Annotated in this window: 60 protein-coding genes, 1 other RNA gene, 4 pseudogenes and 1 riboswitch; of the genes and pseudogenes, 53 read left to right on the top strand and 12 right to left on the bottom strand. The window is 45.0% G+C overall.

Annotation, left to right across the window (positions count from 1 at the left end; genetic code table 11):
* The first annotated feature begins 331 nt into the window (after positions 1–331).
* The 9 genes from AXI59_RS11090 (at position 332) to AXI59_RS11130 (ending at position 7,580) form a co-directional block, all read left to right on the top strand.
* Positions 332–1,603, top strand: a complete 1,272-nt coding sequence (locus AXI59_RS11090) for a tetratricopeptide repeat protein (protein WP_061528219.1) — start codon at positions 332–334, stop codon at positions 1,601–1,603.
* A 73-nt stretch (positions 1,604–1,676) separates the two neighbouring features.
* Entirely contained in the window at positions 1,677–2,216 is a 540-nt protein-coding gene (locus AXI59_RS11095) for a ReoY family proteolytic degradation factor (RefSeq protein WP_061528220.1), read from the top strand.
* A gap of 56 nt (positions 2,217–2,272) precedes the next feature.
* Positions 2,273–2,719: a YpiF family protein gene (locus AXI59_RS11100; RefSeq protein WP_061528221.1), complete on the top strand. Its 447-nt coding sequence runs from the start codon at positions 2,273–2,275 to the stop codon at positions 2,717–2,719.
* Between the two features lie 139 nt (positions 2,720–2,858).
* On the top strand, positions 2,859–3,362 hold the full coding sequence (locus AXI59_RS11105) for a Rieske (2Fe-2S) protein (protein WP_061520966.1): 504 nt from the start codon (positions 2,859–2,861) through the stop codon (positions 3,360–3,362).
* 1 nt (position 3,363) lies between these two features.
* Positions 3,364–4,038, top strand: coding sequence for a menaquinol-cytochrome c reductase cytochrome b subunit (gene qcrB / locus AXI59_RS11110; RefSeq protein WP_003153485.1), 675 nt, complete (start codon positions 3,364–3,366; stop codon positions 4,036–4,038).
* 30 nt (positions 4,039–4,068) lie between these two features.
* A complete protein-coding gene (locus AXI59_RS11115) occupies positions 4,069–4,836 on the top strand; it encodes a menaquinol-cytochrome c reductase cytochrome b/c subunit (RefSeq protein WP_061520967.1) in 768 nt (255 codons plus the stop codon).
* Between the two features lie 108 nt (positions 4,837–4,944).
* Positions 4,945–5,538 carry a lipoprotein heptaprenylglyceryl N-acetyltransferase LhaT gene (gene lhaT, locus AXI59_RS11120; protein WP_061520968.1) on the top strand — a complete coding sequence of 198 codons (594 nt, stop codon included), beginning with the start codon at positions 4,945–4,947 and terminating at the stop codon, positions 5,536–5,538.
* Between the two features lie 67 nt (positions 5,539–5,605).
* Positions 5,606–6,379, top strand: coding sequence for a sporulation protein YpjB (gene ypjB / locus AXI59_RS11125; protein ID WP_061528222.1), 774 nt, complete (start codon positions 5,606–5,608; stop codon positions 6,377–6,379).
* Positions 6,380–6,407: 28 nt separating this feature from the next.
* Positions 6,408–7,580 (top strand): oxalate decarboxylase family bicupin, encoded by a 1,173-nt coding sequence (locus AXI59_RS11130; RefSeq protein ID WP_061528223.1) that lies wholly within the window; start codon positions 6,408–6,410, stop codon positions 7,578–7,580.
* 23 nt (positions 7,581–7,603) lie between these two features.
* On the opposite strand, the gene AXI59_RS11135 is transcribed toward AXI59_RS11130, so the two are convergent.
* A complete protein-coding gene (locus AXI59_RS11135) occupies positions 7,604–8,476 on the bottom strand; it encodes a YitT family protein (RefSeq protein WP_061528224.1) in 873 nt (290 codons plus the stop codon).
* A gap of 142 nt (positions 8,477–8,618) precedes the next feature.
* Between AXI59_RS11135 and AXI59_RS11140 the strand changes: the two genes are divergently transcribed.
* The 18 genes from AXI59_RS11140 (at position 8,619) to AXI59_RS11220 (ending at position 24,839) form a co-directional block, all read left to right on the top strand.
* Positions 8,619–8,954, top strand: a complete 336-nt coding sequence (locus AXI59_RS11140) for a nucleotide pyrophosphohydrolase (RefSeq protein ID WP_061520972.1) — start codon at positions 8,619–8,621, stop codon at positions 8,952–8,954.
* 8 nt (positions 8,955–8,962) lie between these two features.
* Positions 8,963–9,766, top strand: a complete 804-nt coding sequence (gene dapB / locus AXI59_RS11145; protein ID WP_061528225.1) for a 4-hydroxy-tetrahydrodipicolinate reductase — start codon at positions 8,963–8,965, stop codon at positions 9,764–9,766.
* 24 nt (positions 9,767–9,790) lie between these two features.
* Positions 9,791–10,204, top strand: coding sequence for a methylglyoxal synthase (gene mgsA / locus AXI59_RS11150; protein WP_061528226.1), 414 nt, complete (start codon positions 9,791–9,793; stop codon positions 10,202–10,204).
* The gene (gene bshB1 / locus AXI59_RS11155; protein WP_061520975.1) at positions 10,197–10,910 is read left to right on the top strand and encodes a bacillithiol biosynthesis deacetylase BshB1; all 714 of its coding nucleotides are present in this window, start codon (positions 10,197–10,199) and stop codon (positions 10,908–10,910) included. Before mgsA ends, bshB1 begins: the two co-directional genes overlap by 8 nt.
* Positions 10,907–12,040: an N-acetyl-alpha-D-glucosaminyl L-malate synthase BshA gene (gene bshA, locus AXI59_RS11160; RefSeq protein WP_061528227.1), complete on the top strand. Its 1,134-nt coding sequence runs from the start codon at positions 10,907–10,909 to the stop codon at positions 12,038–12,040. Before bshB1 ends, bshA begins: the two co-directional genes overlap by 4 nt.
* 4 nt (positions 12,041–12,044) lie before the next feature.
* Positions 12,045–13,238 (top strand): CCA tRNA nucleotidyltransferase, encoded by a 1,194-nt coding sequence (locus AXI59_RS11165; RefSeq protein WP_061528228.1) that lies wholly within the window; start codon positions 12,045–12,047, stop codon positions 13,236–13,238.
* On the top strand, positions 13,223–14,206 hold the full coding sequence (locus tag AXI59_RS11170) for a biotin--[acetyl-CoA-carboxylase] ligase (protein WP_061520978.1): 984 nt from the start codon (positions 13,223–13,225) through the stop codon (positions 14,204–14,206). The genes AXI59_RS11165 and AXI59_RS11170 overlap by 16 nt, the downstream gene beginning before the upstream one ends.
* Positions 14,207–14,444: 238 nt before the next feature.
* A complete protein-coding gene (panB, locus tag AXI59_RS11175) occupies positions 14,445–15,278 on the top strand; it encodes a 3-methyl-2-oxobutanoate hydroxymethyltransferase (protein ID WP_061528229.1) in 834 nt (277 codons plus the stop codon).
* 3 nt (positions 15,279–15,281) lie between these two features.
* Positions 15,282–16,142: a pantoate--beta-alanine ligase gene (gene panC, locus AXI59_RS11180; RefSeq protein WP_061528230.1), complete on the top strand. Its 861-nt coding sequence runs from the start codon at positions 15,282–15,284 to the stop codon at positions 16,140–16,142.
* Position 16,143: 1 nt separating this feature from the next.
* On the top strand, positions 16,144–16,527 hold the full coding sequence (panD, locus tag AXI59_RS11185) for an aspartate 1-decarboxylase (protein WP_061520981.1): 384 nt from the start codon (positions 16,144–16,146) through the stop codon (positions 16,525–16,527).
* 121 nt (positions 16,528–16,648) lie between these two features.
* On the top strand, positions 16,649–19,435 hold the full coding sequence (dinG, locus tag AXI59_RS11190; RefSeq protein ID WP_061528231.1) for an ATP-dependent DNA helicase DinG: 2,787 nt from the start codon (positions 16,649–16,651) through the stop codon (positions 19,433–19,435).
* A gap of 148 nt (positions 19,436–19,583) precedes the next feature.
* Positions 19,584–19,754 (top strand): YpmA family protein, encoded by a 171-nt coding sequence (locus AXI59_RS19375; protein ID WP_064485273.1) that lies wholly within the window; start codon positions 19,584–19,586, stop codon positions 19,752–19,754.
* A gap of 9 nt (positions 19,755–19,763) precedes the next feature.
* Positions 19,764–20,249 carry a cell wall elongation/penicillin-binding protein regulator TseB gene (tseB, locus tag AXI59_RS11195; protein ID WP_061528232.1) on the top strand — a complete coding sequence of 162 codons (486 nt, stop codon included), beginning with the start codon at positions 19,764–19,766 and terminating at the stop codon, positions 20,247–20,249.
* 22 nt (positions 20,250–20,271) lie between these two features.
* A complete protein-coding gene (locus AXI59_RS11200; RefSeq protein ID WP_061528233.1) occupies positions 20,272–21,453 on the top strand; it encodes a pyridoxal phosphate-dependent aminotransferase in 1,182 nt (393 codons plus the stop codon).
* A gap of 131 nt (positions 21,454–21,584) precedes the next feature.
* Positions 21,585–22,877 (top strand): asparagine--tRNA ligase, encoded by a 1,293-nt coding sequence (gene asnS, locus AXI59_RS11205; protein ID WP_061520985.1) that lies wholly within the window; start codon positions 21,585–21,587, stop codon positions 22,875–22,877.
* 94 nt (positions 22,878–22,971) lie between these two features.
* On the top strand, positions 22,972–23,670 hold the full coding sequence (gene dnaD / locus AXI59_RS11210) for a DNA replication protein DnaD (protein WP_061528234.1): 699 nt from the start codon (positions 22,972–22,974) through the stop codon (positions 23,668–23,670).
* A gap of 18 nt (positions 23,671–23,688) precedes the next feature.
* Entirely contained in the window at positions 23,689–24,348 is a 660-nt protein-coding gene (nth, locus tag AXI59_RS11215) for an endonuclease III (protein ID WP_061520987.1), read from the top strand.
* 53 nt (positions 24,349–24,401) lie between these two features.
* Positions 24,402–24,839, top strand: coding sequence for a YpoC family protein (locus AXI59_RS11220; protein WP_412675297.1), 438 nt, complete (start codon positions 24,402–24,404; stop codon positions 24,837–24,839).
* Positions 24,840–24,919: 80 nt separating this feature from the next.
* Here AXI59_RS11220 and AXI59_RS11225 read toward each other — a convergent pair whose 3' ends face one another.
* A complete protein-coding gene (locus AXI59_RS11225; protein ID WP_061528235.1) occupies positions 24,920–27,703 on the bottom strand; it encodes a PBP1A family penicillin-binding protein in 2,784 nt (927 codons plus the stop codon).
* A gap of 33 nt (positions 27,704–27,736) precedes the next feature.
* Positions 27,737–28,351: a Holliday junction resolvase RecU gene (recU, locus tag AXI59_RS11230; protein ID WP_061521249.1), complete on the bottom strand. Its 615-nt coding sequence runs from the start codon at positions 28,349–28,351 to the stop codon at positions 27,737–27,739.
* A gap of 41 nt (positions 28,352–28,392) precedes the next feature.
* On the opposite strand from recU, the gene AXI59_RS11235 reads away from it, so the two are divergent.
* The gene (locus AXI59_RS11235; RefSeq protein ID WP_061528236.1) at positions 28,393–29,355 is read left to right on the top strand and encodes a DUF2515 domain-containing protein; all 963 of its coding nucleotides are present in this window, start codon (positions 28,393–28,395) and stop codon (positions 29,353–29,355) included.
* Between the two features lie 43 nt (positions 29,356–29,398).
* Here AXI59_RS11235 and sspM read toward each other — a convergent pair whose 3' ends face one another.
* Positions 29,399–29,503, bottom strand: coding sequence for an acid-soluble spore protein SspM (gene sspM / locus AXI59_RS11240; protein WP_061520991.1), 105 nt, complete (start codon positions 29,501–29,503; stop codon positions 29,399–29,401).
* Positions 29,504–29,707: 204 nt separating this feature from the next.
* Here sspM and AXI59_RS11245 point away from each other — a divergent pair, with 204 nt between their 5' ends.
* Entirely contained in the window at positions 29,708–29,953 is a 246-nt protein-coding gene (locus AXI59_RS11245; RefSeq protein ID WP_061520992.1) for a DUF5446 family protein, read from the top strand.
* Positions 29,954–29,998: 45 nt separating this feature from the next.
* On the top strand, positions 29,999–30,367 hold the full coding sequence (locus AXI59_RS11250; RefSeq protein ID WP_061520993.1) for a DUF1798 family protein: 369 nt from the start codon (positions 29,999–30,001) through the stop codon (positions 30,365–30,367).
* A gap of 34 nt (positions 30,368–30,401) precedes the next feature.
* Here AXI59_RS11250 and AXI59_RS11255 read toward each other — a convergent pair whose 3' ends face one another.
* Positions 30,402–30,584, bottom strand: coding sequence for a YppF family protein (locus tag AXI59_RS11255; RefSeq protein WP_061520994.1), 183 nt, complete (start codon positions 30,582–30,584; stop codon positions 30,402–30,404).
* A 188-nt stretch (positions 30,585–30,772) separates the two neighbouring features.
* Between AXI59_RS11255 and AXI59_RS11260 the strand changes: the two genes are divergently transcribed.
* On the top strand, positions 30,773–31,168 hold the full coding sequence (locus AXI59_RS11260) for a YppG family protein (protein WP_061528237.1): 396 nt from the start codon (positions 30,773–30,775) through the stop codon (positions 31,166–31,168).
* A 21-nt stretch (positions 31,169–31,189) separates the two neighbouring features.
* Here AXI59_RS11260 and AXI59_RS11265 read toward each other — a convergent pair whose 3' ends face one another.
* Positions 31,190–31,612 (bottom strand): Hsp20/alpha crystallin family protein, encoded by a 423-nt coding sequence (locus tag AXI59_RS11265; protein WP_061520996.1) that lies wholly within the window; start codon positions 31,610–31,612, stop codon positions 31,190–31,192.
* 135 nt (positions 31,613–31,747) lie between these two features.
* Between AXI59_RS11265 and AXI59_RS11270 the strand changes: the two genes are divergently transcribed.
* The 9 genes and pseudogenes from AXI59_RS11270 (at position 31,748) to AXI59_RS11300 (ending at position 39,118) form a co-directional block, all read left to right on the top strand.
* A complete protein-coding gene (locus AXI59_RS11270; RefSeq protein WP_061528238.1) occupies positions 31,748–32,254 on the top strand; it encodes a PTS sugar transporter subunit IIA in 507 nt (168 codons plus the stop codon).
* A gap of 97 nt (positions 32,255–32,351) precedes the next feature.
* Positions 32,352–34,598 carry a DEAD/DEAH box helicase gene (locus AXI59_RS11275; protein ID WP_061528239.1) on the top strand — a complete coding sequence of 749 codons (2,247 nt, stop codon included), beginning with the start codon at positions 32,352–32,354 and terminating at the stop codon, positions 34,596–34,598.
* A gap of 19 nt (positions 34,599–34,617) precedes the next feature.
* Positions 34,618–35,856, top strand: a complete 1,239-nt coding sequence (locus AXI59_RS11280) for a ribonuclease H-like domain-containing protein (protein WP_061528240.1) — start codon at positions 34,618–34,620, stop codon at positions 35,854–35,856.
* 121 nt (positions 35,857–35,977) lie between these two features.
* Positions 35,978–36,085, top strand: a pseudogene (locus tag AXI59_RS19775) (hypothetical protein); the annotation flags it as partial.
* Positions 36,086–36,169: 84 nt separating this feature from the next.
* Positions 36,170–36,400, top strand: coding sequence for a spore coat protein CotD (gene cotD / locus AXI59_RS19380; protein ID WP_082791763.1), 231 nt, complete (start codon positions 36,170–36,172; stop codon positions 36,398–36,400).
* Between the two features lie 87 nt (positions 36,401–36,487).
* A complete protein-coding gene (locus tag AXI59_RS11285) occupies positions 36,488–37,036 on the top strand; it encodes an SLOG family protein (protein ID WP_061528312.1) in 549 nt (182 codons plus the stop codon).
* Between the two features lie 79 nt (positions 37,037–37,115).
* Positions 37,116–37,415 carry a cell division regulator GpsB gene (gene gpsB / locus AXI59_RS11290; RefSeq protein ID WP_061521000.1) on the top strand — a complete coding sequence of 100 codons (300 nt, stop codon included), beginning with the start codon at positions 37,116–37,118 and terminating at the stop codon, positions 37,413–37,415.
* 55 nt (positions 37,416–37,470) lie between these two features.
* Positions 37,471–37,853, top strand: an RNA gene (gene rnpB, locus AXI59_RS11295) — RNase P RNA component class B.
* A gap of 92 nt (positions 37,854–37,945) precedes the next feature.
* A complete protein-coding gene (locus AXI59_RS11300) occupies positions 37,946–39,118 on the top strand; it encodes a THUMP domain-containing class I SAM-dependent RNA methyltransferase (RefSeq protein ID WP_061528241.1) in 1,173 nt (390 codons plus the stop codon).
* Between the two features lie 39 nt (positions 39,119–39,157).
* On the opposite strand, the gene AXI59_RS19385 is transcribed toward AXI59_RS11300, so the two are convergent.
* Positions 39,158–39,310, bottom strand: a complete 153-nt coding sequence (locus AXI59_RS19385) for a YpzG family protein (protein WP_003153548.1) — start codon at positions 39,308–39,310, stop codon at positions 39,158–39,160.
* Between the two features lie 162 nt (positions 39,311–39,472).
* Between AXI59_RS19385 and AXI59_RS11305 the strand changes: the two genes are divergently transcribed.
* The 5 genes from AXI59_RS11305 to pbuX all read left to right on the top strand — a co-directional run bounded on the left by AXI59_RS11305 (position 39,473) and on the right by pbuX (position 45,891).
* Entirely contained in the window at positions 39,473–39,664 is a 192-nt protein-coding gene (locus AXI59_RS11305; protein ID WP_061528242.1) for a hypothetical protein, read from the top strand.
* Between the two features lie 103 nt (positions 39,665–39,767).
* A complete protein-coding gene (locus tag AXI59_RS11310; RefSeq protein WP_061528243.1) occupies positions 39,768–41,687 on the top strand; it encodes an ATP-dependent DNA helicase in 1,920 nt (639 codons plus the stop codon).
* 490 nt (positions 41,688–42,177) lie between these two features.
* A complete protein-coding gene (locus AXI59_RS11320; RefSeq protein WP_061528245.1) occupies positions 42,178–43,680 on the top strand; it encodes a carboxypeptidase M32 in 1,503 nt (500 codons plus the stop codon).
* 132 nt (positions 43,681–43,812) lie between these two features.
* Positions 43,813–43,912, top strand: a riboswitch (purine riboswitch).
* 93 nt (positions 43,913–44,005) lie between these two features.
* Positions 44,006–44,590: a xanthine phosphoribosyltransferase gene (gene xpt / locus AXI59_RS11325; protein WP_061528246.1), complete on the top strand. Its 585-nt coding sequence runs from the start codon at positions 44,006–44,008 to the stop codon at positions 44,588–44,590.
* On the top strand, positions 44,587–45,891 hold the full coding sequence (pbuX, locus tag AXI59_RS11330) for a xanthine permease PbuX (protein WP_061528247.1): 1,305 nt from the start codon (positions 44,587–44,589) through the stop codon (positions 45,889–45,891). The genes xpt and pbuX overlap by 4 nt, the downstream gene beginning before the upstream one ends.
* A 43-nt stretch (positions 45,892–45,934) precedes the next feature.
* On the opposite strand, the pseudogene AXI59_RS20735 reads toward pbuX, so the two are convergent.
* The 3 genes and pseudogenes from AXI59_RS20735 to AXI59_RS11335 form a co-directional block, all read right to left on the bottom strand.
* Positions 45,935–46,066 (bottom strand): annotated as a pseudogene (locus AXI59_RS20735) (site-specific integrase); the annotation flags it as partial.
* 312 nt (positions 46,067–46,378) lie between these two features.
* Positions 46,379–46,645: pseudogene (locus AXI59_RS20885) on the bottom strand (transcriptional regulator).
* A 796-nt stretch (positions 46,646–47,441) separates the two neighbouring features.
* Entirely contained in the window at positions 47,442–47,792 is a 351-nt protein-coding gene (locus AXI59_RS11335) for an Ig-like domain-containing protein (RefSeq protein WP_061528248.1), read from the bottom strand.
* Positions 47,793–48,837: 1,045 nt separating this feature from the next.
* Here AXI59_RS11335 and AXI59_RS11345 point away from each other — a divergent pair.
* Positions 48,838–49,146: an MGMT family protein gene (locus AXI59_RS11345; protein ID WP_061521010.1), complete on the top strand. Its 309-nt coding sequence runs from the start codon at positions 48,838–48,840 to the stop codon at positions 49,144–49,146.
* A 43-nt stretch (positions 49,147–49,189) separates the two neighbouring features.
* On the opposite strand, the pseudogene AXI59_RS20890 reads toward AXI59_RS11345, so the two are convergent.
* Positions 49,190–49,828 (bottom strand): annotated as a pseudogene (locus AXI59_RS20890) (GNAT family N-acetyltransferase).
* A 196-nt stretch (positions 49,829–50,024) separates the two neighbouring features.
* Here AXI59_RS20890 and AXI59_RS11355 point away from each other — a divergent pair.
* The 7 genes from AXI59_RS11355 to AXI59_RS11380 all read left to right on the top strand — a co-directional run bounded on the left by AXI59_RS11355 (position 50,025) and on the right by AXI59_RS11380 (position 57,088).
* Positions 50,025–51,122: a type III polyketide synthase gene (locus tag AXI59_RS11355; protein WP_061528249.1), complete on the top strand. Its 1,098-nt coding sequence runs from the start codon at positions 50,025–50,027 to the stop codon at positions 51,120–51,122.
* Between the two features lie 2 nt (positions 51,123–51,124).
* Positions 51,125–51,631 (top strand): isoprenylcysteine carboxyl methyltransferase family protein, encoded by a 507-nt coding sequence (locus tag AXI59_RS11360; protein ID WP_061528250.1) that lies wholly within the window; start codon positions 51,125–51,127, stop codon positions 51,629–51,631.
* Positions 51,632–51,704: 73 nt separating this feature from the next.
* Positions 51,705–51,800 carry a Fur-regulated basic protein FbpC gene (fbpC, locus tag AXI59_RS19780; protein WP_025284905.1) on the top strand — a complete coding sequence of 32 codons (96 nt, stop codon included), beginning with the start codon at positions 51,705–51,707 and terminating at the stop codon, positions 51,798–51,800.
* A gap of 176 nt (positions 51,801–51,976) precedes the next feature.
* Entirely contained in the window at positions 51,977–55,561 is a 3,585-nt protein-coding gene (gene dynA, locus AXI59_RS11370; protein ID WP_061528251.1) for a dynamin GTPase, read from the top strand.
* Between the two features lie 64 nt (positions 55,562–55,625).
* On the top strand, positions 55,626–55,883 hold the full coding sequence (locus tag AXI59_RS11375) for a YpbS family protein (RefSeq protein ID WP_061521014.1): 258 nt from the start codon (positions 55,626–55,628) through the stop codon (positions 55,881–55,883).
* Positions 55,884–55,958: 75 nt separating this feature from the next.
* On the top strand, positions 55,959–56,102 hold the full coding sequence (locus AXI59_RS19785) for a hypothetical protein (RefSeq protein WP_156476271.1): 144 nt from the start codon (positions 55,959–55,961) through the stop codon (positions 56,100–56,102).
* A gap of 95 nt (positions 56,103–56,197) precedes the next feature.
* On the top strand, positions 56,198–57,088 hold the full coding sequence (locus AXI59_RS11380) for a 5'-3' exonuclease (protein ID WP_061521015.1): 891 nt from the start codon (positions 56,198–56,200) through the stop codon (positions 57,086–57,088).
* Between the two features lie 7 nt (positions 57,089–57,095).
* Here AXI59_RS11380 and sspL read toward each other — a convergent pair whose 3' ends face one another.
* Positions 57,096–57,224, bottom strand: coding sequence for a small, acid-soluble spore protein L (sspL, locus tag AXI59_RS11385; RefSeq protein WP_061521016.1), 129 nt, complete (start codon positions 57,222–57,224; stop codon positions 57,096–57,098).
* Positions 57,225–57,263: the final 39 nt, after the last annotated feature.

The following is a 57,263-nucleotide window of genomic DNA, read 5'->3' on the forward strand; positions in this document are numbered from 1 at the left end:
ACGGGGGTCAGTCCCTGATTCTTCAGGCTTTTTTCAGTACGGAAATCATAAAATGACGGGCTGGAACATAGCTTGTCTTAAACAGAAAAAATAAAGAAAGGGGGGATGCGTTTTCGTTACAGAAGCAGCCGGAGTGAAAGCCGCTGTTTTAGTATAAAGATGCTGTCTCCCTTTTTGCCGTTTTCCTGATGCGGATTTTTTGATAAACTATAATGCCGGGTGAAGCATCTTATTTGCGGGCAGCTTCTGTCTGAATTATGATAAGGTTAACCCGAATAAAAACCCTTTTCATTGGTTGATGATGTATAGGAAAAGAAAGGACCGGTCTGATTTGAATACATTGATTCAAGAAGCCATAAAATTAGTTGAAGCAGGTGAAACCGAAAAGGGACTCAAAGCGCTTTCAAAAGCGGAAAAACAGCTTCACGATGAAGATAAAGCCATTGCAGCCCAGCTTTATTACGAATGGGGAAATGCGGAAAAAGCCATTTCGCTGATCAGCGATTTGCATGACCTCTACCCAGAGGAGTCAGAGCTGACGAATTTTTACGCAGAATTGCTAATAGATATTGATGAAGAAGAAAAAGCCCTCGAGGTGTTGGAGACGATTTCTCCGGAAGACCCGTCTTATCCGGAAAGCCTCCTTTTAATGGCTGATTTATATCAGATGCAAGGTTTATTTGAAGTAAGTGAGCAAAAGCTTTTACAGGCGAAAGCCATTTTAAAACAAGAACCTGTCATTGATTTCGCATTAGGCGAATTATACTTTACCCAAGGATCATACGCAAAAGCCGTGCCGTATTTTAAAGAAACGGCAAGAGAACAAAGTGAGATCGGAGGCGTAAACGTTCACCAGCGATTGGCTGAATCCCTAAGCGCAGCGGGTGAATTTGAAGAAGCGATTTCATGGTATGAAAAAGCGGCGGAGGAAAATACAGAACCTAATACGATTTTCGGCTACGGATTCACGGCTTATCAAGCCGGTATGGTTAAAACCGCCATTAAACAGCTGTCAGACCTGAAAGGGCTTGATCCGTCTTATTCTTCGCTTTATATGCCGCTTGCTAAAAGCTACGAGACAGAAGGCATGTATGAAGAGGCATTAAAAACAGCTAAAGAGGGCATCACATACGATGAATACAATAAAGAGCTTTTTCTCTATGCGGCGAAAATGGCTTTAAAGCTCGGGAATGAAGAGGAAGGCAAAACACTTCTTCAGGAAGCGCTGGCGCTTGACCCGGGTTATGTGGAAGCGCTCCACACCCTGTTGGCCGTTTACCATAAAGAAGAGAGCTTTGAACAGATCATTGATTTGATTCAGGAAGTCCGCAGCTATGGCGAAGAAGATCCGAAATACAATTGGTATTTGGCGAGCGCCTATACCGGCCTTGAGCAATATGATGAAGCGAAAAAAAGCTTCGAAGCCGCGTATCTCCACTATCAAGAGGATCGGGATTTCTTATATGAATACGCTCACTTCCTATTAGAAGAGGGCCTCCAAAAAGAAGCGCTGCCGCTTTTGAAACAAGTGCTCACGATGGACGGGGCGAATGAAGAGCTTGAAGAAACAATCTTACGGATAGAGGATGAATTTTTAAGATAAGCAGGATTTTCTGCCATGCTTGTTGAATGTATAAGTGATATGAGATTATACGATCGATAGAGGAGGGAATTACATGCAGACCCCTGTTTCTGTCAATGAAAAAAAGGATTTTATCCGTTGGTTTTTAAATCATTATCAGCTTAAACGCCGGGAGTGCGTATGGATCTTAAATTATTTAATGAGCCATGATTCATTAATGGAAAAAGTCCATTTCGTAGAACAAGCCGAGTTTTGCCCAAGAGGCATTATCATGTCTACTCATTGTGTTGAAGAGGTGCCGTTTCGGTTTTATAAAGAAAATGTCATGACCACTGACGCCGAAAAATCTTTTCATGATATCCGATTAAATAAACAGCAGGATCTGTTTATCCAGTTGAATTTCCGTTCAGCCTACAGCTCGCCTGAATATGCGGCGGTGCTTGAATCTAATCCGCATCTGCCGAAGGATCTGTTTGAAAATAAAAAGGATCAAGGCATGGCCGAACAAATATTGGAACATGCAATCTCCACATTCCAGCGGGAAAAATTGCTCAAAGATATCGATGATGCGTTAGACCGTCAAGATAAAGAAGCCTTTGAACAGCTTTCCCGCCAATTGAATCAGCTCACATAAATGACAGCCTTGCAGCACATGCAAGGCTTGTTGCCGTAAAAAAGGAGGAATCAGACATGAGATGGAGAGCCGCTGATGCCAATGCCTACTTACAGTCTATAGATTACATTGACACCGCTGTCATCCCTTTAATTTCCATAAAATCGCCAGGCGGTTTAAAAGAGGCGGCTGAACAGGGGGAAAGCACTCAATTGCTTTCAGAAGAGCTTGAGCGCCAATTAAAGGGACGGGTATATTTATTCCCCTCATATACATATGTTGATATAGATCAAACTCAAATCAGTCAGCTTCAAAAGGTTAAAGAAGAGGTGATGTCTCAGTTTCGGCATGCCGTATTTTTGACGGCAGATGAGAAATGGAAGGACTCAGAGATAGGGCCTGATGTCATATACATACCGGCCGTTCCGTTTGAACATATGAAAGATTCTTTAAAGAGAAAGATAGCGGATGACAAGTGCGGGGAAATTTTGAACGTTTTGTTACAGAAGTGGAACAATTCGTAAAAACAATTGTATTTCCCGCAAAACAGCCGTTTTGCCTCTGTTGACCTTGCTGAGAGATTCATATATTATGAGGGTGTCATATCTCAGAATTATTTTCTATTTTAGTTAATTTTTGGTCAATCTTTAGGGGGGGGAAGAGATGGGCGGAAAACACGATATATCAAGACGGCAATTTTTAAATTATGCGCTCACCGGCGTAGGGGGATTTATGGCCGCCAGTGCGCTTATGCCTATGGTGCGTTTTGCTTTGGACCCGGTTTTAAAACCGACCGGAAATCAAAAAATGGTGCAGGTTGTCAGCGTGGATGAGCTGACAAAAGAACCGAAGCGCTTTGACTTTAAAATTCATCAAGTCGATGCGTGGTACGAATCGGAGGAATCCAGATCAGCCTGGGTCTACAAACATGGGGATGAAATTGTAGCGCTTTCGCCGATTTGCAAGCATTTGGGATGCACCGTCAACTGGAACAACGATCCGAAAAATCCGAATAAGTTCTTTTGTCCCTGCCATTACGGGCTGTATGAAAAAGACGGCACGAATGTCCCCGGCACACCGCCGCTCGCGCCTCTTGACCGTTATGAGCAAAAAGTAAAGGACGGCTTTTTGTATCTTGGAAAAGCGAAGCCTAGGGGGGAAGGGTGACATGCTGAATAAAATTTATGACTGGGTGGATGAACGTCTCGATATTACGCCGATGTGGCGGGATATTGCCGACCATGAGGTGCCGGAACATGTGAATCCCGCCCACCATTTCTCGGCTTTTGTATACTGTTTTGGAGGACTCACGTTTTTTGTAACCGTTATCCAAGTGCTGTCCGGAATGTTTTTGACGATGTATTATGTGCCGGATATAAAAAATGCATGGGAATCGGTTTATTATTTGCAGAATGAAGTCGCTTTCGGACAGATTGTACGGGGAATGCATCACTGGGGTGCCAGCTTAGTTATCGTAATGATGTTTTTACATACGCTGAGGGTTTTCTTTCAGGGGGCTTATAAAAAGCCGCGGGAGTTGAACTGGATCGTCGGTGTGTTAATCTTTTTTGTGATGCTCGGCCTTGGTTTTACAGGATACTTGCTTCCTTGGGATATGAAGGCGCTGTTTGCGACAAAGGTCGGTCTTCAAATAGCGGAAGCGACGCCGCTGATCGGAGCACAGGTGAAAACCCTTCTTGCCGGTCACCACGATATTGTCGGCGCTCAAACGCTGACGAGATTTTTTGCGATTCACGTATTTTTTCTCCCTGCCGCTTTGTTTGCGCTCATGGGCGCGCATTTTGTCATGATACGCAAGCAGGGGATTTCAGGGCCGCTTTAATACTGATCTGATAAAAAGGGAGGGGATGACATGCACCGGGGTAAAGGGATGAAGTTTGTGGGTGATTCAAGGATACCTGCTGAAAAGAAACCGAATATACCGAAGGACTATTCAGAGTATCCGGGAAAGACAGAGGCGTTCTGGCCGAATTTCCTGCTGAAGGAGTGGATGGTCGGGGCCGTATTTCTCGTTGGATTTCTTGTCTTAACGATTGTGCACCAGCCGCCTTTGGAACGGATGGCGGACCCGACGGATACGGGATATATTCCGCTGCCTGATTGGTATTTTCTATTTTTATACCAGCTGCTGAAATATGAATATGCCGCAGGAAGCTATACGGTTATCGGCGCAATGATTATGCCGGGGCTTGCCTTCGGATCGCTGCTTTTGGCACCGTTTCTCGACAGGGGCGCAGAGAGAAGGCCGTGGAAGCGTCCGGTTGCCGTCGGCATGATGCTTTTGGCGATTTGCGCGACCATATTTTTAACATGGCAGTCAGTCGCCACACATGACTGGGCGAAAGCGGAGGAGCAAGGGAAAATTAAAAAAGAAGCCGCCATTGATACAGAATCAGACGGCTATAAAGTGTTTAAAGAACAAGGCTGTATTTCCTGCCACGGAGATAATCTTCAAGGCGGGGGAGCGGGGCCTTCCTTGGTCGATAACGGCCTGAGCCCTGAGGAAATTAAAAAAATCGCCGTGAAAGGAAAAGGGCAGATGCCTGCCGGCGTTTTTAAAGGAAATGATAAACAGCTTGATCAGCTGGCTAAATTCATTTCTGAAACGACTTCGAAATAAACGTATTGTGAATTGGACAATAGCAGGATATACTTTTATGAAAAGAGCTGACCAGATGTCAGCTTTTTTTGCATGATACATATTTTTGACAGACTGAGAGTTGATGGTATGAGGTGGATCTCCTATATTCTAGGACAGCGCGGCATGCTGCGGCTTGTCCTTGCCGTTAATTTTATCGGTACGGTTTACGGTTATTATTGGTATATGCCGCAGCTGATGGACACGCCGGCGCGATTTCTTATTTTTGTTCCCGACAGCCCGACGGCGACGTTTTTTTTCCTGTTTGTGCTATTGGCGTTTCTCATGAAAAGGAATGCTCCGCTGTTTGAAGCGCTGGCGCTTGTGACGCTTGTAAAGTACGGCCTGTGGGCGGTCGGAATGAATGTGTTTGTTTTGATTGAAATGGGACAAGTCCCCTGGGAAGGGTACATGCTGATTGCCTCGCACTTTGCAATGGCCGTACAAGGCGTTTTATACAGCCCGTATTTCCGCTTTCGATTATGGCATCTTGCCGCCGCCGCGGTTTGGACGCTTCATAATGATGCCATTGACTATCTTTTCGGTATGATGCCCCGCTATTCGATGCTGAGTGCCTATACGCATGAGATCGGGTATGCTACATTCTGGCTCAGTATATTTTCTCTCGGCCTCGCATACTATTTGGTGATTTTCAAAAAACGAATGAAGCTTGACTTACATTGATATAATCTTGGTCTAACCTTGTCCCGTTCCTCATATTCTGTACAGAGAAGGAGTGGGAGGGACCTCTATGAAACGAAAGCTGACAATCTGTCTTTTGCTTGCTCTTATGTTCATGACAACTGCCAAAGCCGAAGGAGAGGGGGGCCTCAAAGAATTAAATGACCTCTCGGATACCGTTTTTCAAATGACGCGGCATTCGCAGTATGATGAGGCGCTGCAAGTGCTTGCCTACTTTAAGAAAAAAATGAAAAATGCTGACGCGCTGACAGGAGCCGAAGTAAGGCAAGTGACTTTAGGCTACAACGATTTGGTGCGTGCATTAAAACAGGCCGACGCTTCAGATACTGAAAAAATGCGGGCTGCTGCCCAATTCAGAATGGTAATGGATGCAATGGAACACCACTCCGATCCGCTGTGGGGTTCGCTTGAAAAACCGATTATGTCTACATTCAGCGCTTTAAAGGAAGATGTCAGCGGCAACGGAAGTGAAAACTTCAATGAAAAATGGAATGAATTTATATCATTATATGATTTAATCTATCCCAGCCTGACGATGGATATTTCAGCCGATCAGCTTGATACGGTCGCGAAACATATAGAGGTCATTGAGCAGGAAGGGTTTCAGCAGATGACACAAGGAACAAAGCTCGAACGGCTGACGCTTTTGCAAAAGGATTTAAAGCGTGTCTTTGACAAGGTGGAACGCGATGATGCCGACCCGTCGCTGCTCTGGGTCATCCTGACAACAGGCGGCATTATCATCACGGCGCTGACCTACGTCGGTTACAGAAAATACAGAGCGGAAAAAAACAAAGCGAAAAAACGGGAATATCCTAAGTGAAAAACATTGCTGCAAAGGAGCTTAGCTCATGAAAAAACTTATTCAGCAATTAGCCTCAAAGCAAATCCCGCAGCCGATCAGGGGCAGAAAAGGGGCGACTGATGAAGGGCCGCGAAATATCGCGCGCGATTTCCAAAATCCTGATATGCTCGTACCGCCGTCAACGGACGCCGGAACGGTGGAGAACCTGAAATTCTCTTTTTCGGATACACATATGAGACTTGAAGAAGGCGGATGGTCAAGAGAGGTGACAGTGAGAGAACTGCCGGTTTCCAAAAGCATTGCAGCGGTAAATATGAGGCTGAAGCCCGGTGCGGTGCGGGAGCTTCATTGGCATAAAGAAGCGGAATGGGGTTATGTGTTAAACGGAAAAGTACGCTTAACCGCGGTTGACCAAAACGGGCGGAATTTTATAGATGATGTCGGTGAAGGTGATCTGTGGTATTTTCCCTCAGGCGTCCCTCATTCGATTCAAGGCATGGAACAAGGCAGTGAATTTCTGCTCGTATTTGATGACGGCTCTTTTTCAGAAAACAGCACCTTCTCGGTAACGGGATGGTTTGCCCATACTCCGCGCAGCGTGCTTGCCGCAAATTTCGGTGTGCCGGACTATGAACTGGAATACATCCCTAAAAAAGAGCGCTACATGTTTCAGCTGGAACCGCCTCCTCCGATCAGCAATGTGAAAATCACTTCCCCGCAAGGCACGGTATTAGAACCGTTCAGCTATAAACTTTCGCAGCAAAAACCTCTCGTCACAAGCGGCGGTAAAGTGAAGATCGTAGATTCAAAAACATTTAAGGTATCAAAAACAATAGCCGCAGCCCTTGTGGAAGTCGAACCCGGGGGAATGAGAGAATTGCATTGGCATCCGAATACGGATGAATGGCAGTATTATCTTTCAGGAGAAGCGAGAATGACCGTTTTTGCGGCGGAAGGAAGAGCGCGGACGTTTAATTATCAAGCCGGTGACGTAGGGTATGTTCCTTTTGCGATGGGCCATTATATTCAAAATATCGGTGATACGGTCCTGCGTTTTTTTGAAATATTTAAAAGCGACCGGTTCGAAGATGTTTCCTTAAACCAGTGGCTGGCACTGACACCGCACAGGTTCGTGGAGCAGACGCTGAATATCAGCCCGGCGTTTGCCGCCCGTCTGCAAAAAAAGAAATCACCGGTTGTGAAATGGAGAAGAGAGTAAAGGCGGCATGGGCCGCCTTTTTATTATCGTCTGATTGGGTTTTTATTTTCATCAAGCGTAAACCCTTCGCCAAGCACATCATGAACGTCGCTTACAGCAACAAACGCGTGCGGATCGACAGAGGTAATGACGCTTTTCAGCATCACAATTTCGTTTTTCGGAACGACGCAGTAAAGAACGTCTCTGTCTTCTTTTGTATAAGAGCCCTGTCCTTTTAAAACGGTTACGCCTCTTTCCATTTCTTCAATGATTTTTTGCTGAATCAAGTGGTTTTTTGAAGAAATAATCGTTGCCCCTTTTGCGGCATACCCGCCCTCCTGAATGAAATCAATTAATCGCGCCGCCACAAAAACGGCAACAAGCGTGTACATCGCTTCTTTGTAGGAAAGATACGTAAACAGGGACAGAAGAATGACACAGGCATCAAAAGCGAACATCGTGCGTCCCATCGGGATTCCGGAAAATTTATTGATTAAGCGGGCAATGATATCGACCCCGCCCGTCGTGCCCCCGAATTTGAAAATAATCCCCAGCCCGGCGCCGATAAACACACCGGCAAACAAAGCGGCCAGCGCCAAATCGTGTTGTAACGGCATATGGATTTCGTAGCGCTGAAAAATACTGAGGAAGATTGAAAGAGACACAGTCCCGATAATGGTGTAGACAAACATTGTCCGGCCGAGCATGCGCCAGCCGATGAAAAAAATCGGAATGTTTAATACAAGGTTGGAAATCGACGGGCTGATGTGAAATAACGCATATAAAAGCAAAGTAATGCCGGTAAATCCGCCTTCCGCCAAATTGTTCTGCATATTAAAATGAACCAGTCCGAATGAAAAAATAGCGGCGCCGATTAAGATAAAGCAAATATTCTTTAATCTGATTTCTCCAAACATTGCATCAAACTCCTTTTCCTTCCATAAGATTGCGTTAATATTATAGTGGATACAAAAGAAAACAGCAAACTCCCGTTTTAAACATTTGTCAAACGTACTTGAATTAGCTAACATGGAAGAGATGACAGGAGGTATTCGCACAGTGAGTGACAAAACAATGAAAGACTTACAAGCTGAGGTAGATGACTATATCGGCCAATTTAAAGAAGGCTATTTCAGCCCGCTTGCCATGATGGCCCGTCTCACGGAAGAGCTGGGCGAACTCGCAAGAGAAGTCAACCATTATTATGGTGAAAAGCCGAAAAAAACGACGGAAAATGATAAAAGCATGGAAGAGGAAATGGGCGATGTGCTGTTCGTCTTGATCTGCCTGGCCAATTCCCTTGATATTTCATTAGAGGAAGCCCATAACCGCGTGATGCATAAATTTAATACAAGAGATAAAGACCGCTGGACAAGAATAGAAGAAGGAAAGTAGGAGAAATCATGTCAAACGAAACCATTAAAGTAGTAATCGCGGGGCCGCGGGGCAGAATGGGGCAGGAGGCCGTAAAGCTTGCCATCCGCACGCCTCATTTTGAACTGGTCGGCGCCATTGACCATACATACGATCAGAAAACATTGCGAGAGGTGATGTCTGCTGATTCAGACGCTCTCATTTATACAGATATCCGCGCGTGTTTTCGAGAAACAAAGCCGGATGTGCTGATCGATTTAACAACGCCTGAAATCGGCAAAAAACATACAAAAGCGGCCCTTGAACACGGCGTTCGCCCGGTAGTGGGGACGACAGGGTTTTCTGAAGCGGATTTACAGGAGCTTCACGCATTGACAGAAGAAAAAGAAATCGGCGCCATCATTGCCCCGAACTTTGCGCTGGGAGCGGTGCTGATGATGAAATTTTCTCAAATGGCCGCCAATTATTTTGAAGATGTCGAAATCATTGAACTCCACCATGACCAAAAACTGGATGCTCCGAGCGGAACAGCGCTGAAAACGGCGGAGATGATCTCAAGCGTCCGTTCAGAAAAACAGCAGGGCCACCCTGATGAAAAAGAAATTCTTCCGGGCGCCCGCGGTGCCGAATTAAACGGCATCCGTCTTCACAGCGTCCGCCTGCCGGGCCTCATCGCCCATCAGGAAGTCATGTTCGGCATGGACGGCCAGACGCTTAAACTGCGCCATGATTCCTATAACCGCGCTTCCTTTATGTCAGGAGTGAAGCTGTCTGTAGAGCAAGTGATGAAAATAGACCAGCTTGTGTACGGGCTCGAAAATATTATCGATTGAATCGGCAAGGGGGGAGAAAATCAAATGAAAATCGCTTTGATTGCTCACGATAAAAAAAAGCAGGATATGGTGCAGTTTGTGACTGCCTATAAGGACATATTAAGCCATCACGATTTATATGCGACCGGTACGACAGGCTTAAAAATTCAAGAAGCGACCGGTTTGTCCGTTGAACGCTTTCAATCCGGTCCGCTTGGGGGAGATCAGCAAATCGGCGCATTAATTGCGGCAAATGCACTTGACCTCGTCATCTTTTTGCGTGACCCGTTAACGGCCCAGCCTCACGAGCCGGATGTTTCGGCATTAATCCGCCTCTGTGATGTATATGCGATCCCGCTTGCCACAAACATGGGGACAGCGGAAATCCTCGTCCGTACGCTTGACGGCGGTGCGTTTGATTTCCGCAATCTTGTGCGCGGGGGAGAGCCGAATGTCTGAACATCTTGATATTCTTGCGTTCGGTGCCCATAGCGATGATGTCGAGATCGGCATGGGCGGCACAATCGCAAAATTTACGGCTAAAGGCAAAACCGCGATCATATGCGATTTGACTGAAGCGGAACTATCGTCTAACGGAACGGTAAGTCTAAGAAAAGAAGAAGCGGCGCGGGCGGCTCACATTCTCGGCGTAAAAGAGAGAATACAGCTTACGCTTCCCGACCGCGGGCTTTTGAAAAATGAAGACGCAATCCGTCAGATCGTCAGTGTGATCAGAGCCCGCCGGCCGAAAGCCGTTTTCATGCCCTATCCGAAAGACCGCCATCCCGACCACGGAAATGCAGCCGCATTAGTTGAAGAAGCGGTGTTTTCCGCGGGCATTCATAAGTACAAAGATCATCAGCAATTGCCGGCTCATAAGGCTGAAAAAGTGTATTATTATATGATTAATGGTTTTCATCGGCCGGATTTTGTCATAGATATAACAGAAACCATCGATTTGAAGAAAAAGAGCCTAAATGCATATCAAAGCCAGTTTATCCCTTCAGAGCATTCAGTGAACACACCGCTGACAAACGGTTATATCGAGATGGTGGAAGCGCGGGAAAGGCTGTATGGCAAAGAAGCCGGCACGGGATATGCTGAAGGCTTCTTTACAAAACAGCTTCCAATATTGAATGATGACGTTTTTGGGGGCGGACAATGAGACCATTAAAAATAGGGATTACATGCTATCCGAGTGTCGGAGGCTCGGGTATTATTGCGACGGAACTCGGCAAGCTTCTTGCGGAAAAGGGGCACCAAGTTCATTTCATTACATCAAGCATCCCGTTCAGATTAAATACATATCATCCGAATATTCATTTTCACGAGGTGGAAGTCAACCAATACGCTGTATTTAAATATCCGCCTTACGATCTGACTTTGGCAAGCAAAATTGCAGAGGTCGCAGCAAGGGAAAATCTTGATATCATCCATGCCCATTACGCGCTGCCTCATGCGGTATGTGCTTATCTTGCAAAACAGATGCTTAAGCGGGATATCGGTATTGTCACGACGCTTCACGGCACGGATATCACCGTGTTAGGGTATGATCCGTCATTAAAGGATTTAATCCGTTTTGCAATTGAGGCATCAGACAGAGTGACGGCCGTTTCAACCGCACTTGCCGGCGAAACATATGATTTAATCAAGCCGGAGAAAAAAATTGAGACAATTTACAACTTTATCGATGAACGCGTTTATCTTAAGAAAAATACAGAAAGTATAAAACAGAAGCACGGTATTTTACCGGATGAAAAAGTCGTTATCCACGTGTCTAATTTTAGAAAGGTAAAGCGCGTCAAGGATGTCATCCGTGTTTTCCGCAATATCGCCGCCAAAACAAAGGCGAAGCTCCTCCTTGTCGGAGACGGGCCGGAAAAGTGCGTCGCTTGGCAGCTTGTCGAAAAATACGGTTTGCAGGATCAAGTGCTGCTGCTCGGAAATCAAGACAGGGTAGAAGAGCTGTATTCCATCAGCGACCTCAAGCTCCTTCTTTCTGAAAAGGAGAGTTTCGGACTCGTTCTCCTTGAAGCAATGGCCTGCGGAGTGCCGTGTATCGGAACGAATATCGGCGGAATCCCGGAAGTCATTAAAGATCAAGTGAGCGGTTTTTTAGTGAATGTTGGTGATATTCAAGCCGCATCTGAAAAAGCGCTCGCTATTTTAGAAGACAAAGAGCTCAGCAAACGTTTGACTGAACAGGCGCTGAAAATGGTGAAGACGGAGTTTTCATCGCAAAAAATCGTCAGCGAGTATGAACGGATTTATGCCGAATTGGCAGAACCGGAGTGATCAAATGGAACAGGAATTTGTCAAAGCCCTCCCCATCCTTCATCAGTTAACGAAGGCGGGCCATCAGGCTTATTTTGTCGGGGGAGCCGTAAGAGACAGCTATATGAAACGGAAAATAGGCGATGTAGATATCGCAACGAGCGCTTCGCCGGATGAGGTGGAGCGCCTCTTTCAGCGGACCGTGGACGTAGGCAAGCAGCACGGTACGGTTATCGTCTTATGGGAAGATGAAACATATGAAGTCACCACCTTCCGTGCGGAATCTGAATATAAAGATTACAGGCGGCCTGAAGCCGTGCAGTTTATTACATCTTTATCAGAGGATTTAAAGCGCAGAGACTTAACGATTAACGCGATGGCGATGTCCGCAGATGGTGAGCTGCTTGATTATTTCGGCGGAATACAAGATATCGGACAAAAGCTGATTCGCACGGTGGGAAATCCGCAAGACCGTTTTCAAGAAGATGCCCTGCGGATGATGAGGGCTGTCCGCTTTATGAGCCAGCTCGGCTTCACTCTTGCAAAAGAGACCGAAGAGGCCATTATAAAAGATAGAAAACTGCTGTCACATGTCTCTGTAGAACGGAAGACAGTCGAATTTGAGAAATTGTTACAGGGCATATCCTCACATCAAGCCATTCAAACGATGGTAAAGACAGGTTTGAACGAAGAGCTGCCCGGCCTTTCAGGCAAAGAGGACAGGCTGCTTGAGGCGTGCGGGTTTCCGTTTCGTGCTTTAGACACACGCGAGGAACGCTGGGCAGCGCTTTTATTATATCTCCGCATACTTCCTAAAGACGGCGAGCCGTTTTTAAAACAGTGGAAGCTGCCGGGAAAGGTTATAAAAGAAGCGGTGCAAATCGTCAGCGCCTGCCCGGTGAAGCTGGAAACAGAAGCTATGTATCGAGCCGGAGAACAATCGCTGCTTTCTGCGGTCAAAATCAGCATGCTGCAACAGACGAAGACGATCGATGCACAAAAGCTGAAAGAGGTTCAGCGATCATATCATCAGCTGCCGATTAAAAGCCTGCGTGACTTAGATATTTCAGGTGCTGATATCATGACGCTCAGAAACCGTCCGGCGGGAAAATGGGTAGCAGAAGAACTTCGCCGGATTGAAGAGGCGGTGCTGGCAGGAAAGCTCTCCAACCGAAAACACAACATAAAGGAGTGGCTTAGAGCGTGGGATCAACATTAAGAACCCAATTAATAGATTTATTTTCTGAAGCGGGAGACGGCTTTATCTCCGGGCAAAAAATCAGCGATGCCCTCGGCTGTTCGAGAACCGCTGTTTGGAAGCATATTGAAGAACTCCGCAAAGAGGGCTATGAGGTTGAAGCTGTCAGAAGAAAAGGATACAGGCTTATTAAAAAACCGGGAAAACTCAGTGAATCTGAAATCCGTTTCGGGCTGAAGACCGAATTCTTAGGCAAACAGCTGTATTACCATGACGTTCTTCCGACCACCCAAAAAACCGCGCATGAACTGGCCAATGACGGCGCGCCGGAAGGAACACTCGTCGTGGCCGATAAACAAACGGCCGGCAGAGGAAGAATGTCCAGAGTGTGGCACTCGCAGGAAGGGAACGGGATATGGATGAGCCTCATACTCAGACCCGACATCCCTCTGCAAAAAGCGCCGCAGTTAACCTTGTTATCGGCCGTAGCAGTCGTACAGGCCATTGAGGCGGCGGCCGGCATACAGCCAGCCATTAAGTGGCCGAACGATTTATTAATTCACGGGAAAAAGGCTGTCGGTATTTTAACGGAGCTGCAGGCGGAGGAAGACCGCGTCCGTTCGGTTATTATCGGAATCGGAATCAATGTGAACCAGCAGGCGGCCGATTTTCCCGACGAGCTTCAAGACATCGCGACAAGCCTGAGCCTTGAGGCCGGTGAAAAAATTGACAGAGCCGGACTGATTCAAGAGATTTTACAGACATTTGAAAAACGTTATCTGGATTATTTGACGCACGGTTTTACACCGATCAAGCTATTATGGGAAAGCTATGCGATCGGTTTGGGAAATGAGCTTCAGGCGAGAACCCTGCAGGGGACGTTTTACGGAAAATCGCTTGGCATTGATGACGAGGGAGTTCTTCTTTTAGAAACGAAAGACGGCATAAAAAAGATTTACTCCGCAGATATCGAACTCAATCATTCTTAGTTGGTACAACTCTGCTGAATTTGGTATACTTCCTTTGGGCAGTATCATAATGAACTGCACCTGATCAGCAGAATAGAGTTTTCTAAGAGTCTGCCTTGATCCAAAAAAGGACTGGGACAGAGGGATGACATTCGCCGAACTTTAAAATAAGTGGAGAATCCTTCTTACATATCGGAAGGTTTTTTTGCTTGTAAAGAACTGGCGGCTCATCTCCTCGCCGTTTGAGGAGGAGAACAGGATGAAAACAAAGTTGGATTTTATGAAAATGAAGGAAAATGGAGAGCCGATCGTGATGCTGACCGCTTATGATTATCCGCAGGCAAAGCTTGCTGAGCAGGCGGGGGTTGACATGATCTTAGTCGGGGATTCACTCGGAATGGTCGTGCTCGGGCTTGATTCAACCGTCGGCGTAACGGTCAGCGACATGATTCACCATACAAAAGCGGTAAAACGCGGTGCGAAAAATACATTTATCGTCACTGACATGCCGTTTATGTCTTATCACCTTTCTAAAGAGGAGACGCTGAAAAACGCGGCAGCCATTATTCAGGAAAGCGGCGCGGACGCGTTAAAGCTTGAGGGCGGAGATGGCGTTTTCGAATCCATCCGCGCTTTGACACTGGGCGGAATTCCGGTCGTCAGCCATTTAGGGCTTACACCGCAATCTGTCGGTGTATTAGGCGGATATAAAGTACAGGGAAAAGACGAACAAAGCGCGAAAAAACTGCTGGAAGACAGCATCAAATGCGAACAGGCCGGAGCGATGATGCTCGTGCTTGAGTGTGTGCCGGCAGAACTGACCGCAAAAATAAAAGAAGAAGTAACGATTCCTGTTATCGGAATCGGGGCCGGACCGGAAGCGGACGGGCAGGTGCTTGTCTATCATGATATCGTCGGCCACGGCGTAGAAAGAACACCGAAGTTTGTGAAACAATACGCCCAGATCGATGGCACTATTGAAACGGCGATCAGCGGTTATGTCCGTGATGTAAAAGAGCGGGTTTTCCCGGAAGAAAAGCACTCCTTCCAGCTGAACCAAACAGTGCTGCAAGGCTTGTACGGAGGGAAATAAGCGATGAAACAAATAACAGATATTTTACAGCTGAAAGAACTGATATCTCAATACCGGTCAGAGGGCCGAAGCATCGGGTTTGTACCGACAATGGGTTTTCTGCATGAAGGGCATTTGACGCTTGTTGAAAAAGCGAGGCAGGAAAATGATATCGTCGTGATGAGCATTTTTGTCAATCCGGCACAATTCGGTCCCGGTGAGGATTATGAGGCATATCCGCGCGATTTGAACCGCGATGCTAAGCTGGCAGAACAGGCGGGAGCTGACCTTCTCTTTACGCCGTCTGCAACAGACATGTATAAAGGCGCGCAAAATGTAGCCGTACACGTAAAAAGACGGACTGACGTATTATGCGGCCGGTCCCGCACAGGCCATTTTGACGGAGTCGCCACTGTTCTGACGAAGTTTTTCAACCTCATAAAACCGAACCGCGCCTATTTCGGTCTGAAAGATGCGCAGCAGGCTGCCGTTGTAGATGGATTGATTGAAGATTTCTTTATGGATATCGAATTGGTTGCAGTGGATACCGTCAGAGAAGAGGACGGGCTTGCCAAAAGCTCACGCAATGTAAATCTGTCAGCCGCAGAAAGAAAAGAAGCGCCGTTGATCTACAAAGCGCTGCAAAAAGGGGCCGAGCTGATCAGAGACGGTGAAAGAAATCCCGAAGAAGTCGTACAAGCCGTAACCGCCATAATCGAAAATACAAGCGGCGTCATCGACTATGTTGAATTATACGCTTATCCAGAGCTGACACCGATTGAAACGTTAAACGGCAAAATCATTCTTGCCTGCGCCGTTCAATTTTCTAAGGCTCGGCTGATTGATAATATCATTATTGATATAGATGAATGGGAGAGATCATAATATGTACCGCACTATGATGGCCGGTAAGCTGCACCGCGCTACCGTCACGGAAGCAAACTTGAATTATGTCGGCAGCATCACGATTGATGAGGACCTTTTAGATGCCGTCGGAATGCTCGTTAATGAAAAAGTTCAAATTGTGAATAATAATAACGGAGCAAGACTTGAGACTTACATCATTCCCGGAAAACGGGGAAGCGGTGTGATCTGTTTAAACGGCGCAGCCGCACGCCTCGTCCAAGAGGGTGACAAAGTCATTATTATTTCTTATCAAATGATGTCTGATCAAGAAGCGAAAAGCCACCAGCCAAAGGTTGCCGTCCTGGATGATCAGAACAAAATTGAGCAGATGCTGGGCCAAGAGCCGGCGCACACGATTTTATAAAAGAGCCCCCTTCATGGGGGTTTTCTTTTAAGAATTGCGGGCAAAACCTGTTTTTCCGCTCCATTTCTGTACAAAACGTGTTACACTTTTGTCGTATGCAAGAATTGAGGTGTCCATTTTAATGAACAAGCAACGGTTCGTTGTCATAGATGTCGAAACAACAGGAAATTCGCCGAAAAAAGGCGATAAAATCATTCAAATCGCAGCGGTTGTCATTGAAAATGGACAAATTACTGAGCGGTTTTCAAAATATATCAATCCGAATCAGGCGATTCCGCCGTTTATTGAGCAGCTGACGGGGATCTCAACCGAAATGGTTGAAAACGAATTGCCGTTTGAAGCGGCAGCAGCGGACATTTTTCATCTGCTTGACGGCGCGTACTTTGTCGCGCATAACATTCATTTCGATCTCGGATTTGTCAGGCATGAGTTAAACGAGGCCGGCTATCAGCTGCCCGATTGTGAAGTGCTTGATACCGTTGAGCTCTCACGTATTGTATTTCCTGAGTTTGAAGGGTATAAGCTGAGTGAATTATGCGAAGAGCTGCATATCGTTCATGACCGTCCCCATCGCGCTGATAGTGACGCGGAAGTGACCGGGCTGATTTTTTTAGAAATCTTACATAAACTGAGACATCTTCCTTTGCCGACGTTAAAACAGCTTAGAAGACTCTCACAGCATTTTATCAGTGATTTGACGCTGTTATTGGATTCATTCATTTACGAAAACAAGCCATCAGCAAATGAGGGATGCATACCGTACGCCTCATTTTCAATTAAACAGCCTGAACCCCCGCCGGAGCCGGCACAGATGGATTCTTCTGTCGATCTTGAGATGTGGACTCAAAAAACGGAAGAGCTCTTATCTGAATTTGTGCCCCGTTATGAAAAGCGGAAGGGACAGCTTGCCATGATGAACGAAGTGCTGGATGCCTTCTGCAATCGGGAACATGCGCTGATTGAGGCCGCGCCTGGCATCGGAAAAACGATTGGTTATCTCGTTCCGGCAGTTTTATTTGCAAAGTCAGAACAGACTCCTGTCATCATCAGCACGTATTCCACTCTTTTGCAGCAGCAGATCATGTCTAAAGATCTTCCGTTATTGGAGCGTATGTTTCCTTGGCCGGTCAAGGCAGCTATTTTGAAAGGGCAGTCTCATTATCTTTGCTTGCGCAAGTTTGAACACATACTGCATGAGGAAGATGATAATTACGATGCGGTCCTGACAAAAGCTCAGCTTCTGGTCTGGCTGACAGAGACAGAAACAGGCGACGTCGCTGAATTGAATTTACCTTCAGGCGGCAGGCTGCTGTGGGATCGAATGGCATATGACGAAGATTCTTTTTTTAAAAAAGGGGATAATTCAGTCACAGGATTTTATGAGCGCGCTAAACAAAAAGCGAAAATATCAGATCTCATCATTACAAACCATGCCCTGCTTTTAATCGATGAAGGCAGCAATGTAAAAAGACTGCCGGACAGCGGGACAATGATTATTGATGAAGCGCACCATTTTGAGCGTGCCGCAAGCGAGCACTTAGGGCGAAGAGCTTCATACATAGGGCTGCACACAAAGCTCAGCCGGATCGGTACGTTAAAGGAACAAGGTCTGTTAAAACGGATGAGAAAGCTGTTTCATACGTATCAATTGCCTGCTGATAGTTTCTTCGACGCCGATGAGTGGGTAAAGCATATTCAGACAGAAAGCGATGCTTTTTTCAGTTCAGTGCATTCTTTTGTCAAACGAAGAAAACCTAAAGACGATCTGAACCGTCTCGTCTATAGTCTGAACCATAAAAGCCAGGATAGGGGCCTGCTCATGTTAACCGACGGAGCAGAGCGGCTATGCGCCATGCTTGATCATCTACTGGACGTTTTTTCGGTTCATGAAAAACTGTTACATACAAAACTGGATCAGATGAAAAGCGGAGCGGCTTTTTTAGCGGCCGAATATGTAAAATGCATGAAAGGCTTAAAAGAGTATCGAGATACGTTCAGCCGTCTGCTGTTTGAAACTGATGAAAAAGAAGCCGTATGGATTGAAATTGATGCAAAAGGCGCTAAAAACGCTGTCAGCATATATGCGCAGCCTCTGGAACCGGGAGAAATGCTCGCTGATCAATTTTTCGCCCGCAAAAAAAGCGTCGTGCTTACATCCGCTACCCTTATGGTGGAGCAGTCTTTTCAATTTATGATTGAGAGGCTCGGCCTTTCGGATTTTTATCCGCGCACCAAAAGCATTCCATCTCCTTTTTCGTATGATGATCAAATGAAGGTCATCATTCCAACTGACATGAAGTCCGTAAAATATGACGGAGAGCAGGATGTTATTCATCATATTGCCCGGTATATAGAGATTATGTCAAAGGAAAAACAGCCGAAAATCCTTGTCCTGTTCACGTCTCACGATATGCTGAAAAAAGTGTATCAGGAACTGAAGCTCAGCATGGATATTTCCGGCATCCAGCTGCTTGGCCAAGGCATCACAGGCGGCAGTCCGGGGAAATTAATGAAAACCTTTAAAGCGGGCAGCCGGGCGATTTTACTCGGTACAAATCATTTCTGGGAAGGTGTTGATTTTCCGGGGGATGAATTGTCAACCGTGATGATTGCAAGGCTTCCTTTCCGGCCGCCTGATAATCCGCTTCATGCAGCAAAATGTGAGTTTGCAAAGCGAAAGGGGAAAAACCCGTTTCAAACCGTTTCTTTGCCTGAGGCCGTATTAACGTTCAGACAGGGCATCGGGCGGCTGCTCCGCACGGCAGGAGACAAGGGTACGATCGTTCTTTTAGATAAACGGGTAAAGACGGCGGGATACGGGCGCCTGTTTCTCGAAGCACTGCCGACTGCTTCCCTATTGGAACTCACGGATGCCGAGCTTGAAGCTTACGTCGGGAAAACGGAATAAAAAGCCGCAAAAAGCGGCTTTCATGGTGTGGGATGAGGAATTGTTTTTATAGTAAAAGCGGGTTCGCGCCGCCTTGTGACTTTATTATGCCGCGTGTGTACGACCGCTATGACTAACAAAATTTGTTCGACCGATGGAGGGTATAAAAATGGAAAGCAAAATTGAGATTCTTTCTACAATTAATGTGGAGCATTCAGATGATTTATATAAGATCGTCGATACATTGAACCGGACCCTGAAAAGAGATAACCTGATGTTCGGACTTGCGTTGGACGGAGAAAACCAAAATGAAGCGGTCTTCACCATTTATCGCACGTAGGTGAAAAAGATGAAAAAAAAAGCATTAATATTTACAGCTGTATTTGGTATTATTTTTTTAGCAGTTCTTTTATTTTCGGCCAGTATTTTTAAATCCGCAATGGCTCAAAAAGAAGAAGGCCATGAAGCAGCTGCCGCAGCCGCCAAAGAAAAAACCGATTTGACAACCGCTGATAAAGTCGAAACCTTTGTCGGCAAACAAAAGTATTATGTCGTTGCCGGAACAGACAAACATGATGCGAAAATGTATGTATGGGTTCCTGCCGGCAAAAAAGCAAAGATTCTCTCGAAAAAAGCCAGTGACGGCATTTCAAGTGACAAAGCGGCAAAAATCGTTCAGGACGCTGGACTGGTTTCCAAACTGAAAGACGTTCACCCGGCGAGAGAAAATAACGTCCTGCTGTGGGAAGTGACCTACTTAAACAAGGACGGGCAGTATAGTTTTAGCTATGTGGACTTTACAAGCGGCAAGATTCTCAAAAACATCACACCGTGAGACGTATTAGGGGGAGTTCAAGTTGAAATTGGCAAAAAGAGTATCCGCATTAACACCGTCTGCAACACTGGCAATTACCGCTAAAGCGAAAGAACTGAAAGAAGAAGGCTATGATGTTATCGGCCTCGGCGCAGGAGAACCGGATTTTAACACGCCTCAGCATATTATAGATGCGGCAGTGCGTTCAATGAATGAGGGTCATACGAAGTATACGCCGTCCGGCGGTTTGGCGGCGCTGAAAGACAGCATCGCAGAAAAATTCAAAAAAGATCAGGGAATTGAATACAAACCGTCCGAAATCATCGTCTGCACAGGCGCGAAACATGCACTTTATACACTCTTTCAGGTGATTCTTGATGAGGGAGACGAGGTCATCATCCCGACGCCATACTGGGTCAGCTATCCTGAGCAGGTGAAGCTGGCAGGCGGCCGTCCGGTGTATGTTGAAGGTTTGGAATCCAACCAGTTCAAAATTTCACCTGAGCAGCTGAAACAGGCCATCACGGATAAAACAAAAGCGATCATCATCAACTCGCCGAGCAACCCGACCGGTGTCATGTACACAAAAGAGGAGCTCGCGGAGCTTGGCAAAGTTTGCTTGGAGCATGACATTCTGATCGTTTCTGACGAGATTTATGAAAAGCTTACATACGGAGGAAAGAAACACGTTTCAATCGCGCAGCTTTCAAATGAACTGAAAGAACAAACGATTGTCATTAACGGCGTCTCTAAATCCCACAGCATGACAGGCTGGAGAATCGGTTACGCAGCCGGAGCTCAACCGGTTATTAAAGCCATGACCAGCCTTGCGAGCCACAGCACGTCTAATCCGACTTCCATCGCCCAATACGGTGCCATCGCAGCATATAACGGCCCGGCTGAGCCGCTGGAAGAGATGAGGCAGGCATTTGAGCACAGATTAAATACGATTTACGCAAAGCTTAGCGAAATCCCCGGATTTACCTGTGTCAAACCTGAAGGTGCATTTTATTTGTTCCCTAACGCCAAAGCGGCAGCTCAAAACTGCGGCTTCAAGGATGTTGACGAATTTGTCAAGGCGCTTCTGGAAGAAGAAAAAGTGGCCATTGTTCCGGGTTCCGGCTTCGGCTCACCGGATAACGTCCGCTTGTCTTACGCAACGTCACTAGATCTTTTAGAAAAAGCGGTCGAAAGAATCCGCCGCTTTACAGAAAAACATAGCTGATTATAAAAAGCGGCTTTCTTAAGCCGCTTTTCATCTGCATTGACCCCGTTAGAGAAGAACGGGTATAATAAGGTGATGAAAAAAGAGATTCAGGATGTCTGAATGTCTTTCTTGTTCTGGAGGGAAAGAGTTTGAAAACAACGATAAACCAAGTGTATAAACACGTAGGCCAGGAAGTAACGATTGGAGCTTGGGTCGCAAATAAACGCTCAAGCGGTAAAATCGCTTTTTTACAGCTGAGAGACGGTACAGGCTTCATTCAGGGAGTCGTCGTCAAAGCTGAAGTTGAAGAAAATATCTTCCAAACGGCAAAATCAGTGACGCAGGAAACGTCACTTTACGTAAAAGGAATCGTAAAAGAGGATGAGCGTTCACCGCTGGGCTATGAACTTGCGGTGACTTCAATTGAAGTGATTCATGAAGCGACTGATTATCCGATTACGCCAAAAGAGCACGGCACGGAGTTTTTAATGGACCACAGACATTTATGGCTCCGTTCTAAACGCCAGCATGCGATTATGAAAATCCGTAACGAAATCATTCGCGCGACTTATGAATTTTTCAACAAAGAAGGCTTTGTTAAAGTCGATCCGCCTATTTTAACGGGAAGCGCTCCTGAGGGCACGACAGAGCTGTTCGCAACGAAATATTTCGACGAGGACGCATTTTTGTCTCAAAGCGGTCAGCTGTATATGGAAGCCGCTGCAATGGCGCTTGGAAAAGTGTTCTCATTCGGTCCGACGTTCAGAGCGGAAAAATCAAAAACAAAGCGCCATCTCATTGAATTCTGGATGATTGAGCCGGAAATGGCGTTTGTTGAATTTAAAGAAAACCTCGAGGTTCAGGAAAATTATGTGTCTTACATCGTGCAAAGCGTATTGGAAAATTGCGCAATTGAGCTGAACACATTAGGAAGAGACACGTCCAAACTTGAGCAAATCAAAGCGCCTTTCCCTCGCATTACGTATGATGAAGCGATTGAATTTTTGAAAGAAAAAGGGTTTGACGATATTGAATGGGGAGATGACTTCGGCGCTCCGCATGAAACTGCGATCGCAGAAAGCTATGACAAGCCGGTATTTATCACTCATTACCCGACATCATTAAAACCGTTTTATATGCAGCCGGCAGAAGATCGTGACGATGTCGTATTATGTGCAGACTTAATCGCTCCGGAAGGTTACGGAGAAATCATCGGCGGCTCTGAACGTGTTCATGATATGGAACTGTTGGAAGCAAGATTAAAAGAACACGGTCTGGATTCAGACGCTTACAAATGGTATGCTGAACTCAGACAATACGGTTCTGTGCCGCATTCCGGTTTCGGTCTCGGACTCGAGCGCACAGTCGCGTGGATCAGCGGAGCGCCTCACGTGCGTGAAACGATCCCGTTCCCAAGACTTTTGAACCGTCTGTATCCGTAATAGGGTAGAAAAAAGGAGTCTCCTGTAAAGGGAGACTTTTTCATAGTAAAGGGGAAAGCCCGCGCGATAACCTTTACAGGTAAGAGGTGTAATCATGAAAAAACAGCAATTTATAGACATGCAAGAGCTCGGTACCTCAAGCATCCCCAATCTGCTTCTGACAAATTACCGGCAGCTCGGTTTAAATGAAACCGAATTGATTCTGCTTCTGAAGATTAAAATGCATTTGGAAAAAGGCTCTTATTTTCCGACACCGTTTGAACTTCAGTCCGGCATGTCAATTTCTGTTGAAGAATGTACAAGCAGATTGAGAATGTTTATCCAAAAAGGCTTTCTATTCTTAGAAGAATGTGAAGACCATAATGGAATAAAATTTGAAAAATATTCTCTGCAGCCGTTATGGGCAAAGCTGTATGATTTTATTCAGCATTCACAAAACCAAACGCAGGAAAGACAATCAGAAGGGGAACAAAAGAGCCTGTATACCATCTTTGAGGAAGAGTTCGGAAGACCGCTGTCTCCGCTTGAATGTGAGACATTGGCCATATGGCAGGATCAAGACCAGCATGAAGCACCGATGATTAAGCACGCGTTAAAAGAAGCTGTTTTATCAGGAAAACTCAGTTTCCGGTATATCGACCGAATCTTGTTTGAATGGAAAAAGAACGGCTTAAAAACGGTGGAGCAGGCGAAGGTGCACAGCCAGAAATTCAGACGCGTCCAAACGAAACAAAACGAACCGCAAAAAGAGTATACGAGGCAGGTTCCTTTTTACAATTGGCTGGAACAGTAAAGTGAGAAGGGGAGAAATGTGTTAAATTTAAAGCAGATCGAATATTGTCTTGAAAAAATCGGCGACATGTTTCCGCACGCAGAATGTGAACTTGTCCATTCAAATCCTTTCGAGTTGGTCGTGGCAGTCGCTTTATCTGCACAATGTACGGACGCCCTCGTTAACAGAGTGACAAAAACGTTATTTGAAAAATATAAACGGCCTGAAGATTATCTTGCCGTGCCGCTGGAAGAACTCCAGCAGGATATCCGATCCATAGGATTGTATCGCAATAAAGCCAAAAATATTCAAAAGCTCAGCAAGATGATCATTGAAGATTACGGCGGAGAAGTACCGAAAGACAGAGATGAGCTTGTAAAGCTGCCGGGGGTAGGCCGGAAAACAGCAAATGTGGTAGTATCGGTTGCGTTCGGCGTTCCCGCGATTGCAGTAGATACTCATGTCGAGCGGGTTAGCAAACGGCTCGGAATCTGCCGCTGGAAAGACTCGGTGTTGGAAGTTGAGAAAACATTAATGAAAAAAGTGCCGAAAGAGGATTGGTCCGTTACGCACCACAGATTGATATTTTTCGGGCGCTATCACTGTAAAGCTCAATCGCCCCGCTGTGCGGAGTGTCCTTTGCTTTCGTTATGCAGAGAAGGCCAGAAACGAGATAAAAAAGGGCTGGTGAAACGGTGACGGAAAAAGAAACATTGTCAGGCTATGAAGCATATTTGCGCGGTCTTACCGACATGGAAAGCGAAAGCATAAAATCGGCGCTGCGCCGCAATCCTTTGTATGTGGATTTTAGTGATCAACAGCATGATGCAGAGCCATGGAAAGAAAAAAGTAAATACGTTCCTTTCCTTTTTCAAATATGGAATGAAACGAAAGAAACGCTGCTTCCCGTATTTCAAACACGGAAATCGAGATGCGATCAAAATGACATGCTGAAAGGGATTGCTTGCCTGATTGCCGCTTTTCATTGGACGGCAGGGGAGCGGGTGCCGTCACTTGATTGGTCTGTTCTTAAAACAAGACATTTTCCGGCGGAGCCGATCAATTGGGCGGAGCGAATAGCGTTTATTTTAACAAAACCGACGCAATTTCACTCGTTTATTCAGCTGGATGAGCTGATGACGGAAATGAAAAAACAATTTCATAAATATGAAGCCATGAATAAAAAATAGAAACCTCCTTATTTTTACGTAAGGAGGTTTATTATTGTGCAAAAAAGCCTTCACCTATTTGAGGTGAAGGCTTTCGGCCGCTAATTAGCGGAGTTTGATTGGATGGTTGACGAATTTGACTGCCCGTTGATATTTGATGAAGAGTCTTGGTTTTTGTCCGTTTGTTTGTCGTCTGGGTTGGAACCGTCTGTTCCGGAGTCGGAACTATTGTCAGAGCTGTTATCACTCTGCCCGTTTTTATCCGTACCATCGCCTGGCTGATTCTTATTCCCGTTATCCGTTTGATCCTGGTTGGATTGATCCGGATTTTTGGTTGTATCATCAGTTGACGAATTATCCGATCCGTTTGACGGATCTGTCTGACTGTTATCTGTTTGTGAATCATCGGTTTGGGTCTTGTCTTTATCCTGATTATCATCAGGATTTTGTTCTTCGTCCGTTTTTTTATCTTTGTCTGCATTGTCCTCTTCATCTTTCGGGACTTTGAAGGACGTTGATACCGTATCGCTTTTTCCGTCATCATTTTCCGCTGTCACTTGGAAGCTGTATGTGGAGCCTGGCGTGACGTCAGAGACGACAGCTTCTTTTGCAGAGCTGTTTTGAATGTCACTGTAGCTTCCGCCGTCAACGGATTGCTTGACATTAAAGGTAGCATCACCATCGTAGCCCCAGCTTAGGGTCAATGATTTTTTGTCTTTATCGTACTTCACTTGCAAGCCTGTCGGTTTATTGGCTTTTTCTTTCGTGTACGTTTTAGAAACAGCAGTAGGCTGCGTTCCTTTCACGAAGTACTCCGTCACTTTTTTATCATCCGGTGTATTCGGTCCGGCTAAAGCGGCAGGGTTTGAGCCTTTTTCAATCGTTTCTTTGACGACGCTGTCAGGCTGTTCAAAGCTTCCTTTGCCGTCGTCAACATATGAGATCAGCTTTTGGAAGAGGCGTTTGGCAACTTGCTGGTCTGCTTGTGATAAGGATAATTTTCCTACCTTATTATTAGCCTCGACACCTGTCCAGACGGCAGCTGTATATTGCGGCGTGTAGCCGACAAACCAAGAATCCGGAACACCGCTGCTTGCAATATTGTGTGCTTTCATATAATCATCTGTAAAGTTAGTCGTACCCGTTTTACCGGCGACTTCAACATTCGGCACTTGGGCAAGTCTGCCGGTTCCTGATTGTACCGCAGATTTCAGCATATCCGTAACCATAAACGCCGTGTAGTCACTCATTGCGCTTTTTGATTTCGGCGTTAAATCAAGCTTTGTGCCGTCATTAAATTCAATGGATGTGACCGCATGCGGTTCGTTGTATGTTCCGTTATTTCCGAATGCGCTGTAGGCGCCTGCCATGGTCAAAGGAGAAACGCCTCTGTTATCATCTCCAAAACCGCCGATAGAATAAGATTCAGTTACACTGTCTTTGTTTAGTCCCAAGCCTAATCCATTTGCGAAGTCAACTGCATTATCTTTTCCAGCCGCTTGGAATGCTTTCAAAGCCGGAATATTACGTGAGTCTGAGAGTGCGTCACGCATGGAAATCGGACCTTTATATTTCCGATCATAGTCATGAATCGGTGTGCCGTTAGAGTACGTATAAGGCGAATCATCAATTTGCTCATACGTTGACCATTTTTTGTTTTCGATAACTGGACCATAATCAAGAATCGGTTTTATCGTTGAACCCGGCTGGCGTTCAGTACCTGTCGCATAGTTGAACCCGCCGACAGTTCTGTTTCGTCCCGAGCCGATAGCGCGGATTTCACCGTTTGTCGTGTCAAGGAGGGTAACGCCGCCCTGCATGCCTTGGGTAAAGCCGACGCTGTCGCCGTTCATTAATTCATCCAAATAATCTTGTGCTTTCGTATCAAGGGTCGTATAGATTTTTAAGCCGTCAGTGGAAATATCGACGTCTTTCTTTTCTTTCGATTCAATTTCACTCATGACTTCTTCGACAAAAGCGCTGTACTTATTTGTATCCTTTTTATCATATTGCTTTTGGCTGACGACGCCTTCATCTTTCATTGACACTTTTTTTGCTTTTTGGTATTCAGCATTCGAGATAAAACCTTGTTTTTCCATTAGGCTGAGAACGATGTTCCGTCTCTTTTCAGAAGCCTTCGGATTTTTAACAGGGTTGTATCCGGTCGGGCTCTGCGGCATACCGGCAAGGGTTGCTGCTTGTTCAACCGTGAGCTTGCTGAGGTCTTTCACGCCGAAAAAGTCTTCAGCGGCTTTACCGACGCCGTAGGCGCGCGGTGAGAAATAAATTCTGTTTAAATACATTTCTAAAATTTCATCTTTAGAATAATGGCGCTCCAGCTGCAGTGAAAGCCATACTTCCTGGGCTTTCCGTTTAATCGTTTTCTGGTGAGTCAGAAGCGAGTTTTTCACAACCTGCTGGGTGATTGTGCTTCCGCCTTCTGATCCGAAACCATCCTTAAAGTTGGCGAGCAAAGCGCCGCCGATCCGGATCGGGTCAATCCCGTGGTGCTTATAAAAACGGGCGTCCTCAGTTGCGATGAACGCTTCTTTTACAACGTCGGGAATATCTTTAATCGGGACGTAGGTTCGCTTTTCGGCGCCCACTTCCGCGATTTCTTTGCCGTTTTTATCATAAATCGTTGAAGAGTAAGGCGTTTTCAGCTTAGCTTCATCCAGCGACGGCGCGCCGGAAACTAAAACGGCAAATGCCGCCGCTCCGCCGACTATGCCAAGGACAAACAGAATAACCAAAGACAGCACAATTTTTTTAAATAAACCGCCTTTACGCTGTTTCTTGCCTTTTTTCGGTGAAGAAGCCGGTTTGCTGTTTTTCGACTGCTTTGCCTTTCGGCGTTCTTCACGACTCATAAATTGATCTGACATAACATCTCAACCTTTCGTTAATCAACCTTTCGCTCAGTCTACTGTCTCCTGCGAAAAATAAAGCTGTTCAATAATACTAATATAATCAATTCTAGGTGAGTATCCAAGGGAAATCGGAAAGGAAGCATCTTCTAATTCATCTTTGCGAATCGATTTTCTGCCGTTTTTCTCCTTTCTCTCCCAAAAGACAAACAGCTTATCAGCCTCGAGGAAATAAACCTTATCGAAAGCGGATATAATAACAAAACAAATGCCGCCTTGAGCAGCCACCTGCTTCATATGCTCAATCTGGTGTTCATGAAAATTCTGCAGGGGAAATGCCGTTTTGTTTTTTGTCTCTTTTGCCTCAAAATCAATGTAGCGCCCTTTATAAATCCCGTTATAATCAGTTGTTGACGACTGCTTAAAATAGGCTTCTTTAATGACCGCGGCGCTTCTTTTCGGATAATGGACATTTACAATTTGAACGGGTGTCGGCTTTTTATGAATGACGGCAATTTGGTTAGCCAGATAATACTTATTCGTTTCATTCAGGTCGTCTTCGAGGGTCATGCCGCGATTACTGTAAGAAGGCGACTGTTTCTGGCTTTTTTTGGATGAAACCGTTTTGTTCGGCTGAAATGTCTTTCCATTCGGATACCGAATCACTTTTTCCATCCTCCTTATCAAACTTTTAGTGACGGAAGTGAATGAACGTGCAAAAACAACAGACCGTAACAGCCATTCTGCGCCGAATCGAAATAGAGACGAAAATGAAAAATGCCGATAATATTTCCCGGACGAATGCCTATAAATCATATTATGACCGCCATCCTGAGATCAAATGGTCACTTTTGGCATCCTTTGTTTCCCGCAATGCCGGCTGGTCGATGACTGATTTAAAAGGCAGCCTTTATCAGCAGGGTCTTGAGAGTAAACAAAAAAACTGGTTTTTTCTGTCCTATGAGAGGGCGAATTGGCTGATCTTTTCCGACGCCTATCCCCAGCTTTTGTTATACCAATGGTCGAAAACAATCGGCGAACCTCTTTTCCGTCATCTTCCTCATTTCCGCGTTTCGGCATTTATGCAGGAAGAATGGTCCCGCTTTTGGCGTGATGGAGATACGGAACGGCTCATGTATGCTCTTATTATAAATGAACAAAACACTATCCAAACACCTATTATACAAAATCCTTCGTTTAAAAAGAATGTTTTTGGCACGATTCCTTTTTATTTAAGTGATTGGTTTCACTTTAACACGGTGATATTTCCTTCATATGACGGATGTTTATACGGAATTTCCGTCAAACGGTTTTCAAAAGCCGAAGAAAGAATTACGCTCGGAAAACAGCTTTCCCAGCTGTTATTCAGCCCGGAGCATTACAGCTCTTTTTATCGCTTTCTCGATACCGTGCCTCATACAGGCTCGCGTTTTGATATGGAGAAAATGATCGGCATCAAAAAGCGAACATCACCAATGCTCAGGACAACCTATCCCTTGATTGCCCACTCATTAGACGGCAGAAAGACGGATTGGTTTCAAAAAAGGTTAAAGAAGGGGGCCTTTTTACAGGAGAAAATGCCGAAGCAGCTGGAGCTGACAGACTGGTATCTGCAAAAAAAACGCCAGCTTCATGCGCTTCTCGCTGTTGAACAGTGGCTGAAAACATGAAAAAGCCCAAAACCGTTCCGGCGGTTTCGGGCTGTCATCTGCCTTACGTAGAAGGGCGGTTTGGGCCGCCTAATTTTTTGTCAAGCGTATCAGTCGTTTTTGATTCGGTTTTTTGCTGTTTGCCTGCATTTTTCGGTCTCGTTTTCATACGGCACCTCCTCAACTGTATCGTTTGCATTAATGTGCCGCTTCATACAAAGTTTGCGGCACTTTTTTGTCGAAAGTTCCGCCTTTTAGGATAATACCTGTTTGTTTGGCGATTTGCTTCTAGTTTTGTCGGGTGCAAAGGAGAGCGGCGTAAAAACGAGAATTATATTCGGAGATACGCAAGTGATAAAAGGGAGGAACATGAATGTCCGTTTATACGAGTAAGGCTGATATTCTCCGTCTGCTTTCTGATATCGAAGATCAGCTCTCTGATGCTGAAGAGACGCTTGAACAATCAATGACTCTCTATAAGACAGAAGCTGAGGAAACAGAGGATGATCGTCTCGCTGCCCTGGAGGATGAGGTGAGGGAGCTTTATATCTGCATTGACGACCTGTTCCTGACTGATCAGCGCAAAGCGGTTTTACCTAAGGCGTACCGGATAAGCTGAATTTGTGTTGAAACTTTGGTACGATGTGTATTGAGGTGAGTCCGTTTGCAGACACAATTGTTATTGGAGTTAACAGAACAAATGATAGAGGCCGCTATAGAGGCTGACAGAAGGTACCAAGACGGAAAAGAGCACGACCGTTCATATGATTTCTTTGAAATCATTAAACCTGACGTTGAAAAAAAAGATAAGCTTTGCGCGCTTTGGATTGAAAAGGCGCTGCCGTTTATTCAAACGAGCCGACCGAAATACGTTCATCAGGAACAGATTCTGGCCGTTAAAGAGAACTTTTCAGAATTGATGCTCCAATCATATGTTCATCATATTCATAAAAAAAGGTATAAGGATATAACTGAATCTGTTTTATATACGCTTCGTATATGTAAGGATGAAGTTGAAAAAGAAGGCAGCTGATCAGCTGCCTTCTTTTTTCAGGGGTCCGGCATGGTTATTCATATGCCGGGTTTTCTGCTCCACTTGCTTCGAGAACCTTCATACTGTTTCGAAATTCCGTTGCGGTCAGGTGTCCTTGAATATAGAGGAACTTTGCAAAGTCCATCAATTTATTCACACAATCTGTCTCATATTTTTTTACTTCTGCAAAACGTTTTCTTAAGTATGATACGTTCAAAATGGTGCATCCCCTCTCATGTATGTTGAGATTATCGTAACATAGCGATTCGACTTTTTTTTGTTTTTAAAATATTAAGACTTTCGACAGCATTTGACAAAGCGGGCGACTGTTGAAAGACACATAAGTAAGGCGGAATTCATACATATAAAGAAGAAACTTGATGCGAGATATAGGGGGAACGTCATATGAAAAGGAGAGCGCAGCAATATCAAAATATATATCAGCAGCAGCCCTTGGGATATTACTATCCTCAGCCGATGCAGGAGTATCAGCAGCAGCCGTATATTCAGCAAGGGCAATTTCCGCCTCAATTTTATCCGAATCAGGAGTACGGGCACATGCAGCCGTATTCTCCTCCGCAGGCAGGCATGCCTGGCGGACAGCCGGGATTTTTGAATCCGTATCCCGTTCCCAGACCGAATCAGCAGCAGCCTTCCCAATTCTCAGGCATACTCTCTCAATTTAAAAAAACAAACGGACAATTTGATTTTAATAAAATGATGGATACGACAGGGCAGATGATGAGCGCTGTGAATCAGTTCGGATCTCTGATAAAAGGATTCACCGGCTTCTTTAAATAATGAAAGCATGAATGACACGAATCATTCATGCTTATTTTTGGGGAAAAAGAGAGTCAGCGTATGTTCATTCCATGAAGTGTTCATATCTTCTTCGCGCACCTCATAAGGGAGGATGACGGTTCTTGTCATGCTTGAAGAAACATGGGATGAATGAGCCTGCTGCTGATGCTGCCGAAGAGTGACATGAAGATAACGGGCCTTGACTTCAACCAGCATATCTCCGTCGCGGAATGTCGGCGGGACGCTGATATCAACCGCAAGACCCGACTCTTCTTCTCTGACGTCAATGGTGACCTGAACATCTGAAAAAGCTGAATTGACAAGATGCTGAAACCCTTGGATCAGCTCGCCGAATGGACCCGAATGAAAAAATTGGTCCATCGCATGGTTTATCATATCTTCATTGTTTTGTAAATGATGCTTATCATCATGTGAATTTTCCATATAACCACCGCCTTTTGTAACAGACTATGCGCTTTTGTGCCATGTGGTTATGAATTGAAGGAAAAAAGAAAGTGTGGTTAAATAGTGGAGAATAAACTGGTAACGGATTCACTTTTAGGAAGGGAGCACAAAACATTGCTGAAAAAATTATTCGGATTGGGAGACAGCCGGAAAAAGCCGGCCGAAGAAGCGATTTATTCTCCGGCTGACGGAACGGTGATGGATTTGGCCTCAGTGCCGGATCCCGTATTTTCACAAAAAATGATGGGGGACGGCATTGCGATAGAACCGGCAAACGGAGACATTGTTTCGCCGGCTGAGGGGGAAGTGATTCAGCTTTTTCACACAAAACACGCTGTGGGCATCCGCACCTTGTCTGGAGCGGAGATTTTAATACATGTCGGTTTAGATACGGTCAATATGAACGGTGAAGGCTTTGAAGCCCATGTGAAAGAAGGCGACAAAGTAAAAGCCGGCGACCCGCTTTTGACATGCAATTTAGACTTAATAAAAGAAAAAGCAAGCAGCACGGTGATCCCGATGGTCATTATGAACGGTGATGCCGCAGAATCTTTGCAGCCCGCAGGTGCAAAAGAAGCTAAAAAAGGACAAACAGAGGTTTTTACAATAAAGATGAAGTAAGCAGGGCTGATGCTCTGCTTTTTTTCTTGTGCAGTATTTTCATCTAGCCAGGCAAACAAATATTCGGTAAACTGTACCTCATAAAGAGGTGTGAACGATGAAAAAAAAATCACTGACCGAACTGATTCATGAATTAAAAGAACATGAGAATATTGTACATTGGCATGAAGAGGAGCCGCGTGAGGCGAAAACCATGCCGATGCCTGACAGGATTGATCCGAGAATTCGGGCGGCTTTCGAAAAGAGGGGGATTGAACGGCTGTTTACGCATCAGTATTCTGCTTTTCAAACCGTTCAAAACGGAGAAAGCATTGTGACAGTCACGCCCACGGCCTCCGGAAAAACGCTGTGCTACAATCTGCCGGTTCTTCAGTCCATTGCTGAAGATCCGACAAGCCGCGCTCTTTACTTATTTCCGACAAAAGCACTCGCTCAGGATCAAAAAAGCGAGCTGAATGAAATCATAGATGAAATGGGCATGGACATTAAAAGCTTTACATATGACGGAGATACCTCTCCGGCTATCAGGCAAAAGGTGAGAAAGGCGGGGCACATTGTCATTACAAATCCCGACATGCTCCATTCGGCCATTCTTCCCCATCACACAAAATGGGTGAGCCTTTTTGAAAACCTGAAATATATTGTCATTGATGAATTGCATACGTACCGCGGCGTATTCGGCAGCCACGTGGCTAACGTCATCCGCCGTTTAAAGAGGATTTGCGCGTTTTACGGAAGCTCGCCGTCATTTATTTGTACTTCCGCCACGATCGCGAATCCGAAAGAGTTAGCACAGCAGCTGACGGGACAACCCGTTGAGCTGATTGATGACAACGGAGCACCAAGCGGCAGAAAGCATTTCGCTTTCTACAATCCGCCCATTGTGAATAAACCGCTGCATATCCGAAAAAGCGCCACCGTTGAAGTGAATGAGCTGGCAAAAACGTTTTTGAAAAATCATATTCAGACCATTGTCTTTGCCAGGAGCCGGGTCCGGGTGGAGATCATTTTAAGCCACATTCAAGAGCTCGTAAAAAAAGAAATAGGCGCAAAGTCTATCAGAGGCTATCGGGGAGGCTATCTCCCGAAAGAAAGAAGGGAGATCGAACGGGGATTAAGAGACGGCGGCATCCTTGGCGTTGTCAGTACAAATGCGCTGGAGCTCGGCGTCGATATCGGTCAGCTGCAGGTCTGTATTATGACGGGGTATCCGGGCAGTGTGGCAAGCGCATGGCAGCAGGCGGGCCGGGCGGGCCGCCGCCACGGCGAAGCGTTAATTGTCATGGTCGCCAATTCCGCGCCGATTGATCAATATATCGTACGCCACCCTGATTATTTCTTTAAGCGGTCACCTGAATCTGCGCGAATAAATCCTGATAATCTCATTATATTAGTTGACCATATTAAGTGCGCCGCCTACGAGCTGCCATTCCGGGAGGATGAAACGTTCGGGACAAATGACGCACAGGACATTCTCGAGTATTTGGTGGAAGAGGGAGTGCTTCATCAAAACCGCGAGCGCTATCATTGGGCGAGCGAATCATTTCCTGCCTCAAATATCAGCCTGCGCTCGGCGTCACAGGAAAACGTGGTCATCGTCGACCAGTCTGATACGGCAAATGTAAAAATCATCGGAGAAATGGACCGGTTCAGCGCGATGACGCTTTTGCATGATGAAGCCATTTATTTGCATGAAGGAGTGCAATATCAAGTTGAAAAGCTTGATTGGGATCACAAAAAAGCATATGTCCGAAAAGTAGATGTCGAATATTATACAGATGCGAATTTAGCGGTGCAGCTCAAAGTGCTTGAAATTGACAGGACAGACAGCAGAAGGGAAACGGCTTTGCATTTCGGAGACGTGACCGTTAATGCCCTTCCGACGATTTTCAAAAAAATTAAAATGACCACATTTGAAAATATAGGTTCCGGTCCGATTCATCTCCCGGAAGAAGAATTGCATACAAGTGCGGCCTGGCTTGAAATAAAAGAAACAGATTCGGAGATCGGCGAAAAAACGCTGGAGCAGCTGCTTTTAGGCATCGCTCATGTCCTTCAGCATATCGTGCCTGTATATGTCATGTGCGACCGCAATGACGTGCATGTCGTGTCGCAAATTAAAGCCGCTCATACAGGGCTGCCGACAATCTTTTTATACGATCATTATCCGGGCGGTATCGGGCTCGCTGATGAAGTGTATAAACGATTCGATGAAATCAATGAAGGGGCAAAGCGCCTGATACGGCAATGCCCGTGTCAAGACGGCTGCCCTTCCTGCATCGGCACCGAAATAGAGGGGATAGATGCGAAAAAAACGATTCTCCAGCTCTTGAATCACGTGTAAAAGAAAAGGAGGGCGGGAAATGTCCTTAAAAAATAAATTACAGCGGATGAAAAAGCACATCAATGTACAGGAAGCAGAACAAAAGCCGGCAGCAGCTGCTCATTCAGAGCGGGATACCGATATTCCGTTTGCGGAAGAATGGAAGTCATTCGGCGTTAAGCCTTTTTTCTTTGAAGATGAATACTGCCTCATCCGTGAAGTTGTTTATCCGCTTACGCACCGCCATGGCAGATACAGCTTTTCTGAGCTGGATGAAGTGATGGCTTTATGGAATGAAGGCGGGCTTACACATACATTATCTGCCGAGGGATATGAAAAGAGCCAGCTTTTTTTCTTTGATACTGAGACAACGGGGCTCGGTGGCGGAGCCGGAAATATGATCTTTTTGCTCGGGCATGCCCGTGTATATAAAGACCGTGTCGTTGTAAAGCAGCATCTGCTCCCCAAGCCGGGAAACGAGGCTGCTCTGTACCAAAGCTTTTTAAGCGAGGTTGATATTACGTCTCTTGTGACTTATAACGGCAAAGCCTTTGACTGGCCGCAGGTAAAAACAAGGCATACGCTGCTTCGGGACAGGCTGCCGAAGCTGCCGGAGTTCGGCCATTTTGACCTTTTGCACGGAGCGAGACGTCTTTGGAAACATAAAATGGAGCGTGTATCGCTTAGCACGGTTGAAAAAGAGGAGCTTTCTGTTATAAGAGACGAGGACACTCCGGGGTATTTGGCGCCGATGCTGTATTTTCAATTTTTAAAAGCGGAAGATCCCGCGCTTTTACAAGGTGTGCTGTCACATAATGAACAGGATGTGCTTTCTCTCATCACCCTATACATCCATATGTCTAAGAAAATTTTTGCAGCGTCTGATCAATCGTCAGAACAGCGGGAAGCATATGCGATGGCGAAGTGGTTTATCGCCCATAAGGAAACGGATCGCGCCATTTTACAGCTTGAAGCGCTTAAAGGCAAATCATTTGAGGATTCGGACAGAGCCCTTTTTGACTTAGCAATGCTTTATAAAAAACAAAACCGTCAGGCAGACGCTGTTCCGCTTTGGGAAAAGCTTATGACTTCTGATCTCCACAAATGCAGATATCAATCAGCGGTCGAGCTGGCGAAATATTTTGAGCATCATCTAAAAGACTTCAGCCAAGCATTACAAGCCGCAAAGCAAGCTGCCGCAGATGAGGAAATAACAGAAAAAGAAACTGAGAAGCTTCATGTGCGGATCGTCCGGCTGAAGAGGAAATATTCCTCTTGAAATATTGCCCGGGAAAGCGCAAAAGGCGAGCGGATTCGCCAAAAATATTTTTTTCTGGATTCATATCGATTTAGTTGTAGAATAATGACGCATCCTGTAAAATAGCGTTAGTTATTTATAGGGGAGAGTTGGTATGTATAAAGGTGTTTTTTACTTGTTCTTTGTCGTGGTTTTTTTAATTGCGTTTGTTTTTTCGAATTTTAAAGACAGCTTGCTCGTGCATTTCTAAATTGGGTGATTGCATTAGAACATGCACTCTCCTTTTTTCATAACTTAACAGTGTAATAAAAGTTAATGGAGAGGGGATTTTAGCATGTTTCATCATTGCAGACCAAACGTGATGCCGCCGATTGTCCATCCGACTCATTGCTGTGAACACCACAATTTTTCCAGTACGATTGTGCCGCATATTCATCCGCAGCATACAACTAACGTAAATCACCACAACTTTGAGCACGTTCATTACTACCCGCACACTTGCTCAAGTGTTGACCCGACGTCACATCAGCATATTCAATGCGGAAGCCCATGCTGCGATTACTAGTATTGAACGTCTAAGCAAGATCGGTACGGATATCAGCAAATTAAATGGGGCCCGATGGGAGCCCCATTTTTTAAGCAGGTGATGGAATTGAAAGTATTAGCCGTAACAGGGTACAAGCCGTTTGAACTCGGCATCTTTAAGCAGGATGACCGCGCGCTGGTTTATATTAAAAAAGCAATAGAAAACCGGCTGAGGAGCTTTCTTGAGGAAGGACTGGAGTGGGTGCTGATATCAGGGCAGCTGGGAACGGAGCTTTGGGCGGCGGAAACGGCGTACGATCTCAGAGAAGACTATCCCGAGTTAAAGGTGGCCGTGATCACGCCTTTTTACGGCCAGGAAGAAAAGTGGAAGGAACCGAATAAAGAAATGTATGAAGCGGTGCTGGCACAGGCAGATTATGAAGAGAGCCTTACGCACCGGCCTTATGAGAGTCCGCTTCAGTTCCGGCAGAAAAACGCCTTTTTTATTGAAAAATCAGACGCGCTTTTACTGTTATATGATCCGGAAATGGAAGGTTCGCCTAAATATATGCTTCAAGAAGCGGAGAAACGGCGTGAAAAAGACGGATATCCGATCTATTCTATTACGATGGATGATCTCCGGGCAGCCGTTGAAGAAGAAGACTTCTTTACATAACATGCCAGAGAACATTTGACAACGGCACGTGTTTCTGAATAAAATATAAGATGATGATTCACGATACGAGGTGAAAAAGATGCTTGCTGATAAAGTAAAGCTTTCTGCGAAAGACATTTTGGAAAAAGAATTTAAAACAGGCGTTAGAGGTTACAGACAAGAAGACGTTGACAAATTTTTAGATATGATTATTAAGGATTATGAAACCTTTCATCAAGAAGTGGAAGAACTGCAGCAGGAAAATCTGCAGCTGAAAAAGCAGCTTGAAGAAGCAAGCAAAAAGCAGCCGGTTCAGTCCAATACGACTAACTTTGATATTTTAAAACGGCTGTCTAACCTTGAGAAACATGTATTCGGCAGCAAGTTGTATGATGAATAAGACAGACGCACTTGTCAAATGAGACAAGTTGCTTTATAATGAACAAGTGTTCTTAACGTTCGGGTAATCGCTGCAGATCTTCTGAATCTGTAGAGGAAAGTCCATGCTCGCACGGTGCTGAGATGCCCGTAGTGTTCGTGCCTAGCGAAGCGATAAGCTAGGGCAGCCTTGATAGGCTGACGGCAGGAAAAAAGCCTACGTCTTCGGATATGGCTGAGTATCCTTGAAAGTGCCACAGTGACGAAGTCTCATCAGAAATGATGAGAGTGGAACGCGGTAAACCCCTCGAGCGAGAAACCCAAATTTTGGTAGGGGAACCTTCTTGAAGGAACTGAACAGATAGAAGGACAGAATACTTTCTGTAGATAGATGATTGCCGCCTGAGTACGAGGTGATGAGCCGATTGCAGTACGACGGAACAAAACATGGCTTACAGAACGTTAAACATTTAAATGACAAACTCAGAGCTCTCCTTCATGGGGAGCTTTTATCTTGAATGAAACGAAAGTTTGAAAAGACAGGGTGATACGATGAAGAAGTATACACTAATAGCGACGGCGCCAATGGGAATTGAAGCGATTGTTGCTAAAGAAGTCCGTGATCTGGGGTACGAATGCAGAGTAGATAACGGAAAAGTCATTTTTGAAGGCGATGCGCTTGCGATCTGCCGCGCTAACCTATGGCTCAGAACGGCTGACCGCATAAAAGTGCAGGTCGCCGAGTTCCAGGCGAAAACGTTTGATGAGCTCTTTGAAAAAACGAAGGCCATTGACTGGCGGTCGTACATTCCGGAAAACGGAAAATTTCCCGTGATCGGAAAATCCGTTAAGTCTGTGCTCGCAAGCGTGCCTGACTGCCAGCGGATCGTGAAAAAAGCCATTGCCGAAAAGCTGAAAATACAGTCTGGCAAACAAAATGACTGGATTGAAGAAACTGGCGCCGAATATAAGATCGAGATCTCCCTTTTAAAGGATAAAGCCGTGATTACTTTGGATTCATCCGGGACAGGCCTTCATAAACGGGGATACAGGGTCGATCAAGGCGGAGCGCCAATAAAAGAAACGCTGGCTGCAGCACTCGTTCTCTTAACCAATTGGACGCCTGACCGTCCGTTTGTCGATCCGTTCTGCGGCTCTGGGACCATTGCAATTGAAGCCGCTTTAATCGGGCAAAACATTGCGCCTGGTTTTAACCGTGATTTTGTCTCAGAGGATTGGAAATGGATCGGGAAAGAGCTGTGGGACAAAGCACGTCTTGAAGTGGAAGAAAAGGCGAATTATGATCAGCCGCTTCAGATTTTCGCCAGTGACGTTGACCACCGGATGGTGCAAATCGCGAAAGAAAACGCAGACGAAGCAGGTCTCGGTGATCTGATTGAATGCAAACAAATGCGAGTGCAAGATTTCACAACAAAACTTGATTTTGGCGTCATTGTCGGAAACCCGCCGTATGGGGAACGGCTTGGCGAGAAACGTGAAGTAGAGCGGATGTATAAAGAAATGGGCCGTGCGTTTGAATCGCTTGATACGTGGTCTGTGTACATCTTAACCTCAAATGAACAATTTGAAGAAGCATACGGAAGAAAAGCGACAAAAAAACGCAAGCTTTTTAACGGATTTATTAAGACGGATTATTACCAATATTGGGCTAAAGTGCGCCCGCAGCGGAAAAAGCAGGAACAAACCCAAAGAGAAGACGCCTAAACAGCGTCTTCCCGGGCATCTTTCCATTCTATTCTATCATTACCACCGGTGCGCTTTTGCGTTGCTCCGTAAAATAATGTTGGTTTGGGACATTTCGGTATGGCCGTTGACCTGCGATTTTGAGCGCTTCGGCCGAGTCCAATTGTGATGAAACAATTCAGAATGCTGATCTAAACGATCTTTATAACTCATGTAACCATCACTCCCGGATAGAATAAGTTTGTGAAGATGGATATTCAATCATGAATATCTCTTGTAGTTTGTGCAGGTCATGTGCGGATCATTCAAAAGGCATGTATATAAAGTGAAAAATCCGCATAGAATGATGATTATTTCTATTCTAGAGGTGATCTCATGCTGAACAGCGAACACTTTAACCGGATTCAAAAGGCGTTAGACGCGACAGCGGCTCAGCTGCAAGAAGCCGGGGCGGAGCTTTCTCCATCCGTTATGACACATGCACAAGAAGATTTTGAAAACGCGGTGAAACATACAAATTCAACAGACCATCCGTTTTTATCTTCACTTGTGATTAACCGAAAATGATTGTTCAGAAAAGCTTGGCGCGGCCAAGTTTTTTTGTTGTATTAAAAAGGGTTAAATGATATTATAGATGGTCTGAATGAGAATAGTTAGGGGTTGGAGTTGGGTGACAACATCACGTTTGCCTTTTGCTTTAACAAAACAAAAGAATTTTTACGAAGAACTGAACAATTGGATTGGTGACGTGTTTTACGATATACTTCCCGAAAAAGGCTTTGACCTTCGGGATGAGCAAGTGTTTATGGCTTTTCAGCTGGAGCGGGCATTTAAAGAAAAAAAAGTCATGTTCGCTGAAGCCGGAGTGGGTACGGGGAAAACGCTGGTATATCTGCTGTTTGCGATCAGTTATGCAAGATATACCGGAAAACCTGCCATTATCGCGTGTGCTGATGAAACGTTAATTGAACAGCTTGTCAAAAAGGAAGGCGACATCTCAAAGCTGACGGAGCATTTGGATTTACAGATTGATACAAGGCTTTCCAAATCACATGAGCAATATCTATGTTTGAAAAAGCTTGAGAAAACGATGCAGCGTTCCGATGATGAAAAATGGCTGGACCTCTATGAATCCCTGCCTTCCTTCGTCCACGAATCGCAAGCGATGCAGCGTTTTTATCCGTACGGTGACCGTAAGCAATACGCTGATTTGACGAATGAAGAATGGTCAAGCGTAAGCTACGATTCCTTCCAGGACTGTTTAACGTGTGATATGAGACATAGATGCGGCTTAACGCTCTCAAGAGACCATTACAGAAAGTCAACGGATCTTATCGTTTGCTCCCATGATTTCTACATGGAACATGTATGGACAGAGGAATCACGCAAACGGGAAGGGCAGCTGCCGCTTTTGCCGGATCACAGCGCCGTTGTGTTTGATGAAGGGCACCTTTTGGAATTCGCCGCACAAAAAGCATTAACGTATCGCGTGAAGCAATCAACGCTTGAATTGTTTTTGGAGCGCCTGCTTCAAAATGACATCAGGGAGGAATTTGCCGAGCTGATAGAAGATTCGCTCGCTGCAAACGACGAGTTTTTCTATGTGCTTTCAGAGGAATCTAAGGAAGTGGCCGGGTCTCACCGTCTTGATATCCAAAACGATCAGCGTGTCAAACGCGCGGCTGACGAGCTGTGCCGTCTGCTGGATAAAATCGGCGAGGCGCTTGTATTTGAGTCGGAAATGTATACCATCGATAAATACGAGCTGTCAGTCGTAGAAGAATACGTCGAGCAAATGGCCTATTCCTTGTCGTTGTATCAAAAGGATGCCATCAGCTGGCTTGAAAAACAGGATTCGGACTCAACGTTTGTCGTCATGCCGAGAACGGTTGCGGAAGTGCTGGGTGAAAAGGTATTTTCTAAAAAAATCCCTTACATTTTCTCATCCGCTACACTGTCACAGGGCGGTTCGTTTGATTATATTGCAGACAGCCTCGGTATACATGATCCTTTATCGTTTACTGTTGAATCTCCGTACGATTACGAAGAGCAGATGGCAGTTGCGCTTTACGGAGAAATGACGGCCGAGCATAAAACTGCCCGGACAATAGAAACGATTAAGAAGTATAAAGGAAGAACACTTGTGCTTTTTCCTTCATTTGAAGAGATGAAGGAGTTTAAAGATCAAGCAGCCGCGTGGGAATTGCCTTACCCGATTTATTATGAAGGTGATGAAGAAATCAGCAGCCTGGTTGAAAAGTTCCAAAGGAATGAAGAATCTGTGCTTTGTTCCGTCCACTTATGGGAAGGGCTTGACATTCCGGGTGACTCGCTTCGTAACGTGACCATTTGGGCATTGCCGTATCCGCCGCATGATCCCGTTTTTACCGCAAAACGAAACGGAGCAAAAAAAGACCCGTTTGAGGAAGTTGATTTGCCGTACATGCTGTTAAGAGTGCGGCAGGGAATCGGCCGCCTTATACGGTCAAATCAAGACAGCGGCTCCATTTCCATTTATGCGGGCGGAGAAAGTGAGCGGGTTCTGAACGAAGTGAAAAAGATTTTACCTGTTACGCCTCAATTGATGTAAGATGAAAGGCTGCCGGATACGAATCCGGTAGCTTTTTTTATATCAGCGGACAAGCCAGGTGCCATCAACAGCTAAAATATGGCCGTTTACGTGAAAAGGAAGGCGATATTGATAATCTTCCCGCTTCCTTCCGCCATCCATCGGCAGTCTGGGTCAATACAAACAGGCACGCTGATGAATCATATGGAACGAAAACAAGGTGCCGGCGCATTTGCGTTGATCAGTATGGAATCAGGGCCTTTTATGAGGATGATCCCGAGTTTCGGTTGCTATCTTATTCAGGCGGTTCTTTGTATTTGCTTGAACGGTTTATCGCAAGCGTCATCGTGACCTCGCTGCTAACGCCGCTTGCCGCTGTCTGGTTAGGCACAACACATAAACTCCGCCGCAACCAAATGCCTGTAAACCGGCATTCTTTTTTACAACGAGTTGACTTTCTCCCTGCCTTCAATTAGCCTGTAATTGATAGTGAAAAGGGGAGGGAACGAATATGGATTTACATACATATGAAAAAGAGTTTTTTGACCTGTTAAAAAGAATATCACACTATGAGGAAGCGGCTGCCCTTATGCATTGGGACTCAAGGACGGGAGCGCCGAAAAGAGGCTCTGATGACCGCGCTGAAAGCATCGGGCAGCTGTCATCGGATATATTTAAGATACAGACATCAGACCGGATGAAAGAGCTGCTGGACATCCTTCTTGAGCATGCTGAAAAGCTGCCTGAGGATACAGTAAAAGCTGCAGAGCTGGCAAAAAAAGACTATGATCATAATAAAAAAATCCCCGAGGAAGAATATAAACAATATGTCATTTTGACGTCAAAGGCTGAGACGGCATGGGAGGACGCGAGAGCAGCGTCTGATTTCTCCGGATTTTCTCCGTACCTTAAAAAGCTGATCGATTATAATAAAAAGTTTATTTCCTATTGGGGGTATAAAGATCACCCGTATGACGCGCTGCTGGATATGTTTGAGCCGGGAGTTACGGTAAAGGTGCTTGATCAGCTGTTTTCTGAGTTGAAGGATGCGATTATTCCGCTTGTCCGCAAAGTGACGGCTTCAACGAGCAAACCGGATACCGGCTTTATCACAAAAACGTTTCCAAAGGATAACCAAACAGAGCTCTGTCTCTATTTCTTAAAAGAGCTCGGGTATGAATTTGACGGCGGCCGTCTGGATGAAACGGTGCATCCGTTTATGACGACGATAAACCGGGGCGATGTGCGGGTGACGACGAGATATGATGAAAACGATTTCCGCACCGCGATTTTCGGAACGATTCACGAATGCGGCCATGCCATCTATGAGCAGAATATTGACGAAGCCCTGAGCGGGACGAATTTATCTGACGGGGCATCCATGGGAATCCATGAATCCCAATCCCTATTTTATGAAAACTTTATCGCCAGAAACGAACATTTCTGGACCGCCTATTATCAAAAAATGATTGACGCTTCGCCAGAACAATTTCAAGATGTGAAAAGAGAGGATTTTGTCCGCGCCGTAAACGAGGTAAAGCCGTCCTTCATCCGAATTGAAGCAGATGAGCTGACGTACCCGCTTCATATCATTATCCGTTATGAAATTGAAAAAGCGATTTTCAGCAACGAAGTATCCGTGGAAGAGCTGCCTGCTTTGTGGAATCAAAAATACCAAGATTATTTAGGCATTACGCCGCCTTCTGATGCAAAAGGTATTTTACAGGATGTTCATTGGGCCGGCGGTGATTTCGGATATTTTCCTTCCTATGCGCTCGGATATATGTATGCGGCCCAGCTGAAACATAAAATGCTTGAAGATCTGCCCGAATTCGATCAGCTAATTGAAAGAGGAGATTTTGAGCCTGTCAAACAGTGGCTGACAGAAAACGTTCATGTTCACGGAAGACGAAAACTGCCGCTGGATATTATTAAAGATGCAACGGGAGAAGAGCTGAACGTTCGTTATCTCATTCAATATCTCGTTGACAAATATTCGAATCTGTACTTGTGATGAAAACGCCCGGCTATACCGGGCGTTTTTCTAAATATTCTAAAAAGACGAATGATATTCTTTGAAACGTTGTAAAAGTTCGGAAATATACAAATTTCTCTATGCAAACGAATCGAACCTTGATATAATTTGAATTAATATCATATCAACACTCATATAATCGCGTGGATATGGCACGCAAGTTTCTACCGGTCACCGTAAATGTCCGACTATGAGTGAGCAATGAGACGGCTTTTTCAGGCCGTTACGTGTGGATATTTTGCATTGCTTGCTCTATTTAAGAGCGGGTAATGCTTTTTTTATTTTATAAGCGGGGGTATTTATTGTGGAAGTATTAAAACGAAAAATAGAAGAAGAAGGAATTGTTCTGTCTGATCAAGTGCTCAAAGTTGATTCTTTTTTAAACCATCAAATTGACCCGGATCTTATGCAGCAGATCGGCAAAGAATTTGCGCGCCGCTTTGAACAAGACGGCATTACAAAAATCGTGACAATCGAATCATCAGGTATCGCCCCGGCGGTCATGGCCGGGCTTGAACTCGGGGTTCCTGTCATCTTTGCGAGAAAACGGAAATCTCTGACCTTAACGGATGATCTCTTAACGGCTTCCGTATATTCTTTCACGAAAAAAACAGAAAGCCAAATTGCCGTATCAGGAAGTCATCTCTCAAAAGAAGACCGTATCTTAATCATTGACGACTTTTTAGCTAACGGCCAGGCGGCAGAAGGCCTGCTGTCTATCGTCAACCAAGCGGGAGCAGCGGTTTGCGGACTTGGCATCGTGATTGAAAAGTCGTTTCAGCCGGGAAGAGATGAGCTTGTGAAAAAGGGCTGCCGCGTGGAGTCATTGGCAAGAATTCAATCGCTTAAGGACGGAAAAGTGACATTTGTACAGGAGGTCCGTTCATGAAAAACGGCTATGCCAAAACTCTGTCGCTAGGTATCCAGCATGTGCTTGCGATGTATGCCGGCGCCGTTGTTGTACCTTTAATTGTAGGGGCGGCGCTTGGGCTGAACGCCAAACAGCTGACTTACCTCGTATCAATTGATATTTTTATGTGCGGAGCGGCCACGCTGCTTCAAGTATGGAGAAACAAGTTTTTTGGCATTGGACTTCCCGTTGTGCTCGGATGCACGTTCACTGCGGTATCGCCAATTATTTCCATCGGTAAGGAATACGGTATTTCGGCCATTTACGGAAGCATTCTGGCATCCGGGCTGCTCGTCATTCTTCTTTCTTTTTTCTTTGGCAAGCTTGTCGCATTTTTTCCTCCTGTGGTCACGGGGTCTGTCGTAACCATCATCGGCATGACGCTGATGCCGGTTGCGATGAACCATATCGCCGGCGGTGAGGGGAGCAAGGATTTCGGTGATCCCGTTAATCTCGCGCTCGGATTTATCGTGCTTGTCATCATTGTTTTATTATATCGGTTTACAAAAGGCTTCTTTAAATCAATTTCTATTTTAATCGGCATTTTAATCGGGACAGCCATTGCGTATTTCATGGGAAAAGTGCAATTTGATAATGTCGCGAACGCGGATGCGATTCAAATGATCAAACCGTTTTACTTCGGTGCGCCGACGTTCCATGCAGCGCCTATCGTCACCATGTCAATCGTTGCGATTGTCAGCCTTGTCGAATCAACGGGTGTTTATTTCGCTCTGGGCGATTTGACAAACCGTCGCCTGTCTGAACGGGACTTAGCCAAAGGCTACCGCGCTGAAGGCCTGGCGGTATTTGTGAGCGGCATTTTCAACGCATTTCCGTACACAGCCTATTCCCAAAACGTCGGCCTGGTTCAGTTAACAGGAATTAAGAAAAACTCAGTCATCGTTGTGACCGGAGCTCTCTTAATGCTCTTCGGACTTTTCCCGAAAATCGCCGCATTCACCACAATCATCCCGTCGGCGGTATTAGGCGGGGCCATGGTCGCGATGTTCGGCATGGTCATTTCCTACGGCATAAAAATGCTCAGCCAAATTGATTTTAAAAAGCAGGAAAACCTCTTAATCGTTGCCTGTTCGGTCGGCTTGGGGCTCGGCGTAACCGTCGTTCCCGACATGTTCAAGCATCTGCCGTCTTATCTAAACCTGCTGACCACAAACGGAATCGTCGCCGGAAGCTTTACCGCCGTGCTGTTAAACATTGTTTATAATATGATTCCTAAAACGAAAAAAACCCTTGATGTGACAAGGGTTCAAGAGGGTTAGTCAGTCATTTTTCTTGGAAAAATAACATTTTAATAACATTTATTTATGAAATCCCGAGATCGAGGATGCTTCCGAAAGTTTGCTGGACTTTTTGTGAAGCATCCTCTTTCATTTTATTCGTAACATGAGTATAGATTTTCATTGTCGTTTTCACATCATCGTGGCCGACTCTTTTGGGAGATATGGGTAACCGTTTTCTCTGGTTTTTATGATGCTAAAATATGTCGAACAGGCAGCAGTGTATTGAAAGTACTTAAGCAATATATACCGGTTCTTGTAGCTCGTTCAGATTTAAAGATGATTGGTGATGAAACAATCATTGCAAAAAAACGCAATAAAACAAATAGCTGGTTCGCAATAGCGGTGGTTGAGGTATTTATTTTGCCCTCGGCGTCTTACCAGAGTTGATCGAGGGTTAAGCACGCTCACCACTATTCGAATTCGGTAGGCGTGGAACAAAAAAGGGAATCTTCACCCCCCTCTTTAATCAGCTTTTATAGTAGGCTGTCCAAGTACCTTCAGCGCCATGAAAATTGATGATATCTAGATAATATGTTGCCCCGTTTCGGGCTAATAAGAAGGATAACTTGGCCCTGAACTATTAAGCACGATAGTCGCTAAAGCAGATACTTCCTTCTTTGTGCTTTTTTCAGAATGAGTACTAGCAGGGCTTGCAGCAAAAGCAGGAGCTGCAGAAACAAGTAGAGCAAGAGACAAGGCTGGAACCAGTTAAGACTTTTTCATTTTTAAACACTCCTTTTGTATTATTTCATAGAGTGTTATAAATTCACTTGTGAATTTATGCTAACTTTTTGTGAGCGATCAATTAAGCCTTTATTTATGTTAGAGAGATTATTAGCGCTCAGAATATTTTTTCTGATAAAGGGATGGAGATTCTAATTTTATTTTCAGTACGAATAGGCCGCAAGATCACGGCTGCGGGGTTCTTCCGGGAATTGATAAGTAATGAAGAAGAGAAGGTGATTGTAGCTGGCGTGGGGCGAATCGGTGGACATTTGAACCCGATGTGAGTTGTAGAGTGGCTCATGTGGTTCCCAAACGGGTGAACAGAAGTAGGACAGCACTAGGAAATGCTGTTGTCCTTAACGATTTATCCAATATTCAAATCGATTATGGAGCAAGGAGCGGCTATGCCCAAAGCAGAGCAAGACATAAACGAATTGATTAAACTTCTCTCAAGCTTTGATCGGAGATCTTTTTACTGCAAGGCAAAAGAAGGGGTTGCTATTCTTTGTGGATGATTACACAGGTAAAGACGTTTTTCGGTAACAATTAGGCTGCAAAGCAAAAGGTTTTTCATATGGCGGGAATGTGTGGGAGCTATTAATAGAATTTAGACGTTTCAGCATAACAGGTAAATGCGACAATTTAAGTAAGAGACTATAAAGAAGTTGGGTTCATTGAAAGTGTTGATTACCCTTATAGCTTGAGAGAATGAATAGTAAACGATCGAATACCACTCCCCGGGCTGTGACTACACAAAATTTGATATAGAAATCCGCCCAAACTTTATTTGGGCGGATAAAGGATTACCAAACCGTTACAAAGACTTGTCCAAATACTGCAGTACCTTTGAATAAAGTGATTGTAGCTTTCCCTGGTGCATGAGCTGTTACTAAGCCATTATCATCTACTGTAGCAACTGCTTTTTTATCTGACCAATAACGAGTAGCTGAATTATTTTTAACAGAATACGTTTCTCCAACACTCAATGGCAAATTGTAGTCTTGAATCTTTATAACATGGGAAGGAGAAATAGAAATATTATTTACGTTTGAAACAGGCGAAGTATTTACCTCTTTTGCGGATGCTACTCCACTCACCGACAAAGCTAATACAGAAATTGATAAAGCAGAAACAACAGTTTTCTTGAAGTTCATTTTTAAACACTCCTTTAAGTTTTTTGGTGGTGCAATATAATAATTCAAGTAATAGTTAATATTTCCCTTGTAAATAATTGTTAATTATTTGTGTACAAATGAAGATGGGAATATATCTAAACTATATGAGTCAAGACAGAAAGCCTGTGGATACTGACGTGATGCAATCAAAAAATTCTTGTAAGAAGAAATACTCGAGTGAAGATCTTGAAATACTGACTTTTTCCGCAAATACCTGAATCAAAAGCGGTGAATTAGACCTAAATGCCGAGGGATAGGCTTTTTTGAAAGGGAATATTTTGGATTTTCAAAAACATAGAAGGAAATGAGCAACCCATTTTTAAAAATTACTAGACAGCTCAAAAATTTTACTTTTTATTCTATTCGTCATTGTCTTGATAAAGACTCTAACAATTTAGATGTTCTGGAAATCATTACAATGGTATTGGCTCTGATATGGCCGATAATAATCTTTGTTAATTTAATCCTTAAATAGAATAACATAAAAAATAACTAAGTTTATTTTGAAAGCATTGCCGAGCTAAGGGGTTTTAAGGGTAAAGAAGTAATAATGACATCTGAAGCTATTGAGTTTATCGGATGAAGCTGGCTGATCACAAAACATTGAATCCGATTAAAACAACAAATAGAGCTCGCCTATTCTTGAGAAAAGATCTGGAAGGCTATAAAAAGAAACGTTAATCACACCCTTTTGCTGAGGGTGCTTTTTGGTTTTGTCTTACGATTGTCACCTAGTTCAACTTTCGTTCGACAAATTATGCGAAAGATTCCTTTGTCACGCTCTTCTTTAACTGATAATAAGGTAAGAGGAGAATCAGGAACCAGAATTAGGATATTCCTAAAACTAAAAACCTGAACTTCAGACAGCTTTCTGACCCTGTCGAGGCGAGGATTTTTGTTTGAATCAATCAGGAAATCAGCACCCATATGACTTTTCCCTCAAAACTGTTGTAATATAAAATACAAAAAGAAGCAGAAAAGGCCGCTTTTCTAGCTACCGGTATTGCAAGAAATGAGGGTTTCCATGACATTTACGGAACAGGCATTAGCCATTATAAAACAAATACCTGAAGGAAAAGTCATGACTTATGGACAAATTGCCGGTCTTTCCGGAAGTCCGCGGGGCGCAAGACAGGTTGTGATCATTCTTCACTCAATGAGTAAAAAGCACCGCCTTCCTTGGCACAGGGTCATTAATGCAAAAGGTGAAATCGGATTTAAAGACGAAGAGATGTATTTTGTGCAAAAGCTGTCCCTTGAGGCAGAGGGGGTAGCCGTCACTCCAGATGGACGAATCGACCTCAATTTGTATTTATATGAGCCGGAAATTTAAAGAAACCTGCCGTACATCGGCAGGTTTTTCAGTTAAATTCGCTTCATTCCTTCTCCAGCCGCTCAGAAAGTTGCTGCCGGACCTCAGGCCATTTCTCAAGAAGAATGGAATAATAAGCGATATCTCTAAGCCGCCGTCAACAGCCGGAATAAGTGCTCTGCGGATTCCTGCAAATTGGGCGCCGATTCGCTGTATCGCTGATCGGGAGCGTTGATTGCGGGCGTCAGTCTTCAGCGTAACTCTGACGGCATTCCACACTTCAAATGCATGGGTCAGCACCAGAAGTTTACACTCCGTATGGACACCGGTTCGCTGAACTGAAGAAGCATACCAGGTGCTGCCTATCTCAACAGCTGTCGGCGGGTTTGACCGTTGGTGCAGTAACGGGCGCAATACCCGACGGCCAAGAGAACACCTCGAGATCATGAATTCTTGTGCTTCCGATAATACGGTCTGTTTCGATGTGGCGCACCGCAAATGGGAGTGCACTTGCACTGCTTTTAGAATAGGCTGTAAGAGCACGATCAATATACCGCTTCGTTTCTTCGATACCGTCTGGAACCTTAGCATAAACATAAGTTGACCCGTTTTCCGAGGCGGCTTTACAGAGATCATGGACATGGTCACTTGTCATTAGTACTAAACGGATGAGAGAACAGTGTAGAGTCACAGGCGTTAGCATGATAACACAACTTTTTTCATTATGAGTCAGAGAGTTTGTGTTAAGTGTAATAGACAGGTTTATGTTTTAAAGGAGACAATTTTCAAAAAGATCAGGTCAGATAAACCGCTCCATTATGTCTCTGGCACTATTCACAAAAAAACTTGCATACAATCCGGAAAAATGCGGAAACCTTTGATGTAAAGAGGTGATGGGCATGGCATATGTGTTATCGGTCGGCACCAGCATTCCGGAGTATCATGTCTCGCAAGAAACAGCGGCAGATTTTGCAAGGGGGATGTTTGCACATTCATTTAAGGACATTGACCGGCTGCTGAAAGCCTTTCAAAACGGCGAAATTGAATCAAGGCAGTTTGTCAGGCCGATTGAATGGTATGAGACAGCGAGAAGTTTTTCAGAGAAAAACCTGCTCTATGTGGAAGAAACCGTAAGGCACAGTGTACGGGCGGCAGCTGAGTGCTTAACAAATCCGCAATTTTTGAAAAATCACATCCCATATGAAGAAGTAGATGCGATCTTTTTTATTTCCAGTACCGGGCTGTCTACACCGAGTATTGAAGCGAAGGTAATGAATAAGCTGCCGTTTTCTCCTAAGACAAAACGGATTCCGATATGGGGGTTGGGATGCGCAGGAGGAGCCAGCGGGCTTTCCCGGGCGTTTGAATACTGCCGCGCTTATCCCGAATCGTATGTGCTCGTTATTGCGGCTGAGCTTTGCAGTTTAACGTTTCAGCCGGAGGACAAGTCAAAAAGCAATTTAATAGGAACCTCCCTTTTTGCCGATGGGATCGCCGCTGCGTTAATCGGTGGGGAGAAGGCGAGCCGGAAAGACGTCAAACAGCCGCTTGTCCCGCGTATATTTGCTTCTCAATCCGTTATGATGCCGGATGCGGAAGATGTCATGGGCTGGGACTTTACCGATAGCGGGTTTAACGTCATTTTTTCAAGAGACATCCCCACACTTGTTTCAAATTGGTTAAAAGACAATGTGGATACATTTTTAACTGAACAAGGGATCATGTATCACGATATTAAAACCTTTCTCGCTCATCCCGGCGGAAAAAAGGTCATTGATGCCTATTTAACGAGCCTTTCAATGGAGGCGCATCAGCTCGCTGCATCGCAAACCATTTTGCGAAGGCACGGCAACATGTCCTCGGCAACCATTTTTTATGTCATAAAAGAACAGCTTTTACACGGACAGCAGAAAGAAAACGAAAAAGGACTGATCGGTGCGCTCGGGCCGGGTTTTTCATCTGAGCTTTTGCTGTTCAGCTGGAAAAAGGGGGCATAGCCATGTTTTGGCTGTTTATTTTGTTGTTAGCCGCACAGCGGATTGCGGAAATGGCTGTTGCCCGGCAGAATGAACGCAAGGTGAAAAAACAAGGCGCCATTGAATACGGAGAAGGTCATTATCCCTTTCTCGTCTTGATGCATGTTCTCTTCTTTGTCTTCCTTATAGGTGAAGTGTCAGTGCTTCATAAACAACCTTCACACTGGTGGGCTGCCATTGCAGCAATCATTTTATTTGTGCAGGGCATCAGATATTGGGCGCTTTTATCGTTAGGCCGCTATTGGAATACGAAAATTCTCGTTGTGCCGGATGCCGTGCTGGTCAAAAGGGGGCCGTACAAGTGGATGAAGCACCCGAACTATGCAGTCGTCGTCTTAGAGTTTATTTTTTTGCCGCTTTTATACGGGGCATATTGGACGCTTTTTATTTTTTCTATTTTAAATGCCGCCATGCTCACTGTGCGGATTCGCGCTGAAGAAAAGGCACTAGAAGAAAACACGGTAAAATAGAGATTGAAAATCATTCTCACCCATGATAAGATATAAATATGAAAATGATTCTCATTCAAGGTGGTGCCGAAAAATGACGATGTTATTTTTATTTGCAGCCGTTTGTACATACAGCGTGTTAATTGGTTTCGTGCTGAAAAAAGTTTCTAATAAATCGATGTCTTCTTAACATCTGCGTTTTTTGCTGCCGCAGGTGTTTTCTTTTATAAGCTGCCGATAACGGCGGCTTTTTTGCTGTTTCTGAAGAAAAATGAGCCATTCTTGTGTAAAATGGGAGAGAGGTTTTTTTCAGAGCTTTCTAAAAACGATAACGTCATTTGATGCGACACAAAGGGGTAAAGACACATGACAGAAGAACGCCATAACGAGGAGATTTTCAGCAGAACGGGAGCCTTATATGAACAATTACTGGACAATCACGATGAAAAAAGAGCCAATCAGCTAGCGGCAATCATGAAAAAAGCGGCTGATGAAGAGGTCTACATCGCATTTACGGGGCACTATTCTGCCGGGAAATCCTCCTTATTAAACACATTGCTGGGTGAAGACATTTTGCCGACAAGCCCGATTCCGACTAGCGCCAACCTGGTTGTCATCAGAAACGGGGAAAACAGAGTCGTCCTTCATACGACCGACGGGGCTTATGCTGAAATAAAAGGCAGTTATGATAAAGAAGAAGTGCAGCGGTTCTGCAAAGACGGCGATCAAATTGAGACGGTTGAAGTGTTTGCTCCGTATAAAGAAGCGGAGCCTTATGTCGCTTATATTGATACACCGGGAATTGATTCGACGGATGAAGCGCATTTCTTATCCGCGGCGTCCATTCTTCATCAGGCCGACGCTTTATTTTATGTCGTCCATTATAACCACGTCCATTCAGAAGAAAATGTTATGTTTCTCAGATCAATCAAAGACCGGATTCCGAATCTGTTCCTGATCGTCAATCAAATTGATCGCCATGATGAAACGGAAACAAGGTTTGAAGATTACCGGGAGCAGGTTGAAAATATGCTTGAAGGGGAAGGGATACCGAAGGAGTCGCTTTTCTTTACGTCGGTAACGGAGCCTGATCATCCTTTAAACGGGCTCGAAAATCTGAAAACACACTTAAAGCAGCTGAATCGGGAGGCAAAAGCAAATCTTCGGCCCTTAACCGAACAAAAAATTGCTCACTTAGTTAAAGAGCATACAGACATGCTTGAAAAAGATGCAAAGAGCGGCGCTGTCTCAGAGCATTTTGACAAACAAGACGAGCTCGTCCGTTCATTACAACAGAAGCTTGAGAAAACATCCCGGCAGGCCGAAGAAGCGGAACGTGACATCAAAACAGAGGTGCAGAACATATTACAAAATGCAAATCTGACACCGTTTGAGATGCGTGAGCTGGCATCAGCGTATTTAGAATCGCAGCAGCCATCCTTTAAAACCGGTTTTTTCTTTTCGAAGGCAAAAACGGCGGCGGAAAAAGAAAAGAGACAGACGGAATTTTTTGCAGCCATCCGAAAAAGAACGGAAGGAGAAGCCGATTGGCATATCATTGATACATTCAGCAAAGTGGCCAAACGATATGAAGCGGATTCTGACGACCTGATCATGAAAATCCAGGCCTACCGCACACCGCTTTCTGAAGACATCATGAAGCGTGCGGTCAAGCAGGGGGCTGCGTTTTCAGCCGAATATGTATTGACTTATACGAAAGATCTTGCAGACATGATCCGAAGAGAAGCTAAAAGACGGACAGCAGAGCTCGCTGAGGAGCTGACTGCTTACATCCGGGCAAAAAACAACCCGCGTGCAGAAGATCTGCAAAAGCAAATAACAGAAGAATGGAAAACCCGGGAGGAGCTCGCTCAAGCTGCGGAAGAAGAAAGACATGCCGAGGAAAAAGCAGCCCGCGTCCGCGCCCTGTGGGAACAGAAGGGGCCGGCCGGCTATAAAGGAAGCCGGGATTGGTTTACACAGAAAAAACGCGCTGTGTCGGCCCCGGTTCAAAAGCAAGAACCTGAGCAGCCGGTGCCGCTTGAAGACATCAATCCTGAAAAAAGTGAGCTGAAAGAATTGCCTCTAAAAGAGCAAGTGCAACGGTTTTATCAGCTCACAGGCATTCTTGAATCGTCAAGCATGCTGGCAAAACAGGCAGCAGCATTTCAAAGCAGAATTAAACGGCTTGAAAACCGCCAGTTCACATTGGCGTTATTCGGCGGGTTCAGCTCAGGAAAATCATCGTTTGCCAATGCGCTGATCGGTGAACATGTGCTCCCGTCTTCACCGACGCCGACGACGGCCACCATTAATAAAATCACAAAGCCGCAAAACGGAAAAAAACATAAAATAGCGGATATCATCTTTAAAACGGAAGAAGAGTTACACGCTGAGATGCTTCAGCTTACGGAGTTAAAGGAAGCTGATGTAAAGGGCCTGTCACTCAAGGAAAAATGGCAAAATGCCGTTAAAAAGGGAAAAGTCCCTCATGACCTCGTGCAAACGGTTCGTACGATTATAAAGGCGTATGATACGTATGAAGACCCGATCAGAAAGCAATTGACACTGACCGTTCCGGTTGAAGAATTGAAGCCTTACGTAGCGGAAGAATCAAGTGCCTGCGCCGTGAAAGAAGTAACGGTGTATTATGATTCACCCCTTACAGATAAAGGAATTACCATCGTTGATACACCAGGAGCGAGCAGTATGAACAAACGGCATACAGAGCTTGCTTTTCAATATATAAAAGATGCTGATGCCTTCTTTTATATGACGTACTATCAGCATTCCTTTTCAAAGGGAGACAGGTCTTTTTTAAGAAAACTGGGGCTCGTAAAAGAATCATTCGGCATGGACAAGATGTTTTTTGTCATTAATGCGTCCGACCTTGCCAAAACTGAAAGCGAGCTTGAGACGGTAAAAGACTATGTCCGCTCCGAGCTTCTCAAAGAAGGCATTCATCGCCCTAAGCTTTACCATGTATCAAGCAAAGAAGAGCTTGCCGGTAAAAAGGAGGCATATTATAACCGCTTTTCTGATGTAAAGGCGGGACTGGCCCGTTTTATAGAAGAAGATTTAATGAGAGCTTCTGCCGCTCAGCTGAAAACAGAGGCAAATAAATTGTGCGAAACGGTTGAACAGCTTCATGAATCGCTTTACCAATCAGCAGAAGAAAAAGAAAAGAAAAAACAGCGCCTGCAAGCTTCTTTTGAAAAAGCTCTCGCTGATATCTCAAAGCGCCGTACGTCTGAGGTGATCATCCGTAAGGTAATAAAAGATACGGAAGAACAGCTCTATCATATTAAACAGCGCCTGTCATTATATGCGAATGATATGCTGAAAACAGCCTTTCATCCGGGCCTTCAAAACGGGGAGTGGAAAGAAAACATAGCGGGGGCGCTAAAAGAAGCGTTAAATGAATTTCAGTTCGAATATATTCAAGAAATGAAAACACTCGACATCCGCATGACCGGTTTTATTGAAAGCCACGTCACTGAGGAATGGATGGAAGACTGCCGCAAGAAGCTTTTGGAAGACGGCTTCTTCTCCATTTATGTCAGCGGAGAAAATGAGTTTGCCATACAGCTGAAAGAGATAGCCCCTTATATCGAACCTTCAGAGTTTACGCGGCATTTGAAAGAAGTGAAATCGCCTAAGCAATTTTTTGAACAGAACGGAAAAGCGGCATTTACAGAAGGGCTGCGTCTGCACCTGCAAAAAGTTACAGAAAATTGGCTGAAGAAGGAAAGGGAAAGCCTTGTCGCACGTTATACAGAACATGTGAAGCAATTGCAAAAAGACATCGCGGACAAGAGCCTGTCTCAAATCAAAGAACAGCAGGACACTTACTTACAGGGGCTTACTGAAAGCGGCAGCGACGGCGAAATCGAACGCCTTTTCCAAGCCAGCAAGGCATGGAAAAACCAAGATGAAATGATGAAAATATAAAAATCCGGTTGGCTAGCATGTCAAGTCATGGTAGACTAAATGAAAAAAGCGAGATGAACGATCCATGTCAGAAGTCCATAAAGCAATTTCAGCACACTCCGCAAAACAGCATCATCACGTCAAGTCATTTGTAGAGCTTGAATATCAGCGTGAACAGGCCATTGATGAAGCCGTTCTCAAATGCAGACAAAATGAACCGTTCACGACGGATGCCATTAATGAAATTACCGCAAAAATGAACCAGCTGGCCAAAAAAGGCATTGTGCCGGCAAGACGTTTTGTGACTGAAGATATGGTAAAAGAATTCGTCAGCAAACAGTAATGGATGAACCTGTCGCGTGTCGCTGCGGCACTTGCGGCGCATACTATCAGTATCCGCTGTAAGGGGGGATTCTAAATGGGCAGGACGAAACTTGGAAACAGAAACGCTCAGCAAAATAATAATGCCAAAAAGAAAAACGGCTTTGGGCAGGGATTTGATTCCTATGCCGGCCGTGAAGCTGAAAAGCTGATGGCAAGCAATAAAAGACACGGGCAGTAGCCAGTGATGGCAGCATCTTCTATAAGAGAGGATGCTGTTTTTTTATGGCCCGTCTATGGTAAAATAGGAACATTGAATAAAAAGGGAGTTTCAATATGAACAACAATAAATTACTTCTCGTCGACGGCATGGCGCTTTTATTCCGCTCATTTTTCGCGACTGCCGTCCATCGCAATTTTATGATAAATGACAGCGGAATTCCGACAAACGGCGTCAACGGCTTTTTAAAACACCTCATTACGGCGGTCGACACCTTTCAGCCGACACATGTCGTCTGCTGCTGGGATATGGGAAGCAAAACATACCGCAATGACCTGTTTCAGGATTACAAAGCCAATCGAAGCGAGCCGCCGGCTGAGCTGCTTCCGCAATTTGATTTAGCGAAGGAAGCGGCAGCTGAACTTGGTATTTTAAATATCGGCATAAAAGGCTATGAAGCAGATGACTGTATCGGCACGCTTTCTGCCTTATTTTCGGGTGAAGCCGACATTACGATAGTAACGGGTGACAAAGATCTGCTTCAGCTGTTAAATGACGAAGTTAAAGTGGCGCTGCTTCAAAAGGGCATCGGTAATTATAAAGTGTATACGAAGGATGTATTCATGGAAGAAACGGGAGTCCCGCCTCAAGCGCTGATTGACATTAAGGCGCTGATGGGAGATACAAGCGACAACTATCCGGGCGTTAAGGGAATCGGAGAAAAAACGGCGTATAAGCTTATCCGTGAGTATGAAAACATTGACCGTTTATTGGAAAGTCTTTCTTTACTGCCGAAGGGCCAGCAAAGTAAAATTCAGCAAAGCTTAAAAGAGTTGGAGCTGTCCAGGCAGCTTGCTGAAATACATTGCGAAGTGCCGTTGGCCTGTACGCTTGAAGAAGCGTTTTTTACGCTGAAAATGGACGAGGCATCATTGATGCTCCGGCGCCATCAGATTAAAGGAATTGAAAGAATGCTCGAAAAGCTGAACGCCAGAGAGATCAGCTGATGATCCTCTAGCGTTTTGTATTGCTTTTTTTTGCCTTGTTTTCAAGGGCTGACTTTGGGTCCTTATGCGCGTTTCCTTCCATGTCTCCTTGAGGACTTACGCCGCCAGTAAGCCGGCCTTTATTTTCCTTTTTCATATGCTGTTCACCTCGTATTTAGGATGAACAGCCAGACAC

Source organism: Bacillus nakamurai (genome assembly GCF_001584325.1).
Taxonomy (GTDB): Bacteria; Bacillota; Bacilli; order Bacillales; family Bacillaceae; genus Bacillus; species Bacillus nakamurai.

Coding starts and splice junctions, on each gene's coding strand:
- AXI59_RS11095 (WP_061528220.1), top strand. CDS start 1,677: ATGCAGACCCCTGTTTCTGTCAATGAAAAAAAGGATTTTATCCGTTGG.
- AXI59_RS11100 (WP_061528221.1), top strand. CDS start 2,273: ATGAGATGGAGAGCCGCTGATGCCAATGCCTACTTACAGTCTATAGAT.
- AXI59_RS11105 (WP_061520966.1), top strand. CDS start 2,859: ATGGGCGGAAAACACGATATATCAAGACGGCAATTTTTAAATTATGCG.
- qcrB (WP_003153485.1), top strand. CDS start 3,364: ATGCTGAATAAAATTTATGACTGGGTGGATGAACGTCTCGATATTACG.
- AXI59_RS11115 (WP_061520967.1), top strand. CDS start 4,069: ATGCACCGGGGTAAAGGGATGAAGTTTGTGGGTGATTCAAGGATACCT.
- lhaT (WP_061520968.1), top strand. CDS start 4,945: ATGAGGTGGATCTCCTATATTCTAGGACAGCGCGGCATGCTGCGGCTT.
- ypjB (WP_061528222.1), top strand. CDS start 5,606: ATGAAACGAAAGCTGACAATCTGTCTTTTGCTTGCTCTTATGTTCATG.
- AXI59_RS11130 (WP_061528223.1), top strand. CDS start 6,408: ATGAAAAAACTTATTCAGCAATTAGCCTCAAAGCAAATCCCGCAGCCG.
- AXI59_RS11135 (WP_061528224.1), bottom strand. CDS start 8,476: ATGTTTGGAGAAATCAGATTAAAGAATATTTGCTTTATCTTAATCGGC.
- dapB (WP_061528225.1), top strand. CDS start 8,963: ATGTCAAACGAAACCATTAAAGTAGTAATCGCGGGGCCGCGGGGCAGA.
- mgsA (WP_061528226.1), top strand. CDS start 9,791: ATGAAAATCGCTTTGATTGCTCACGATAAAAAAAAGCAGGATATGGTG.
- bshB1 (WP_061520975.1), top strand. CDS start 10,197: ATGTCTGAACATCTTGATATTCTTGCGTTCGGTGCCCATAGCGATGAT.
- bshA (WP_061528227.1), top strand. CDS start 10,907: ATGAGACCATTAAAAATAGGGATTACATGCTATCCGAGTGTCGGAGGC.
- AXI59_RS11165 (WP_061528228.1), top strand. CDS start 12,045: ATGGAACAGGAATTTGTCAAAGCCCTCCCCATCCTTCATCAGTTAACG.
- panB (WP_061528229.1), top strand. CDS start 14,445: ATGAAAACAAAGTTGGATTTTATGAAAATGAAGGAAAATGGAGAGCCG.
- panC (WP_061528230.1), top strand. CDS start 15,282: ATGAAACAAATAACAGATATTTTACAGCTGAAAGAACTGATATCTCAA.
- panD (WP_061520981.1), top strand. CDS start 16,144: ATGTACCGCACTATGATGGCCGGTAAGCTGCACCGCGCTACCGTCACG.
- dinG (WP_061528231.1), top strand. CDS start 16,649: ATGAACAAGCAACGGTTCGTTGTCATAGATGTCGAAACAACAGGAAAT.
- AXI59_RS19375 (WP_064485273.1), top strand. CDS start 19,584: ATGGAAAGCAAAATTGAGATTCTTTCTACAATTAATGTGGAGCATTCA.
- tseB (WP_061528232.1), top strand. CDS start 19,764: ATGAAAAAAAAAGCATTAATATTTACAGCTGTATTTGGTATTATTTTT.
- dnaD (WP_061528234.1), top strand. CDS start 22,972: ATGAAAAAACAGCAATTTATAGACATGCAAGAGCTCGGTACCTCAAGC.
- AXI59_RS11220 (WP_412675297.1), top strand. CDS start 24,402: ATGGAAAGCGAAAGCATAAAATCGGCGCTGCGCCGCAATCCTTTGTAT.
- AXI59_RS11225 (WP_061528235.1), bottom strand. CDS start 27,703: ATGTCAGATCAATTTATGAGTCGTGAAGAACGCCGAAAGGCAAAGCAG.
- AXI59_RS11235 (WP_061528236.1), top strand. CDS start 28,393: ATGAACGTGCAAAAACAACAGACCGTAACAGCCATTCTGCGCCGAATC.
- sspM (WP_061520991.1), bottom strand. CDS start 29,503: ATGAAAACGAGACCGAAAAATGCAGGCAAACAGCAAAAAACCGAATCA.
- AXI59_RS11245 (WP_061520992.1), top strand. CDS start 29,708: ATGTCCGTTTATACGAGTAAGGCTGATATTCTCCGTCTGCTTTCTGAT.
- AXI59_RS11260 (WP_061528237.1), top strand. CDS start 30,773: ATGAAAAGGAGAGCGCAGCAATATCAAAATATATATCAGCAGCAGCCC.
- AXI59_RS11265 (WP_061520996.1), bottom strand. CDS start 31,612: ATGGAAAATTCACATGATGATAAGCATCATTTACAAAACAATGAAGAT.
- AXI59_RS11275 (WP_061528239.1), top strand. CDS start 32,352: ATGAAAAAAAAATCACTGACCGAACTGATTCATGAATTAAAAGAACAT.
- AXI59_RS11280 (WP_061528240.1), top strand. CDS start 34,618: ATGTCCTTAAAAAATAAATTACAGCGGATGAAAAAGCACATCAATGTA.
- cotD (WP_082791763.1), top strand. CDS start 36,170: ATGTTTCATCATTGCAGACCAAACGTGATGCCGCCGATTGTCCATCCG.
- gpsB (WP_061521000.1), top strand. CDS start 37,116: ATGCTTGCTGATAAAGTAAAGCTTTCTGCGAAAGACATTTTGGAAAAA.
- AXI59_RS11300 (WP_061528241.1), top strand. CDS start 37,946: ATGAAGAAGTATACACTAATAGCGACGGCGCCAATGGGAATTGAAGCG.
- AXI59_RS19385 (WP_003153548.1), bottom strand. CDS start 39,310: ATGAGTTATAAAGATCGTTTAGATCAGCATTCTGAATTGTTTCATCAC.
- AXI59_RS11305 (WP_061528242.1), top strand. CDS start 39,473: ATGCTGAACAGCGAACACTTTAACCGGATTCAAAAGGCGTTAGACGCG.
- AXI59_RS11320 (WP_061528245.1), top strand. CDS start 42,178: ATGGATTTACATACATATGAAAAAGAGTTTTTTGACCTGTTAAAAAGA.
- pbuX (WP_061528247.1), top strand. CDS start 44,587: ATGAAAAACGGCTATGCCAAAACTCTGTCGCTAGGTATCCAGCATGTG.
- AXI59_RS11335 (WP_061528248.1), bottom strand. CDS start 47,792: ATGAACTTCAAGAAAACTGTTGTTTCTGCTTTATCAATTTCTGTATTA.
- AXI59_RS11345 (WP_061521010.1), top strand. CDS start 48,838: ATGACATTTACGGAACAGGCATTAGCCATTATAAAACAAATACCTGAA.
- AXI59_RS11355 (WP_061528249.1), top strand. CDS start 50,025: ATGGCATATGTGTTATCGGTCGGCACCAGCATTCCGGAGTATCATGTC.
- AXI59_RS11360 (WP_061528250.1), top strand. CDS start 51,125: ATGTTTTGGCTGTTTATTTTGTTGTTAGCCGCACAGCGGATTGCGGAA.
- fbpC (WP_025284905.1), top strand. CDS start 51,705: ATGACGATGTTATTTTTATTTGCAGCCGTTTGTACATACAGCGTGTTA.
- dynA (WP_061528251.1), top strand. CDS start 51,977: ATGACAGAAGAACGCCATAACGAGGAGATTTTCAGCAGAACGGGAGCC.
- AXI59_RS11375 (WP_061521014.1), top strand. CDS start 55,626: ATGTCAGAAGTCCATAAAGCAATTTCAGCACACTCCGCAAAACAGCAT.
- AXI59_RS19785 (WP_156476271.1), top strand. CDS start 55,959: ATGGGCAGGACGAAACTTGGAAACAGAAACGCTCAGCAAAATAATAAT.
- AXI59_RS11380 (WP_061521015.1), top strand. CDS start 56,198: ATGAACAACAATAAATTACTTCTCGTCGACGGCATGGCGCTTTTATTC.
- sspL (WP_061521016.1), bottom strand. CDS start 57,224: ATGAAAAAGGAAAATAAAGGCCGGCTTACTGGCGGCGTAAGTCCTCAA.